49 protein-coding genes and 8 pseudogenes (2 of these 57 only partly in view) are annotated in these 57671 nt (G+C 36.4%); 6 read left to right on the forward strand and 51 right to left on the reverse strand.

Annotation, left to right across the window (positions count from 1 at the left end; translation table 11 throughout):
* The 5 genes and pseudogenes from ald to infA all read left to right on the forward strand — a co-directional run.
* A pseudogene (gene ald / locus L3081_RS14015) lies at nt 1–905 on the forward strand (alanine dehydrogenase); it begins 212 nt to the left of the window's first position.
* A 297-nt stretch (nt 906–1202) separates the two neighbouring features.
* A pseudogene (gene trxB, locus L3081_RS14020) lies at nt 1203–2149 on the forward strand (thioredoxin-disulfide reductase).
* 136 nt (nt 2150–2285) lie between these two features.
* Complete coding sequence (aat, locus tag L3081_RS14025) at nt 2286–2924, forward strand: leucyl/phenylalanyl-tRNA--protein transferase (RefSeq protein WP_242286740.1); 639 nt, start codon at nt 2286–2288, stop codon at nt 2922–2924.
* A gap of 99 nt (nt 2925–3023) precedes the next feature.
* The gene (locus L3081_RS14030; RefSeq protein WP_242286741.1) at nt 3024–3740 is read left to right on the forward strand and encodes an arginyltransferase; all 717 of its coding nucleotides are present in this window, start codon (nt 3024–3026) and stop codon (nt 3738–3740) included.
* 189 nt (nt 3741–3929) lie between these two features.
* Entirely contained in the window at nt 3930–4148 is a 219-nt protein-coding gene (infA, locus tag L3081_RS14035; RefSeq protein ID WP_011043571.1) for a translation initiation factor IF-1, read from the forward strand.
* 89 nt (nt 4149–4237) lie between these two features.
* Here infA and L3081_RS14040 read toward each other — a convergent pair whose 3' ends face one another.
* The 11 genes and pseudogenes from L3081_RS14040 to sbcD form a co-directional block, all read right to left on the reverse strand.
* Nucleotides 4238–4621 (reverse strand): VOC family protein, encoded by a 384-nt coding sequence (locus L3081_RS14040; RefSeq protein ID WP_242286742.1) that lies wholly within the window; start codon nt 4619–4621, stop codon nt 4238–4240.
* A gap of 171 nt (nt 4622–4792) precedes the next feature.
* Nucleotides 4793–5301: pseudogene (locus tag L3081_RS14045) on the reverse strand (DUF3087 family protein).
* 78 nt (nt 5302–5379) lie between these two features.
* Complete coding sequence (gene recD / locus L3081_RS14050) at nt 5380–7410, reverse strand: exodeoxyribonuclease V subunit alpha (RefSeq protein ID WP_242286743.1); 2031 nt, start codon at nt 7408–7410, stop codon at nt 5380–5382.
* On the reverse strand, nt 7410–11132 hold the full coding sequence (recB, locus tag L3081_RS14055) for an exodeoxyribonuclease V subunit beta (RefSeq protein WP_242286744.1): 3723 nt from the start codon (nt 11130–11132) through the stop codon (nt 7410–7412). The genes recD and recB overlap by 1 nt, the downstream gene beginning before the upstream one ends.
* A complete protein-coding gene (gene recC / locus L3081_RS14060; RefSeq protein ID WP_274620538.1) occupies nt 11129–14137 on the reverse strand; it encodes an exodeoxyribonuclease V subunit gamma in 3009 nt (1002 codons plus the stop codon). Before recC ends, recB begins: the two co-directional genes overlap by 4 nt.
* Nucleotides 14138–14175: 38 nt before the next feature.
* Nucleotides 14176–14811 (reverse strand): exodeoxyribonuclease V subunit gamma, encoded by a 636-nt coding sequence (locus tag L3081_RS27015; RefSeq protein WP_274620539.1) that lies wholly within the window; start codon nt 14809–14811, stop codon nt 14176–14178.
* A 182-nt stretch (nt 14812–14993) separates the two neighbouring features.
* Nucleotides 14994–15488 carry an FKBP-type peptidyl-prolyl cis-trans isomerase gene (locus L3081_RS14065; RefSeq protein ID WP_242286745.1) on the reverse strand — a complete coding sequence of 165 codons (495 nt, stop codon included), beginning with the start codon at nt 15486–15488 and terminating at the stop codon, nt 14994–14996.
* Between the two features lie 150 nt (nt 15489–15638).
* Nucleotides 15639–16553: a DMT family transporter gene (locus L3081_RS28375; protein WP_242286746.1), complete on the reverse strand. Its 915-nt coding sequence runs from the start codon at nt 16551–16553 to the stop codon at nt 15639–15641.
* A gap of 55 nt (nt 16554–16608) precedes the next feature.
* Entirely contained in the window at nt 16609–20094 is a 3486-nt protein-coding gene (locus tag L3081_RS14075; RefSeq protein ID WP_242286747.1) for an AAA family ATPase, read from the reverse strand.
* The gene (locus L3081_RS14080; RefSeq protein ID WP_242286748.1) at nt 20091–20522 is read right to left on the reverse strand and encodes an exonuclease SbcCD subunit D C-terminal domain-containing protein; all 432 of its coding nucleotides are present in this window, start codon (nt 20520–20522) and stop codon (nt 20091–20093) included. Before L3081_RS14080 ends, L3081_RS14075 begins: the two co-directional genes overlap by 4 nt.
* On the reverse strand, nt 20500–21396 hold the full coding sequence (gene sbcD / locus L3081_RS14085; RefSeq protein WP_242286749.1) for an exonuclease subunit SbcD: 897 nt from the start codon (nt 21394–21396) through the stop codon (nt 20500–20502). Before sbcD ends, L3081_RS14080 begins: the two co-directional genes overlap by 23 nt.
* A 101-nt stretch (nt 21397–21497) precedes the next feature.
* Between sbcD and ybaK the strand changes: the two genes are divergently transcribed.
* Nucleotides 21498–21971, forward strand: coding sequence for a Cys-tRNA(Pro) deacylase (ybaK, locus tag L3081_RS14090; protein ID WP_242286750.1), 474 nt, complete (start codon nt 21498–21500; stop codon nt 21969–21971).
* 35 nt (nt 21972–22006) lie between these two features.
* On the opposite strand, the pseudogene L3081_RS14095 reads toward ybaK, so the two are convergent.
* The 40 genes and pseudogenes from L3081_RS14095 to L3081_RS14290 all read right to left on the reverse strand — a co-directional run.
* Nucleotides 22007–24089 (reverse strand): annotated as a pseudogene (locus L3081_RS14095) (sensor domain-containing protein).
* A 107-nt stretch (nt 24090–24196) separates the two neighbouring features.
* On the reverse strand, nt 24197–24382 hold the full coding sequence (locus tag L3081_RS14100) for a SpoIIAA family protein (RefSeq protein ID WP_242286751.1): 186 nt from the start codon (nt 24380–24382) through the stop codon (nt 24197–24199).
* Nucleotides 24367–24579 (reverse strand): STAS/SEC14 domain-containing protein, encoded by a 213-nt coding sequence (locus L3081_RS14105; RefSeq protein ID WP_242286752.1) that lies wholly within the window; start codon nt 24577–24579, stop codon nt 24367–24369. Before L3081_RS14105 ends, L3081_RS14100 begins: the two co-directional genes overlap by 16 nt.
* Before the next feature lie 147 nt (nt 24580–24726).
* The gene (locus tag L3081_RS14110; RefSeq protein WP_242286753.1) at nt 24727–25002 is read right to left on the reverse strand and encodes a hypothetical protein; all 276 of its coding nucleotides are present in this window, start codon (nt 25000–25002) and stop codon (nt 24727–24729) included.
* 75 nt (nt 25003–25077) lie between these two features.
* A complete protein-coding gene (locus tag L3081_RS14115) occupies nt 25078–25557 on the reverse strand; it encodes a hypothetical protein (protein WP_242286754.1) in 480 nt (159 codons plus the stop codon).
* Nucleotides 25557–26021 (reverse strand): TIGR02594 family protein, encoded by a 465-nt coding sequence (locus L3081_RS14120; RefSeq protein ID WP_242286755.1) that lies wholly within the window; start codon nt 26019–26021, stop codon nt 25557–25559. Before L3081_RS14120 ends, L3081_RS14115 begins: the two co-directional genes overlap by 1 nt.
* Nucleotides 26008–26370, reverse strand: coding sequence for a peptidoglycan-binding domain-containing protein (locus L3081_RS14125; protein ID WP_242286756.1), 363 nt, complete (start codon nt 26368–26370; stop codon nt 26008–26010). Before L3081_RS14125 ends, L3081_RS14120 begins: the two co-directional genes overlap by 14 nt.
* Before the next feature lie 103 nt (nt 26371–26473).
* Nucleotides 26474–27034: a transposase gene (locus L3081_RS14130; RefSeq protein ID WP_338027337.1), complete on the reverse strand. Its 561-nt coding sequence runs from the start codon at nt 27032–27034 to the stop codon at nt 26474–26476.
* Between the two features lie 268 nt (nt 27035–27302).
* Nucleotides 27303–27596 (reverse strand): hypothetical protein, encoded by a 294-nt coding sequence (locus L3081_RS14135; protein ID WP_242286757.1) that lies wholly within the window; start codon nt 27594–27596, stop codon nt 27303–27305.
* Nucleotides 27580–27996, reverse strand: a complete 417-nt coding sequence (locus L3081_RS14140; protein WP_242286758.1) for a hypothetical protein — start codon at nt 27994–27996, stop codon at nt 27580–27582. Before L3081_RS14140 ends, L3081_RS14135 begins: the two co-directional genes overlap by 17 nt.
* The gene (locus L3081_RS14145; protein ID WP_242286759.1) at nt 27953–28804 is read right to left on the reverse strand and encodes an RHS repeat domain-containing protein; all 852 of its coding nucleotides are present in this window, start codon (nt 28802–28804) and stop codon (nt 27953–27955) included. Before L3081_RS14145 ends, L3081_RS14140 begins: the two co-directional genes overlap by 44 nt.
* Nucleotides 28743–31193 (reverse strand): RHS repeat domain-containing protein, encoded by a 2451-nt coding sequence (locus tag L3081_RS14150; RefSeq protein WP_242286760.1) that lies wholly within the window; start codon nt 31191–31193, stop codon nt 28743–28745. Before L3081_RS14150 ends, L3081_RS14145 begins: the two co-directional genes overlap by 62 nt.
* Entirely contained in the window at nt 31156–31971 is an 816-nt protein-coding gene (locus L3081_RS14155; RefSeq protein ID WP_242286761.1) for a DUF6531 domain-containing protein, read from the reverse strand. The genes L3081_RS14150 and L3081_RS14155 overlap by 38 nt, the downstream gene beginning before the upstream one ends.
* A gap of 81 nt (nt 31972–32052) precedes the next feature.
* Complete coding sequence (locus L3081_RS14160; protein WP_242286762.1) at nt 32053–32460, reverse strand: hypothetical protein; 408 nt, start codon at nt 32458–32460, stop codon at nt 32053–32055.
* On the reverse strand, nt 32433–33143 hold the full coding sequence (locus tag L3081_RS14165; protein WP_242286763.1) for a hypothetical protein: 711 nt from the start codon (nt 33141–33143) through the stop codon (nt 32433–32435). The genes L3081_RS14160 and L3081_RS14165 overlap by 28 nt, the downstream gene beginning before the upstream one ends.
* The gene (locus L3081_RS14170; protein ID WP_242286764.1) at nt 33143–33691 is read right to left on the reverse strand and encodes a hypothetical protein; all 549 of its coding nucleotides are present in this window, start codon (nt 33689–33691) and stop codon (nt 33143–33145) included. The genes L3081_RS14165 and L3081_RS14170 overlap by 1 nt, the downstream gene beginning before the upstream one ends.
* Nucleotides 33637–34383: a hypothetical protein gene (locus L3081_RS14175; protein ID WP_242286765.1), complete on the reverse strand. Its 747-nt coding sequence runs from the start codon at nt 34381–34383 to the stop codon at nt 33637–33639. The genes L3081_RS14170 and L3081_RS14175 overlap by 55 nt, the downstream gene beginning before the upstream one ends.
* Before the next feature lie 96 nt (nt 34384–34479).
* Nucleotides 34480–34775: pseudogene (locus L3081_RS14180) on the reverse strand (PAAR domain-containing protein).
* Between the two features lie 83 nt (nt 34776–34858).
* Nucleotides 34859–35212 (reverse strand): hypothetical protein, encoded by a 354-nt coding sequence (locus L3081_RS14185; protein ID WP_242286766.1) that lies wholly within the window; start codon nt 35210–35212, stop codon nt 34859–34861.
* 2 nt (nt 35213–35214) lie between these two features.
* A pseudogene (gene tssI, locus L3081_RS14190) lies at nt 35215–37022 on the reverse strand (type VI secretion system tip protein TssI/VgrG).
* A 67-nt stretch (nt 37023–37089) separates the two neighbouring features.
* Entirely contained in the window at nt 37090–37569 is a 480-nt protein-coding gene (locus L3081_RS14200) for an Hcp family type VI secretion system effector (RefSeq protein WP_216021911.1), read from the reverse strand.
* Between the two features lie 341 nt (nt 37570–37910).
* Nucleotides 37911–40514 (reverse strand): type VI secretion system ATPase TssH, encoded by a 2604-nt coding sequence (gene tssH / locus L3081_RS14205; protein ID WP_242286769.1) that lies wholly within the window; start codon nt 40512–40514, stop codon nt 37911–37913.
* Nucleotides 40515–40577: 63 nt separating this feature from the next.
* On the reverse strand, nt 40578–41564 hold the full coding sequence (tssG, locus tag L3081_RS14210) for a type VI secretion system baseplate subunit TssG (protein WP_242286770.1): 987 nt from the start codon (nt 41562–41564) through the stop codon (nt 40578–40580).
* Nucleotides 41565–41600: 36 nt separating this feature from the next.
* Nucleotides 41601–43433 (reverse strand): type VI secretion system baseplate subunit TssF, encoded by a 1833-nt coding sequence (gene tssF, locus L3081_RS14215; RefSeq protein WP_242286771.1) that lies wholly within the window; start codon nt 43431–43433, stop codon nt 41601–41603.
* Nucleotides 43433–43921: a type VI secretion system baseplate subunit TssE gene (gene tssE, locus L3081_RS14220; protein WP_242286772.1), complete on the reverse strand. Its 489-nt coding sequence runs from the start codon at nt 43919–43921 to the stop codon at nt 43433–43435. The genes tssF and tssE overlap by 1 nt, the downstream gene beginning before the upstream one ends.
* Before the next feature lie 271 nt (nt 43922–44192).
* Nucleotides 44193–44804 (reverse strand): type VI secretion system accessory protein TagJ, encoded by a 612-nt coding sequence (locus tag L3081_RS14225; protein ID WP_242286773.1) that lies wholly within the window; start codon nt 44802–44804, stop codon nt 44193–44195.
* Nucleotides 44805–44809: 5 nt separating this feature from the next.
* Nucleotides 44810–44971, reverse strand: coding sequence for a hypothetical protein (locus L3081_RS14230; protein ID WP_242286774.1), 162 nt, complete (start codon nt 44969–44971; stop codon nt 44810–44812).
* Nucleotides 44972–44989: 18 nt separating this feature from the next.
* Nucleotides 44990–45658: a type VI secretion system contractile sheath domain-containing protein gene (locus L3081_RS27030; RefSeq protein ID WP_274620542.1), complete on the reverse strand. Its 669-nt coding sequence runs from the start codon at nt 45656–45658 to the stop codon at nt 44990–44992.
* Nucleotides 45619–46524 (reverse strand): type VI secretion system contractile sheath large subunit, encoded by a 906-nt coding sequence (locus tag L3081_RS14240; RefSeq protein WP_274620543.1) that lies wholly within the window; start codon nt 46522–46524, stop codon nt 45619–45621. The genes L3081_RS27030 and L3081_RS14240 overlap by 40 nt, the downstream gene beginning before the upstream one ends.
* A gap of 45 nt (nt 46525–46569) precedes the next feature.
* Nucleotides 46570–48055, reverse strand: a pseudogene (gene tssC, locus L3081_RS14245) (type VI secretion system contractile sheath large subunit).
* Nucleotides 48055–48555 (reverse strand): type VI secretion system contractile sheath small subunit, encoded by a 501-nt coding sequence (gene tssB / locus L3081_RS14250; RefSeq protein ID WP_242286775.1) that lies wholly within the window; start codon nt 48553–48555, stop codon nt 48055–48057. The pseudogene tssC and the gene tssB overlap by 1 nt, the downstream one beginning before the upstream one ends.
* A 48-nt stretch (nt 48556–48603) precedes the next feature.
* Nucleotides 48604–49716, reverse strand: a complete 1113-nt coding sequence (gene tssA / locus L3081_RS14255; RefSeq protein WP_242286776.1) for a type VI secretion system protein TssA — start codon at nt 49714–49716, stop codon at nt 48604–48606.
* A gap of 325 nt (nt 49717–50041) precedes the next feature.
* On the reverse strand, nt 50042–50815 hold the full coding sequence (locus L3081_RS14260; protein WP_242286777.1) for a PP2C family protein-serine/threonine phosphatase: 774 nt from the start codon (nt 50813–50815) through the stop codon (nt 50042–50044).
* Between the two features lie 2 nt (nt 50816–50817).
* Entirely contained in the window at nt 50818–51306 is a 489-nt protein-coding gene (locus L3081_RS14265; RefSeq protein ID WP_274620544.1) for a TagF domain-containing protein, read from the reverse strand.
* 7 nt (nt 51307–51313) lie between these two features.
* On the reverse strand, nt 51314–51532 hold the full coding sequence (gene tagF, locus L3081_RS27035) for a type VI secretion system-associated protein TagF (protein WP_274620545.1): 219 nt from the start codon (nt 51530–51532) through the stop codon (nt 51314–51316).
* A 162-nt stretch (nt 51533–51694) separates the two neighbouring features.
* A pseudogene (tssM, locus tag L3081_RS14270) lies at nt 51695–54816 on the reverse strand (type VI secretion system membrane subunit TssM).
* Entirely contained in the window at nt 54753–55058 is a 306-nt protein-coding gene (locus L3081_RS14275) for a hypothetical protein (protein WP_242286778.1), read from the reverse strand. Before L3081_RS14275 ends, tssM begins: the two are co-directional and overlap by 64 nt.
* Before the next feature lie 19 nt (nt 55059–55077).
* Entirely contained in the window at nt 55078–56376 is a 1299-nt protein-coding gene (tssL, locus tag L3081_RS14280) for a type VI secretion system protein TssL, long form (RefSeq protein ID WP_242286779.1), read from the reverse strand.
* Nucleotides 56377–56580: 204 nt separating this feature from the next.
* Nucleotides 56581–57150 carry a hypothetical protein gene (locus tag L3081_RS14285; protein WP_242286780.1) on the reverse strand — a complete coding sequence of 190 codons (570 nt, stop codon included), beginning with the start codon at nt 57148–57150 and terminating at the stop codon, nt 56581–56583.
* A 148-nt stretch (nt 57151–57298) separates the two neighbouring features.
* Nucleotides 57299–57671, reverse strand: partial view of a lipase family protein gene (locus L3081_RS14290; RefSeq protein ID WP_242286781.1) — the 3' end only. Its footprint extends 806 nt past the window's final position; 373 of the gene's 1179 nt are visible here — the last part of the coding sequence; the start codon falls outside the window, past its right edge; its stop codon occupies nt 57299–57301.

Here is a 57671-nt window from a genome sequence, read left to right on the forward strand (position 1 = left end):
TATTAAAGTAAAAGAGCCGCAACCTATAGAATGCAAAATGCTTCGTCCGGGTCAAATTTTGTTTACTTATTTACATTTAGCGCCTGATCCACAACAAACAGAATTATTAGTTGCCTCTGGCGCAACGTGTATTGCCTATGAAACAGTAACCTCACCTACAGGCGGCTTACCTTTATTAGCGCCAATGTCTGAAGTAGTCGGCCGCATGTCAATTCAAGCCGGTGCTCATGCACTAGAAAAAGCTCAAGGTGGTTTAGGTGCTTTACTCGGTGGTGTTCCAGGTGTTGCCCGGAAAAGTACTCATTGTTGGCGGTGGCGTTGTAGGAACTCAAGCGGCAAGAATGGCTGTTGGTATGGGGGCGGATGTTACTATATTAGATCGCTCTTTAACGCGTTTACGCCAATTAGATACAGAATTTGATGGTCGTTTAAAAACGGTATATTCGACAGCTGATGCAATGGACCAATTAATAGTTGAAGCTGATTTAGTCATTGGTGCAGTACTTATTCCGGGTGCAGCAGCACCTAAATTAGTAACCAAAAAACACATTACAATGATGAAGAAAGGTGCTGTAGTTGTTGATGTTGCTATTGATCAAGGTGGCTGTTTTGAAACATCTAAAGCAACTACTCACCAAGATCCTACTTATATTGTTGATGATGTAGTTCATTATTGTGTTGCTAACATGCCTGGTGGTGTAGCCCGTACATCAACCATGGCGCTTACCAATGCAACATTGCCTTTCGCCGTAACTATCGCTAATAAAGGCGCAAAACAAGCATTACTTGATGATGTACACTTATTAGCAGGTTTAAATGTCGCTAGTGGAAATATCACCTACAAGCCAGTAGCTGACGTTTTAGGCTATCAATACGTGGAACCAAGCGTTGCCTTAAACGTATAATAGCATTCTCACTAACTATGTGATCATTTCAATAGCTCACTTAATTAATGAAACTAATGGTATAATGTTTACAACACGTTCTTAGCTATTTAAGAACCTTGCTAGATAAATTAAAAGAGTACAAATGCTAATTTGTACTCTTTTTTTGTTTTTATTACGTCTTTTACGAAAAATTTCACATTCTTACTATACACCCTTGATAGAACCTCTTATCATCCCAATTAATAAAGTTAATATCTAATATCACTTGGTGGCAAAACCAAAAGATATCATTCTAAATTTCTGGAGAACTCATTTATGAGCGACGTTAGACACTGCCCACTACTTATTTTAGGCTCAGGCCCTGCAGGTTATACCGCAGCAGTTTATGCTGCTCGTGCTAATTTAAAACCTGTTATCATCACAGGTATGCAACAAGGTGGTCAATTAACAACAACCACTGAAGTTGAAAACTGGCCAGGTGATGCAGATGACTTAACCGGTCCGCCTTAATGGAACGTATGCAAAAGCATGCTGAAAAATTTGAGACTGAAATTGTGTTTGATCATATCGAATCTGTAGATTTCTCTTCTAAACCATATAAGTTAACAGGTAGTAATGAATATACCTGTGATGCATTAATTATTTGTACTGGTGCTTCTGCACAATATATTGGTTTGCCTTCTGAAGAAGCATTTATGGGGCGCGGTGTGTCGGCCTGTGCTACTTGTGATGGTTTCTTCTATAAAAACCAAAAAGTCGCTGTTGTTGGTGGTGGTAATACCGCCGTTGAAGAGGCACTTTATTTATCTAATATTGCCAGTGAAGTACATTTAATTCACCGTCGTGATACCTTTAGATCTGAAAAAATATTAACAGACCGTTTAAGTGAAAAAGTTAAAAACGGTAATATCATCTTACATACCGATCGTACGTTAGATGAGGTATTAGGTGATAACATGGGCGTAACTAGCCTGCGTTTAAAAGAAACTAACACCGACAAAACTGAAGTAATTGATGTGGCAGGTGTATTTATTGCTATTGGTCATAAGCCTAATACTGATATTTTTCAAGGTCAATTAGCTATGGAAAATGGTTATCTAACCATCCAAAGTGGTACTCAAGGTAATGCAACACAAACCAGTGTTGAAGGTATATTTGCGGCAGGTGATGTTGCTGACCATATTTACCGTCAAGCAATAACCTCTGCCGGTGCAGGTTGTATGGCTGCCTTAGATGCTGAACGCTACCTTGACGCACAATAAAATTTAACCATTTTTTGTCCCATTTATAAGGGGTCGGTTTGGTGAAGGAATGCAAAATGCTGTATCAACTTAACGAAACAGACTTTTCGTTTCCCCCGTAAATCACGCCCTTGTAGAGCCAAATGGCTTGCTTGCAGTGGGTGGTGATTTACACCCTAGGCGAATAATTAATGCTTATAGCCAAGGTATATTTCCTTGGTTTAGCGAGAATGATCCGCTAATGTGGTGGTCGCCAAACCCTAGAACCATTATTAACTGTTGTGATTTAAGAATTAATAGAACCTTACGTAAAGCTTTAAAAAAATCTCCATATAAAGTTACCTTAAATACAGCCTTTGATCAGGTAATTAAACAATGCGCTAACGCCCCCTTTCGTACTGACGGAACGTGGATTTTACCAGAGATGCAACAAGCATATATCAACTTACATAAATTGGGCTATGCCCATTCTATCGAAGTTTGGCAAACACTTGATACTGATGTGTTAAAGGCTAACAAAACGCTAGTAGGCGGTTTGTATGGCATCGCTATCAACGGTTTTTTTTCAGGTGAGTCAATGTTTTATAGCAAGGCTAATGCCTCTAAATTTGCATTAGTTGCTTTAAATCATTTATTAACGTCTCTGGATGTTGATTTTATAGACTGCCAATTACTTAACCCCTTTTTAGCCGATATGGGGGCGATAGAAATATCACGTGATGACTTTATAAAGCGTAAACAAATAGCGATCAATAAACAGGTGACGGAAAATTTTTGGCAACCTCGTCAGTTATAGTAGTTTAATTAACCGTTGGGGGAATTACCGTAGTAACCGTAAATTAAATTCGAAGATTTGATAGAAGACTAGATTAAAAGTAGTTGAGTAACAACGAATATGAGTGAAAACGATTTTAAGGTAGGTATTACAACAACATTTCCTTGTAGTTATTTACCTGATCAAGAAGAACGTTTATTAATCGCGGTAGATGAACGTTTGCAAAATAATCGCAGTTATAGCCTGCTTATGACAGAAGGATTTCGTCGCAGTGGTGATCAATCTTATCGCCCTCATTGTCCTAATTGTAATGCTTGCCAATCTATCCGTGTAATAGTTAATCAATTTAATCCTTCTAAAAGCCAAAAACGTTCCTTAAAACGAAATGCTCATTTTCATATTAAAACATCTGAACATTTAAAAGATGATTATTATCCATTGTATGAAAATTATATAAATACCTGTCATCAAGATGGCAGTATGTACCCTGCTAATAATCAGCAATTTGAAAGTTTTCTGTCGAGTAATTTAACAAAACAATTGTTTATTGAAACTTGGTTTGAACATGAGGGTGAAAAACAGCTAATATGTGTTGCCGTAACAGATGTTTTAATTAACGGTTTATCTGCGGTTTATACATTCTATCACCCTGAATTTAAATCCCATGGTTTAGGTGTGTTTTCAATTTTGACACAGATTAACTTTTGTAAAGAACAGCATTTACCTTATTTATATTTGGGTTACCAAATTAATGAGTGCAAAAAAATGAATTATAAAAATCGCTATTTTCCTTATGAAAAATTTGTTGCTCAACAATGGCAGAGAGTTGAGAAATAATTCCCCTACCCTAAATTTCATCAATTTGCTTATAGAATTCAACTTCTATCACAAATAAACCGTTACAAAGCTTTACATTAGCGGCACAATTAGGCATCATTCGCGCAGCTTTTTTTATCGGCAATACTTTATAACAATTTATATTGAATTTATTGCTTGTTTGCACAACATATAGAGGTTTAGCGCCCCATGGCGAAAGAAGAAAATATTGAAATGCAAGGTACGGTTTTAGACACGTTACCTAACACTATGTTCCGAGTAGAATTAGAAAATGGCCACGTGGTTACTGCTCATATCTCAGGTAAAATGCGTAAAAACTATATCCGTATTTTAACTGGTGATAAAGTAACGGTTGAATTAACGCCATACGATTTATCTAAAGGTCGCATTATTTTCCGTGCCAGATAGCTTACTTACGCTTTAAAAAAATAACCAAGACTATTTATATATCTTTGGTTTTTTATATTTTAAAATTTGACTGAATGCTATGACAGTTTTCATTCAGGCATTTTCATATAAAAAGCATTGAGTTTATTACCATCTAAGTCTCTAAAGTAACCGGCGTAAAAGCCTGCTACTTCACCGCGTAGTCCTGGTTTTCCTTCACATGTGCCACCTAATTCAATCGCTTTTTTATAAAAGGCATCAACTTTTTCAGTTGAATCAAGCATAATGGCAACCATAGTGCCATTACCAACTGTCGCGGGTTTGCCATCAAAAGGCTTAGTAATAGAAACACCCGCTTGATCCATTCCTGTTGACCAAGCAACAAATTGCTCTGTTTCTAAAAAACGCCCTGCGCCTATTGTGGAGAACAGTTGATCGTAAAACGACACAGCTTTTTCTAAATCATTAGTACCTAGCGTAACGTAACCTATCATGTAATATTCCTTTTTCTAAATAATTAGTTATTGAAATAAATGCCTTGTATTTGGCAATTTTTTTTTACGTATAAATTTTACGTATAAAATAGTCCACTTAATTAATGACACGGGTATAAGAGTCATGCCTATTGCGTAAAGTTAAATTGCATTAAGTTCATAAAACTTAAATTAACGATAAGAATCTAACAGTTTTTTAGTAAATTGTTCAGCACTAATATCCAAACATTTGTTAGTAATTGTTTCTTGTAGCTCATTCAACTTTTTATCCACACTAGTGATTGTCAACGTATTATCATCAAGTGGTAAACTTGCTGTAGACTTTGATAGTAGTATAGAAGGATTATCAGTGCATTAGCTTCATCATTTTCTGCAGCGGCTTTTATTTTTTTCAATTTTCTAAAGATCAAATTTTGTATTTGTTTTACTTGCCATACATAATAAATCTCCTTAAAAAACAGTGAGTTTTTCACGGAATGTAAAACTGCACCACAGGCAAGTAAAGCTAAAACAACGCCAAGAAAGTTATATCGAAAATTATTAATACCTTCCTGGCCAAAACTAGCAATGAGCAACTGCCCCAAAACCAATGATAATATGAGTAGAGTCACAATAAACCCGCCAATTACAATATTCAAATGTTTACGGTAGCGTGCTTTATCTATGTTAATTAATTGCATTGAAAAGAATATTCCTTAGAAAATGATAAAAAATTTTTATTAATGAAACGGGTATTACTGCCATCATCAACTAAAAATTTAAAGTGTTAAACCTGAATAACGTTTTATGCCCGTTTCTACAGCGCATTGCCAGGTTTTTCTATTACTTGAAATGGTAAGCTGCTTTTTTGCTCTTGTAATACCGGTGTAAAGTAATTCACGAGAGAGTAACTGATGTTCAGCTTGCTTAGGTAGTACCATAGCAACATGTTCAAATTCGCTGCCTTGGGTTTTATGAATTGTCATAGCATAAACCGTATCATATTTAGGTAAACGAGAGGGTAACAGAATTTTGTATAATACCTTTGTATTTTGTGTCTGTGGTTGATCAGTTGTTTCGAAATAGGCCATTAACTGCCCATCATTTGTTTTCCATAACAAACCAATATCGCCATTGAAAAGCCCAAGACGATAATCATTTTCATTGATCATAATTGGCATACCATGATAACCCGTTTGATTATTAGTAACACCATTAATAAGAAGGTTTTTAATCCATTGATTTATTGCGTCTACACCTAATTCCCCTTGTCTAGTAACACATAACACTCTAAATTTTGCTAAAAGGCTAAAAGCATCTGAAATATCCCCACATTGCGCTATACCTTGATAATATTGTTTTACTAATGGGCTTAACCAGGCGGTTAGATTACTATCAACAAGCGCTAATTGATTTTCTTCAATTTCATTAGCGTTATTATTAACATCAGTATTATTAACAGAACAATCTTCTGTTGATGATGCTAATAATTGCCAACTTTGTGTGGCCGCACCTTGTATTACATGGGCCGCTAATTTTCCAATACCACCTTCCCCATCAAAACGTCGGCTTTTAAGTAAAAAACTTAAATGATCATGATGCCTTTCACCCTTAGTTTTATCATTTACAAAGGTACTGTTAAGCAAACTTTTATTTAACTGGCAAACTTGGCTTAAGTAGTTTAGGTTTTCATCGCTATAGCCACAGTGGGGTCTTGGGGCAATATCAGCTAAAACACTACCCACGGAAACAGAAGGCAGTTGATCGGCGTCACCTAATAGTATAATTCGTGATCTTGGTTTTAATGCTCTGAATATCCGTGCCATCATAGGTAAGTCAACCATGGACACTTCATCAATTAAAAGCACATCACAACTGAGTAAGTTATCTTGATTATGCCTAAAATTAGGACTGTTTGGAATAACACCAAGTAAACGATGTATGGTTTTAGCCTGTGTTGGCATCATTGATAATATATCATCGTGAATCAGTCCTTTAAAACCCGCAATTGCCTTAATAATTGATTCTGATAAACGCCGGGCGGCTTTACCTGTGGGCGCAACTAAGGCAATTTCGAGTGTTTGATTCTTTTTAATATGTACAGTAGAACTATGGTTATACTTGTTATGCAGCATTAATAACGCGGCGAGTAATTTTGTTACAGTATAGGTTTTACCGGTACCGGGTCCCCCGGCAATCACTGTAAAATTTTTATTAATTGAATTAGCAACTGCAATTTTTTGCCAATCAATATCATGTTGTGGTGCTTTCTCAGCTTGTCTAGGTGGAAATAGTTCAGGTGGAAAAAGTTGCTTGATGATGACACTGATATCATCTAATGATGCCAATGTTTTGTTTTGTAACCGTTTGGTAATATCATGTGCTAGTTGACATTCAAAGTGATAATACCGGCGTATATATAACTTATTGTTTTCAAAAACGATCGGTTGTTTTGCACTCGCCGACAGTGCTAGCTCATCACATAGTATGGATAAAGTGTCTGCATTGGGGAAAGTAAACCCTTCATGACTACATTGTCCTTGTTCATCATATGCCTTCCCCCACGCTAACCTAGACACTTCAGTTATCGGTAAACAGGTATGCCCTGCTCTTAAGCTGACACTTAACGCCATAAATAAGTGATAAACAATCGCCATATTCTCTGCGCTTATTTTTGCCGGTTCAGCTTCTGCCGGTTCAGCGCGTGTATTTAATGCCCACATCATTTCCTTAGCAAAAAAGTAATCTATCGCTTCAATATTAACTAATTGCTGTTGTGCTTGCGCAAAATTACAGTAAGTTTTCCCCATTATTTTTGCACCTTTTTTTGCACATTACTTTGGATAACACCATCATCATCATCTTTACTTATAAGTTTACTTAGCCTATTACCAGAAAAAATAGCGTCTAATTGAGCTAATTCACTTGAGAGTATTTGACGATAATAAACGCCAGAGCCTTTATGTTGACTATTGTTTGTCATTCCACGTAGGTACAAATAATAAATACCACCAAAATGTTTATGTACATCATAATCGGCTACATTATGTTTTAAGTAACGATGTAACGCCAAGCTATAAATAAGGTATTGTAAGTCGTAATAATTCTTTTCGATATTGTCACGCAAAGCGTCGTGTGTGTAATCATTATACTCGTCCCCTAAGTGAGACGATTTATAATCACAAACGTAGAATTTACCGTGGTGTTCAAACACTAAATCGATAAAGCCGTGCATCATACCTTTCAGTATTTTATACCTTGGTAGACGAACAACATTATGTAAATTGGTGTGTGTATCGGTATTTCGATGATCGGTTAGCAATTTTTCTAAATCCGTAATATTGGCTTTTTCCATTGGAAAATAAAACTCACTTTCACGAAGTGTTTTTTGCATACTAATATTATTAAGACACAACACGGAAGTTGCATCTTGACTTGGATCAATCGCTAATAAAGGTGTTTTCATTATTTCGTCTAACCACAAAATCAGGTCGACATCACTAAACCCCGTTGTTAATTCGCCATATTTTAACAACGGCCATTTAATGCTTTCTGCTAAATTATTTTCCGAATCTTCACTACTTTTAAAGTTACCGTGTTCCAAAATATCATGTAGTAAATTACCACTATGCGCCCCTTTAGCCAATTGAAAACGTAAGGAGGGTTTATTATTTACATGGGCAGCTGCTGTTTCAACTTCAAATATTTCAGCTGAATCTCGGTCAGGTGAAGATACACCACCATGACGTACGTTTCTACTTAAGGCAGAAAAAGAACTTAGCCACCAATCGCGTTCAATTTTACCCTCAAATTTACTAACCTGTAGTTCAGGTTTTATTATCATTGGGCTTGTTAATAAGCCATCATCAGCCGATATTTCATCAAAACTAACCTGTGTTAAACTCATCGTATGTGCTGATTTATCAACTAACGATTGCAAACTTGCTTTGATATCTTGCTCAGGTTGCCACTGCAAGGTTTTACCTAACGGTGAAAACGAATAGTTGTCAAAAGCCGTAGTAAATAGATAACAACGACGTTCGGCACGGGTAATGGCAACATACAAAAGTCGAATATTTTCCGCATAGGCTTCATTAGCCATCGCAGAGAGTGCTTGTTGATCACCGGCAAAACTTAAACATAATTGCCCTTGTTCATTATGATATTCAAGATAATCAATGGCTTTATTACCAAATTTTATGGGGTCTTTATGGCGAGTGGCAAATGGAATAAACACCACTGGGTATTCTAAACCTTTTGAGCCATGCTGAGTAACAATCCGAATCAAATCGCCATCACTTTCCAAGCGCTGCTCTGCTTCCATATCATTAATAGCACCTTGATTGTTTTCATTACATTGTTGCTCAAACCAATAAAGTAATTCTTTCGGTTGCAGAAATTTCTGACTCGCTGATTGTAAAATTTCAAATAGATGTAAAAGGTTAGTCAACGCACGAGCTTTTTTATCGTTTACAGCGGCATTAGTGAAATTAAAATGTTGATGCATTAAATTGATTGCCATTGAGATAAAGCCTTGACGTTGCCATTGCTCTCGGTAATCGAAAAAACTAAACTTCAATGCCTGATAGGCAGACTCGTTTTGTTGAAGTTCATACAATGCCTTACCATCAATACCAAGTAATCCACATGCTAAAGCACTCAAATACAAACGTTCATCTTCAGGGGCTAAAATACCTCTGAGTAATTGGATAAGTTGTGTTGCCTGTTCACTGTAAAATAAATTAGCACGGTCCGATAAAAAAACACTGGCTAAATTGGCGTTTAATAACGCCTCTTTAATATCGTTTGCTTCGCGCCCATCGCGCACTAGTATGGCAATATCTTGTGGTTTTATTCTTTCATTGGTAGCATTTTTACTGAGTAAATGATGTATTTCATTAGCACACCAAGTTGCCATCAATGGTCTGTAAGATTGATTGATCTTTCCAGTGTCATCCTCACCAGTAAAGTGAATAAACTGTAAAGCACCCTTTGATTTAGCTACTTTATTTGACTGTTCAACATTTCTGCCTGGATTTTTTCCCGCCAACACCGGTTGATAATCAATACCATAACCAAAAACGGATTGATTGATTTCAGTTGATTCTTGATGAGTGTTATTAGACAAAAACAATAAGTTATAGGCTGCAACCATCTCTGGCGTAGAACGCCAGTTAGTATCCATCAACCAATGATAATCGCACCCTTTTCTGGCATTTAAATAGGCAAAGATATCACCACCACGGAAACCGTATATCGCTTGTTTTGGATCACCAATTAAATAAAGCGCCACCTTGGATTTATTTGTTTCAACAGTCTGATGATTTTGATAGTAAATACCTTGTAAAATAGCAAACTGTTGCGGATCTGTATCTTGAAACTCATCGACTAAAGCAACGGGGTATTGCGTTAATAATGTTTGCGCTAACCCATTGTTTTCATCGTATTGTAAGGTATCAGCCAGTGTATTAATAAGATCATCAAAATCAAGACAGTTCAATCGTTCTTTCGTTTGTTGTACCTGTTTTCTTATTTGATAAATTCCCGATCTAACCAGTTCGTAGGCTTGCGCTTTATTGATATTTTTTGTTAAATTTTTAAGTTCTTCTTTGATTTCTTTGGCACTAAATAACACTTGCCCTAATTGTACTTTAAACGCCTTAGGATGACGTCCACCATGAAGTAAGTAATCGGGCATTGGTATTGCTATTGCCGCTAATAAGTCGTGCACATCTTGACATATATTTACTTGAGTTAACCAATTCGATAACTTAACTAATTCTTCAGCACGTTTTTCTTGCTCATCGGCCTTTTTATGTGAAATTAACCCCTCTTCGATTAAATTATTATTTTCAGTGAGTGCTTGGCTTGCTTGTTTGGCTAATCCCTTCATTTTATCAACTAAACATTGCACATCAACCAAAGTAATATCACTTCTGTGCGATATTGCTTTTGCAAAACTGGAAATAAAAGCATGAGGTGTTGACCAAAACTGTGCAATTAAAGCAAAATCTTCAGCGCTTTTTTTGGCAATTTGTCGATACCAATCTTGAGTAGCTTCTAAATACAACTCATTACTGTTAGTAGATAAATTAGCGTTAAACGGTAAACCACTCGCAAAAGCATGTTGTGTTAAAGCCCGCTGACAAAAACCATGGATAGTAAATATGGCGGCTTCATCTAAAAAGAGTAATGCACGTTTTAGCAAAAATTCAACTTTATCACTGCTTACTCGTTCGCTAATTGCTTGGAAATAAGGATCTTTTTCACATAAGCGTCCCCAATGAGTGAGTGCTTCTCGAATAAAAGCATCAATTCGTCCTCTCAGCTCTTGCGTTGCATCTTTGGTAAATGTCATCAGTAGAATTTCTTCTACTTTCAACTCGCGCTCAAGTAATAAACGTAAGTAAATACGTGTGATATTATAGGTTTTTCCCGTACCAAGACTCGCTTCAATTAAATGTAAACCCGTTAACGGAATAGTGGCTGAATCTAAATTCAATAAGGTAAAATGGTCTGAATTTTTCATCATTTAGCCCCTTTACTTTTGCTAGTACCTGTCTCGCGGGTCTTATTGAAATATTGATAAATATTTTGGTATAAAGCATTTAATTCGGGTAAAAAATTAACTATGTTTGGACATTGGGACCAAAAATAATGAATATAAGGGTCATCACCAAAACCAGGGGTAGCGTCGTTACCAAACCAAAAGTCTTCAAAACGTTCTTGAGTCATTTCAATAGGTTTTCCTCGAGATTGTTTAAATACCTGTGAGCCTAACTCACCATTAAGTAATAAAGGTTGTTTTTGGCCTTTCTCATACACCTCAATAAAATGAATCAACTGTGAGTATGCATTGTCAATTGTAGCAATTTGATATTGTTCTACTTTTCGTGATTTTGCGTTAAAGAATAAACCGCAAGTACTCTTGACTTGCATGAGTTGGTTATCAGTAGCATCAAGCATAGCTAGGTTTTCATCAGCGTTTTGTTCCTGCCATACTTGTAGAATTAATTGGTGTAAAAACAATGTAAATAAATCTTTAGCTTTAGCACTTGAACTACGATAGAAAACCAATTGCCCTCCCTCATCTGTTAGTTTAACCGGCATTTTAGCTTGTAATATCATAGGTTGTGCAGATACTTGCGACTGTAACTGGCTAGGTAATTCAAGCTGTATAGCGCAATCAAGTAATTGAGGATTATCGAGCCCCTGGGCGATAATTTCTTGACTAAATAATTGAGTATCTTCAATCCAAGTATCAAAGTTCCCTTGCATTGTTGGAAGATCAGGAAATTTCCCGGAAAGTATTGCAGTATGAATAACTTCATCAGTTGAACTATTGGGGAAACTGTCTACTGAGTGTTCATCAATAAGTTCAGAGTTAACAAGTGAATCACCAGTACCTAAGGCGGCTGAGAGTAACTGCTGCTTTAATAGATAACTTTCTAAATAATCAGCGCTAAATGGTTCAACATCATCTAACTCAACGTTTGCACGATCTAAATATAAATTCAACGCCTGTTGTGCAAACATTTTACTAGGGTGTTGGAAAAATCGAATAAGATCATTAGCCATTAACGATACTAAACTTACCGCTTCAGACTCAATAACAAATCGCGAATCATCAACAGATGTTATCACCGGATTATGCTGAGAAAGCTTAAACCAGTTAGCATCAAAACTAGCTTTTGTTGTACAAGATGGGTTGTGTGCCCAATAGTTTTCTTCACTAAAAGGCTGCATTGGGATCTGCTGCAATTGGATTTTATTACGGGTTTCCTCTTTATTTTCACTGATCAGACTAGCATGGTCTGTTAACTGCGCTTGTGAAAACATCCAACCATAACCTTGAGTGAGATAATCCATTAACTCTTTTAATACCGGCGATGGTTGTTTTTCGTTATTGTTTTTAATGTTACGTCCTTGGTAACTTAAGTATAGAGCCTCTCTAGCAGAAATTATTGCCTCTAAAAATAAATACCTATCATCACCTCGACGGGATCTATCTCCTAGCATCGGCGGGCTTTGTGCCATTAAATCGAAGCCTAATGGTTGCCGTTGTCTCGGAAATTCACCATCGTTCAAACCTAACACCGCAATAATTTTAAAGGGAATACTACGCATGGGTAACATTGAACAAAAAGTAACTTGCCCTATCATAAACTGACGACTAGCATCACCCTGGCTGAAATGATTATTGAGAAAGTCGACAACGATTGGTAGGTCAATTTTTTCATGAAAATGCGCGTGCGTACAATATTCAACAAGTGAACTGATAGCGTGCTCAATAATAGTAAGGCTATTTTCTATTTGATTATTCATTTGTTGATGATTAATTTGAAGCAGTTGCCCTGGAGCCGATTTATTTTGTTTGGTGATAGGTGTAAAAAAATGACTTGTATCAAATAATAAAACAAGTTGATTCAATAAAAACTGTTGCCAATCGACCGCTGTTCTTGGCGTTGATAATTGTTGAGCAAACGTTTGCAATTGTTCTATAAACAACATTAACTGACCAAGTAAGATAGCATCGTCACCCTCTACCGTTGGCAACAACAGTTGTTCTTGATAAATGCTGTCATGATCAGAAAAAGCAAAACCTCGAAGTAATCGTGACAATCCTTGCTGCCACGTAAAGCTATTGCTAACATTTTCGCCAAGTAATTTGGCTTTGTGTGGTTGATCTAAGCCCCAATGAACCGAGGCTTGCTCTAACCATAGGGTAATTTTTTCACAATCTTCATCATTAATAGAAAATTTGTTTGCAACGGCAGGTAAACGTAAAAAACTCAGTAATTGTGACACTTGAAAACGCGAATCTGGCAAGGTTAGCAACTCGCTGAAAGCCGCAATTAAGGGATCACTGTCTTTTGCGCTTCGATCGGCGATAGAGCAAGGTAATGGTGGCACTTCGTCATTTAATTCTTGCCAACCATGGGTGAAAACCGCATTAACATAAGGAGCATATTGCTCAATTTGCGGACACATAACCAATACATCTTTAGGCGTTAATCTATCTGTCGAGTTATTCCCTTGCTTTGCTGAATCATTAAACTGATGAAGCAGATAATCGTGTAAGGCTTGTACCTCTCGTAAAGCACTGTGACAACTTACAATAGTAATAGAATCATCTACAAGTTGTTCAGGGGATTGCGTGGCATCTTTCAATAATAAGATGTCATCTTGTAGGCGATGTAAAATACATAGATTGGTGTGTTGTTCATTACTATCACTACTTTCAAGATGTGAATTTTTATTACTACTTGCCTCAACAAATAACTCAACATCAACCGTACTATAATCTTGTAATAAAGCTAAAAACTCACGTCCTTGCTGTCCTAAATTAGCTAATAAAGGATTACCAACAAATAAATGATTATCGTCAACGCCATTAGACCAATGAGACAGTTTACTCATTGCCTGTTTTTCACTAATAATATCGCCCCAATAAGAAAAACAAGGGTTTAAATGAAAAAAATCTACTTCTATATACTCACTTAGGGCATTAATAAAAGTCAGCCACATTGGCGCCATACTATTAATACCAAAAAAGCTTAAGCGTTTAGGTAATATTAAGGGATCAGCAATAAGCTTGGCGGAATATTTTCAATGGCATTATGTAACAATTCAACGGGATTATAAGCTAATTGCTTAATCAGTAATTGCCATAGTTTAGCTTGCCATTTATTCTCAGTTATATGTAAGGTCGATATTTCGTCTTTTTGCCATGAGTCTAGCCACTGCGGACGAAAGATTAAATACTGTTCATATAAATCAGCCATTTGTTCGGCTAACTGATAACGCTTTAAATTTTCTTGACTAGAAAAGTCTTTTCCATTTCCAGAGCTTGACAGCCAATAGCGTGTTGCGGGAGTAAAATCTGAGTCTTCAACAAGGCTATTTGTTGCTAATAATGCATAAATACGCCATGTTAATACTTCTCTTGAGTAGGGTGATTGATCGGGAACATCGTCTTCGCTAGCTAGTGTTCTTATTAGCTTCCATAAATATTGTGCAGGTAACGCGTAACACATATTCATGCTAATGCCACGTTCATTTGCAATCGCTAGGTTAAGCCAATGCTGCATCCCTGGATTTTGTACTACAATGACTTCTTGATTAAATACGCCGAGTGGGGAAACTTCTGAAATCTTGTTAAGCAGAAGTAACAAATTTTCCATTTTGTTAGCGGGATACAGGTTAATCAATTCAATGCCTATGGGTTAAATCTTGATAAACAAATTTAACCACAGGCAAGAATTGAACACCATGTATTTAAATGAAAAGTTTGATAAAAAATGTAATTATTTGGATCAACATTTCGTTTTTTAGCATAGCTTACAATTGATGTTTACTATGAAGAGCTAATTTCATTCTTTTCATTAATCAATTAATGATGATGACCACCAGCGCCATGGGCGTGACCATGTTCAATTTCTTCATCGGTAGCGGCTCTTACATCAACCACGTCAATATCAAAAGTAATGACTTTACCCGCTAATGGTGGATTAATATCCACAGTTACCATAAATTTACCCGCTTTTAATACGGTGACTTGTCGTTGACCTTGTTCAGTATGAACTACGCCAATCATGCCGACCTTCCATTTAGCATTTTTGCTCGGTAAACCTTGTAAGTGTTTTACCGGAACTCGTTGTATTAAATCTTCTTGGCGATCACCATAAGCCTCTTCAGGTTGTAAAGTGACACTGAATTTATCACCCGCTTCTTTATCTGTTAAGGCTTTTTCTAAACCGGCTAAAGTATTATTTGCGCCATGTAAATAGGCAAGTGGCTCACTGCCTTGAGAAGATTCTATCTCTTCTCCTGCTTCATTTTTTAAAACATAATGGAACTGAACAACGGTTTTGTCGGTAATTTTCATGTAATTCTCTTTTACTGTTTATAAATTGATCGGTGGTAAAAAGCACTTTGGCTTTAATAAGCGGAATGACGCGCATCTTAGCATTAAATTTTAATGATTAAGAATGATAATTATAACTTCATTATTTAATTTTTGTTTACTTTGTACTTTTTATGCCCACAAGAGCAAAATAACCACACTCAAAATAATTAACAGCATGCCAATATACTCAATTAAGGTGATTTTTTCTTTAAACAAACGATAGGTCAACGCCAAGGTAATAAAAAACTCTACTTGCCCAAGTGCTTTGACATAAGCCGCAGTTTGAAAACTAGTTGCGGTAAACCACCCTATAGAACCAAGGACGCTTGTGATACCAACAAATAAACATAAGCGCCAATTTATTAGCATTAAAGCTAACTGTTTTCTATCCTGAAAATAAACGTAAAATAGCGATATTATTGATTGAACTGTGATCATAAAAACTAATGTTATCGCAGCGCTTACCAATAGGTCTGTATTAAGCGCCAAACTCGATTCTCGAATAAGTAAAGTAGTGATAGCTAATCCTAACCCCGCCGCTAAACCAAATAGCAAACCATACACAGCATCAGAGCCAGTAAGCATTTCTCTTTTGTTAAATTTTATTTTCGATACAAAAAAAACACCTATCACACCTACAATGACACTTAACCGACCCATAACGCTTAATGGTGCTGCAAATAGTAACGCGCCAACAATTGCTACTTGAATCGCTTCTGTTTTTGCCAAACTCGTGGCAACAGCAAAATTTTTATACTTAAATGCAGCAACTAAACAAGCCGTACCAATAATTTGGGTAACACAAGCAATTAACGCGTAATATAAAAAATGATTATTGAGAACAGGTACCGCTACCTCTCTAAATTCTAACATCCACCATAAATACCCCCATGCAAATGGCAAAGCATAAACATAGCGCACTGCGGTGGTTGCCATTGAGTTAAGTTTACCTGAAAGTTGTTTTTGTCCTGCTGTTCTTATCGCTTGCATAGTCGCGGCAAGCAAGGTGAAATAAATCCAAGTGTATTCTGAAATTAACGACACTAATATATTATCCTATTTTACTTTTTATCAATGATGAATTACGCAAAAGTTAGCACTACAATGCGAATTGATGATCTAACGTGCTAATACCAAGCCCACTTTGTTTTTCTACTTTAACTTGTACATCAATCCGTTCTTTTAGTGCTTCAACATGACTAATAATACCAATCATTTTTCCACTAGCGTTGAGGTTATCTAGTGCTACAAGGGCAACTTCTAGTGTGTCGTTATCTAACGTACCAAAACCTTCATCTAAAAAGAGTGAGTCAATACTGGTTTTATTACTAACCAAATCAGAAAGCGCTAATGCTAAGGCTAAACTAACTAAAAAGCTTTCCCCTCCCGATAAAGTTTTTGTATCGCGAATGCTATCGCCTTGCCAGGTATCTAATACTTCCAAACTTAAATTATCACGTTGTTGACATTGCAACTGGTAGCGACCATCAAGTTTATTGAGTTGTTCATTAGCTAAATAAACAAGGTGATTGAGTGTTAAACCTTGGGCAAATTTTCTAAATTTAGCCCCGTCGGCTGAACCAATTAACATATTTAAATACGACAGTTCATCTAACCTTGCCTGTTCAGTTTTTATTTGTGCTAATAAAGTTTGTTGGTTCAACCTACTTTGTTGATCATGAGAAATAGCCTGTTGAATTTGCCCTAATAATATTTGTTGATTTTTTATTCGATCGTTATAGTTTTTAAGTGCTAATTCAATATCACCCAATGACAGTGTTTTTAATTGTTCAAGATCACCCTGGGTCTTTTTAATAATAGAATTGAGTAGTTCCTCTGCCTTTGTTATGGCTTGTTCTTGTTCAATTAAATGCTGCTTTGCACTTTTTTCTTGTCCCAAAAGTTGCTGTAAGTTGGCTTCTATACTGTGTTGCTCACTTTGTAATTGTATTAATACAGCTTTGAGCTGATCAGCTTCATCATTTAACAAATTCCTTATAAAATCAGACGATTGCTCATTAATATCAACAAAACCCAATTGCGAAAAAGCAGTAACGCGTAACTTATTCTTATCTATTAATTGCGTTTTAAGGGTTGTTATTTGGTTTGCTACACTAATTAACTGTTTTGTTACTTGGGCGACTTGTTCTGATAATACAATGTCTGTTTGTTCTATTGTATTTAAACGAGTAAAAAGATTTTGTTGCGCTACTAATTTTTGTTCTAGAAGACTAACTTGCTGAGCAATATGTTGTAACCAATGATCGGATTTAAGCAAGGCCAATTCATTATTAAAATCTATAGATAACTGAGGAATTTTATTCAGCTGCATTGTTTTAACACTGGTAAGTAGATCTTTTTGCAAGGCACTTTGTTCTAAAGTTAATTGTGTCATTAAGTTTGTTTGGTCTGTACTGTCTTGGATACTGTGATTCAGGTTAGTTTCTATTAAACTTCTTTGATACTGTGCTTGATCTAAAATTTGTTTTGTTTTTTGTACGTCTTGCTCTGCTTGTTGCGTTTGTTGAAGTAATTGCGAGAACGTTTGTTGAAATTCAGTTAATTGTATTATTTGACTATTAACGACAGTATGCGCTTTTTGAATTTCAGTTACGTCTGTTATGTCAATTTGAGTAAAGGAATTTGCTTGACTTTGAGTTTGCTCTAAACTGGAAAAAGCGAGAGTTAATTCCTGTTTCTCAATATTTATTCTGTTAATTCTATCGGAGATTGCATTAAGTTCAGCGTCTAGTTGATTCTCTTGTTGGGCCAATGCTTTCCCCTGCTCTTCCAACTGGTTTAAATCATTGTTCAGAGCATGTAATCTATTTTGATGTTCATCAAGGTTTATTGCTTGGTATTGTGAAATGGCGGGATGTTCGAGACTGCCACACAGAGGGCAAGGTTGATCTGCTTGTAATTTAGCTCGGTGATCACTTAAAGCCATTATTGTTTGTTGTTGAGCAATCAGTGTTTCAACATCAAGCTTTTGTTGCTTAGCATTTGAAAACTTATTACGTAAATCAGTAAGTTGTAATTTAATTCCGTCTTGTGTTGGCGATATACTTTCTTTTTTATTTGTGAGTTGAGTTTGCTCTTGTTGTAATGCTTTATAGCGATTTGCAAGTTGTAGTGCCTGTACAAATATAGTTTGCTTTTGTTGGCATAGATTAACTTTCACGTTTAAGCTTTCAGGTGAAAGCGTTTGTTGTGTCATTCCAACAGAGTCTAACAATGCCGTATGTTTATTTACCCATTCTTGTTGGCTTGTGTTTAACACTTTCTCTTGTTTTTGTTGCTCGGTTAGTCGCTCAGCATTTTCACTTAACGCAATAGCATGATTTTTTTGTTCATCTAATAACTGCTGTGTCTTATTTTTTATTGAATCGAGTTGTTGGGTCTTTTGAACAAGCGTGACGTTAATTTTTGCTAATTGATCTACCTGGTTATGCCACAAAGGCAGTTTTTCTTTAACGTTAGTTAGCGGCTCATGCTCTGTAATATATTGTTGTAGCTCATCTACTTCTTTTGATAATTGTTTGTGTTCACTTTGTATTTTTTTTTGTTTTTCTATTAATAACTCAGATTCTTTTGTTTGTTCAACTTCATTTGCTAATACTTGACTTAATTGCGTCGACATAGCTGAAATATCATGCTCTATGGGCAGTATTGTATTTATTAATTGGATTTCAATTTTTTTATGCTGAGCTTGTTGTGCCTCTTGAGCCTTTAATTTTTCTTTAATCACTTGGTTACCGGCCGTGACTTTTTCTTCAGCTTGCTTACGCTGTGCTAGCAACTCACATAATTGTGTTTCTTGTTTTTTATATGCCTGACTAAGTATAACAGTGTCTTTTAACGCTAAATACGAGGACTGTTCTAACATAGCTACTTGATTTAAATTGGTAACATCAGCTTCTTGAGATCGTAAATCATTTAATTCTTGCTCAGTCAGTAAAGTTACGCCTTCAGATTTGGCTTGTATTAACTGTAAAGATTTTTCAGCTTGCTTATGGTTTTCAAAAACTTGTTTTGATATTTCACCGTAAATCTGTGTTCCTGTTAACTGTTCTAATAACTGTGCTCTGTCATTAGCTGCTGCATTTAAAAAAGCAGCAAATTCACCTTGTGACAACATCATTGATTTAGTAAAACGTGAAAAATCTAATCCTGTAATTTCAGCTATTTTCGTTCTAACCGTTTTCAGCTTTTCAGCTATAATGGTGCCATCAAGTAATGCTAGCTCTGCTGTTGGTTCTAATAAGTTACCATCAACTTTATTACGTGCTCGCTTTTGACTCCAAAATGCGCGATAGCCTTGTCCTTTTACTTCAAATTCAACCTCTGCCATACAATGCGTAGTAAAATGAGTCATTAACTGATTTTGTTTTTTAGACACTGTTAAACGTGGGGTTTGATGGTACAAAGCTAAACAAATGGCATCAAGAATGGTTGTTTTACCCGCGCCTGTTGCGCCTGTTATGGCAAAAAGCCCGTTGGAGTCAAAAGGTGGTTGGGTAAAATCTAATTGCCACGCATTTTTTAAGGCATTGATATTTTCAAAGCGCAATCGTAGTATTTTCATAATTCATCCTTGCTTAATACTTGCGCAACAGTTTGATTAAATAACGTTTGCAACTGAGTTTTACGTTTTAAACCTTCATCATGTAACGGGTCGTCCAGATCATTAGTATCTAATGCTTCTTCTTGTTGTAGTCTAGAATCAAAAACCTCGGCTAACGTTAATTCATTTAAATTACTATGATCTTGTTGTTGATCAAGCAGTAAACGCTGTCTTACTTGTTTTTGTCTTCTAACCAATAAAACTTCAACAGGAAAGTCTTTTACTAATGCAGTAATTTTAGATTGTAAGTCATTGAGTGAGCCTGTATTGGCTAGCTCAATATCAAGCCAAAGCTTAACTTCATTGTCTGTTTTGTTTTCTTCTGTTAATAACACAGGAATAAGTGTTTCAATATCTTGATGTAAATTATCTAACGTCGTTTTTAACATCGCTAATGTATCGGAAGCATGGCACAATAAGATCAGTAATTTTTGATAGTTTTTCCTTTTCAAAATCAACTAACAGCACACGTTTTTGTTGTTTAGCTTCATCAAAACTTAACGCTATGGGTGAACCAGAATATCGAATGTGTTCGGTTTTACCTACTTTTTGTGCGCGATGAATATGCCCTAAGGCAATGTAATCGGCATCAGGAAAAGCATTACTTGGGAAAGCCTCTAATGTGCCAATATAAATATCACGCACCGAATCAGATGACGTAACACCTAAAGCCGTTAAATGCCCAGTAGCAATAATTGGTAATTGGCAACCGCCGGTTTTTACAAGTTGCTTTGCTTGCTCAAACAAACACTGATAATGCTGAACAATTGCTTGTTGAAGTTGTTTAGATTTATCCGTAGCAGATTGCCCTGCTTGGCTTTTTATAACATCTCGCGGGCGAATAAATGGAATAGCACAAATAACCGCTTGCGGCTCACCTTGTGAATTTTTTAGAGTAAATACTTGATCGGCTAAATTACTGTCAATTGTGACATCCGTAACATTTGCAATGACCTTGGTCGATAATGCACTGAGTAGCTCTTTTGATTCAGCTAACATGCTGACAGAGTCATGATTGCCTGCAAGAATAACTAATTGGCAATCATACGCTTGAAGTGTGCTTATAAAATTGAAATACATTTGGCGAGCATAGCTTGGAGGGGTAGCGGTATCAAAAATGTCACCGGCAACAATAATGGCGTCAATAGCATGCGTTTTAACTTGCACAATTAACCAGTTTAAAAACTGTTGATGCTCTTTAGCTCGGCTTTTCCCATAAAAATATTGACCTAAATGCCAATCTGAAGTGTGTATAATACGCATAAAAGAAAATATGGATGAAGAAAATAATAAGTTGATAATTCTACCTGAATAGGATAATTAAACCATTAAAGATACGTAAAAATATAATATATTGAGAAAAAATGACTCCTGCAACGAAACTGCTAAAACAAAAAAAAATCGCTTTTGAACTACTTCAATATCATCACGATGCCAATGCAACTTCTTTTGGTCTTGAAGCTGTAGAAAAATTATCACTTGAAGCTGAACAGGTGTTTAAAACGCTAGTAGTGTGTTGTGACACCGACAAACTCGCCGTTGCTATAGTACCAGTTAATACCATGTTAAATTTAAAGGCGATGGCAAAAGCGTTGAAAGTGAAAAAAGTTAAAATGGCTGATGCAAAACGTGTAGAAGCCACCACAGGTTATGTTTTAGGGGGTGTAAGCCCGTTAGGGCAAAAGAAACGTTTACCAACAGTGATTGATATCAGTGCGGAATCATTGATCAATATTTATGTGAGTGGCGGAAAACGCGGTTTAGAAATAGTATTATCGCCTAAAGACTTAGGCCAATTATGCTCAGCGACCTTTGCGCCTATTACAGATGAAAAATAAAATTAGTGCTCGGCGAGTTCAAGGTGATACATAGATTAAAGGTTATATGTGAGTGAATAGGCGATTAACTCCTTTCCTTGTGAGGGTTTACTGAAATAGTATCCTTGTAAATAGTCACAGTTCAACTCAGTTAATAACGCGACTTGCTCTTTGGTTTCGACCCCTTCAGCTACTACGGTTAACCCTAAACTATGTGCCATTGAAATGGTTGCTTTTACCAAACTTAGATCAGCTTTATTTTCTGTAATACCTTGAATAAAACTCCTGTCAATTTTCAGTACGTCAAACTCATATTGTCTTAAATAACTTAACGATGAATAACCTGTACCAAAATCATCCATTGATAAATTAACCCCCATTTCAGTTAGCCCTTGCAGCGCGTCATCAATATAAGACTGCCCTACCATTAGAACCCCTTCTGTTATTTCTAGCTCCAAACAATTGGCTGTGATGTTCGCTTCATCAAGTGAATTTTTAACAAAATTAAGTAGTTCGGTTTCCCGAAATTGACGTGGGGACAGATTAACCGCCATGATATAATTAGTTTGTTGAGATTTCTGCCATTGACTTAAAAAATCTAATGCCTCTTTAACTACAAAATGCCCTATGGGTACGATTAATCCCGTATGCTCAGCGATTGGAATAAATTCATCTGGTGTTATATTACCTAAAGCCGGATTTTTCCAACGTAATAAAGCCTCTGCTCCAATAATGCTATTATTTCTTAAATCAATTTGAGGTTGATAATATACTTCAAACTCGTTCCGCTCAATGGCACCATGCATTTGTTCTTCAACAGCCAAACGCCTTATCATGGTGGTATTCATTTTTTGTGTAAAGAATGAATAGGTATTACGCCCTAACGCTTTAGCTTGATACATGGCTAAATCAGCATTGCGCAGTAAATCTGTACTTTCAGTACCATTGTCTGGGTAAATAGCAATACCAATACTTAACGTAAGAATTAGCTCTCTACCATCTATTTTGAAAGGATCTCTAAACGCATTAAGTAAATTTTTTGTAATAGTAAGTGCATTTCCTCCTTCACTTATCCCCCGTAATATTACAATAAATTCATCACCTCCAAGTCTACCTACGGTATCTTCTTTACGTACAACTTGATTTAATCGATGCGCAGATTCTTTGAGTATTTTATCACCTACTTCATGTCCTAATGTGTCATTTACTTTTTTAAAATCATCTAGGTCTAAGAAAAGAACCGCTGTTTTTTCATTTTTACGCTGTGCCTCATTAAGCAATTGAGATAAACGATCAAGAGCCAGAAAACGATTAGGTAATGAGGTTAACGTGTCATAATAAGCATGATGTCGAATAATCTTTGCCGTTTTATGCTGTTCAGTAATATCACGAATAATCGTCACAAGTTGTTTGTATTCTGCTAAATAGCTTATCCGCGCTTCAAAAAAAGAAGCCCCACTAGGCAAATTTAACTCATATTCAAAACTTATCATGGTACGTTCAACCATGGCTTTATTAATGTTTTCTCTAAATTTACTTGCAATATCGCTAGGCAAAAATTCAGCTAAAGGTTTGCCAATAAACTTCTTTGGTGATAGATAAAGGTTTTTCTCATCACTGGCATGATAATGATTAATCACACCTTCTTCATTCATCAAAAAGAACAAATCAGGTATCGATTCAAATGCCGCTGCAAGCATATGTTCGTTAAGTGTAAGCTTTGCTTGAGTTTTTTTTATTTCTGCAAGATCAACATCTATACAATAGAATTGTTTGCTTTTATAAGTATTAGTAAATAGAACGTGGTTGGAAAAAACGCATACATCCTTACCATTTTTATGACGTAAGGTGAGTTCTGCAGCAGGAATTTCTACATTATTTTCAAGCCAATTACTTACACCTGCTACAACAGCATCTTGCATAGGTCTTTGGAATGATTAACGATTCTAACGTCTGACCTAATGCTTCTGCTGTTTTATAACCATAAAGTATCTCGCTGCCTTTATTCCAGTAGATAACACGCCTATTTTCATCATAACCTTGTACAGCAACAGAGCTCACCTCATTAAACAATTGATGAAGTGAGTCATTGATCATAAGAGCATGGGTTAACTGATTCTTTTTATTAATTGAATCCATGTTCAAGTCCATAAAATAACAACAACACGTTTATTTTAGACCTTAAACATGGATCCTGCTTATAATTTACTAAAAAAGGGCTGTTTTTCGTTAGTTAACAGTGAAATTTATTTTTTGGTAATCCAATTTATGGCGCCAATTCTATTATCAAAGTAACGTATATCGCCGGAAAACATCGAGTTTCCAACTTGGGTTAATACTTTTTGCCAAGTACAGCTACCAAACACAGCCACCCGTTTAAATTGATCACAATGCTTTATACTGGCAATAAAATCATTCACTGCGGCATGCATTGTCCACCGTTGAATTGAGTAATATCGAGCAAAATATCAAGTTTAGGATGTTGTTCCGACTTAATCGTGGCATTGATGATCGGGGTGATCATTTGATAATCTTCAATAGATAACGTTCCAATAGCTTTAAAAGTTAAGAAGTAACGATCAGCTTTTCGTTTTATAGAAATAGTTAAACTGTGATAGCGTGCTTTCATAAAAATACAACCTTAAGTAACTAATATACTATTAGTTGATTATAGTTGAATATTTGAATTGCTTAAACTTCTTCTATCAGGCTCTTTTTTAAACTATAAATAGGCATTACTTTCTAGTATTAGTATTTAATCTACAACAGATATTTCTCAACGCTTAGACGCATTCAATTTTTGAAAGTACATATTGAGTTTAATCAAGCCAGATTCGAGTTCAAATTTTTGTATTTTGATATCACTAAATTTAGCAGCATGAGTAAAATGCCTGTTAATCATCGTTGTTATACCTTCAAAGCCTTGAGGTGTTGTGTTTATAAGCTCTGTAAGCAAGGGGCTCACAATATGCCATTGTTCTTCTATCATTTCTGGCTTTTGATAAAGTTCACTCATGATGTTAGAAAGTGCTATGCGTTGTTTTTGTTCCATAAAGTAAATTTCCTTGTCTATTCTATGAATTGTATTTTGTGGTTTATTTTTTGTTATTTGATATTATCGATAACGTTAATGACACCAGTTGCCTGTGGTAAGCATATCACGGACGGCCTTTTCATTTTCAGTTAACCAAACATGTATTGCTTCACTTGATGAAAACTGAGATCCAGTACCCGGCCAATAATATGTCCCTTGGTTGTCCTTACACAAAGCAATATAAACTGGGGTATTATCTACAAGGGCTTCTTCCCCTTTTTCAACAAACATCTCATAACTAATTTGTTTTTGTGCTGTGCCTCTATACGTTTCTATTACATCCGCAGAATATATATGCTTATCTGTTTCATCATCTTCACTAATAATTTCAACGTTTATTAATTTTACTTTCGCTAGATAGTGCACATGCTTAATGGCTTCTTTAAAACCATTAAGCTCGATATCTGTCATGCTTGTAGCTGTAACCATATTTTCTGCAGCCACATTTGTTGTAGCTACAGTAGAGCAAGAAAAACAAGAGAACAACAATAATGCTAATGTAGTGTTTTTCATTATTCTTCACTTCCTGCCATCAAGGCTTTTTTAGTGTAAATTGGTAATGTCTCGCACGTTTCGTCAAAATCAGCCGGTACGACAAAGGTTTCCCACACGTCTTTGTTGTATTTTGTCACGTTTACGCTATTGCTTTGATTGCCACCTAACATGAAAAGCGAATTACCATCAGCACTTTGTCCAACAACAAAAGCAACATGCCCGCCCCCTTTTCTTGTTTTTATACCAATAGCACCGTAAAGTGGTTTTTCAATTTTCTTACCAAAATTCGCCCATTCCTTTGCTCTAAAAGCGTTTTTGACAGGCTCCATGTTATGTTGTTTCATAACCCAAGAAACAAAAGAAGCACACCATGCGTTTACTCCGCCTGTATCGTCCTTCCCCCAAAATTTAGACGCTTTAAAATAAGCTAAAATTCGAGGATTCGCCTTAGTTCCAAGAACCTCGCTTTCACCCAAACTCATTAATTGCTGTTTTCATCCATACAGCATAAGTTGCCGGCATTTTTAAAATAGCGTCTGATCTAACGCTTATATTGATAAGTTTTTCATTAATTTTTCGATGAGTACGACCACTAGGATCAACCCTGCCATCAGGTCGTACTTGACCAAGTACTTTACTTTGAAAAAGTTTGATTGCGGCTATGGTTTTAGATTTTTCTATACGAGTATTTAATAGGCCATCTACCGTTAAGGCTTCTGTGGGTGTTATCAGTGATAAGAGTTTATTTAAAGCCGTTTGTACCGCTTTTACATCGTTTATATCGTTTGTTCCGCCAAGTCCAACGGATTGTGTAATTTTCAGTGCTGACATCGTGATTTCCTTGTCTTGTCATATTTTGATTAAGGTGTATTGTGTTTTAAAAATATATTTTATTCAAGTTTAACGTTGTACATAAAATGGGGTCAGGTACACTTTATTTTACCTGTTTTTTTGGGCGGCCTCTTTTACCCTCTGTTACTCTGCGTCCACTCAAAAATTCGATGTTTTCTTTAAATTTATCATTCCCTAAAGCAAGCCCTTTAACAGCAGAGTCATGAATGTTTGTTAACAATTCAGCCGCGATATGTTGCTTAAACAGTTCTTGATAAGCTGACTGCCTTTCATTAGCTGTTACGCCTAATTCATCATATTTAGAATGACCAGTACATAAATCTGAGTGTTTTCCTAATGCATTAACTTGATAACTAGACCAAGGATAATGAGTTGGCTCTGCTACCATTAAAGCCCTGACAGGATTTAACTCAATATAACGATACACATTAAGTAAGTAGAAATCATCTTGGACTACGCATGACTTAAACCTACCTTCCCATAACGTTCCACTTCGGCCGTAAGTATAATTGAAATATTGAACATATCGCCTGCCTAAATTTTGCATAAGCCGGCTTATTGCTTTTGGTTTAATGGGTGTGCAAAGTAAATGTACATGGTTTGTCATTAATACCCACGCATGCACTTCGACACCTGACCTCAATAGAGTAGTCTCTTAACCAATGTAAATAAGCCGTGAAGTCCTGCTCAGAGGTAAAACATGCTTGCCTATTATTACCTCGCTGAATAATATGCTGTGGAATATTTGGGAGTTCTACTCGGGGTAACCTAGCCATATATCTTCCTTGATACTGAATTTAATTATACAGTGTAGACCATTATTTAATGTGTACCTGACCCCATTTACCACTAAATTTTAGTGTATACCATTATTTAATGTGTACCTGACCCCATTTATCAATTTTCGGGAATTAGTCCGAACTGAATTTCTTTATTAGAGTATAAGTGTTAAAACAATCTATTGATTGTTTCTCTTCATTAAATTTTATACTCTCAGGGAAATCAAATTCTCTTTTTAGTCCTTCGAAGTCAATGTCCTTTTGGAGATGGCAGAAATATCCCGTTCTATTATTACCCCATATGTATTGATTCACTGATTTGTTTCCATTTTCTATCAAAAAATCAACTATAGGTTGTAGATGAGAATATTCTGCTGTTCCATCTTCAGGATAAGGTTTAATTTTAGATTTATTTTTCTTTATCATGCTTTTTCTTAGCCCTTAGTTTTTCGAGTTTCTTACTTATGTTTGGTGCTTCTGTATTTTTCATAGTTTCAAGAGAACCATGTACTGGAGTTAATTTGTTTAATTGATCCTGTTGAATGAAATATTGTTCATGTGTTTGATAACGTCCTGGGTTAAATTGTGGGTTTGCCTTAGTAACCCCAAATGCTGCGCTACCGTACGGTATATCTTCCTGTACTTCAAAAATTTGAACATATTTTTTGTATTCAGTCCGATCATCACCAAGATAAACCTGCACACCTTGATTCAATGCTTTAGAACTAACATAGCCATCTATTGATCGTGCAACCTCAACTGCGCTAGGAGTTGTAAAGTAATTACCTGTAATACCACCTTTTTCCTTCCAAGTGATATGCGCCAAAGATAGTGTGCTTGGGAATTGCTATATTGTCTAGAGGATCAATCCCAAAATATGGATCTTGTCCTTGGTAAGATGCTGATTCTTCTGCAGCTGTTAATTCTTTACAACTCAACCCAAACGGGTCGATCCAGTTTACTGGATTTGGCGCATATTGATAATGGTTTATTCCACCCACTAACCCAATTGGGTCTTGGTTGATGAAGCGTTGCTGTTTAGGGTCATAATAGCGAAAACGATTGTAATGCAGTTTTGATTCTTCATCAAAGTATTGCCCCTGAAAACGTAGTGGGTTGTCTACTGTATTTATAAATCCTTGCTTTTCATTCCCCTCAACTTCTTCTGTTTGCTGACAACCAAATTCGTCACTTTCGTTACGCCACACTTGTGTTGCATTGCTATCGGTTAAACAAATGGGTGTGCCCAGTTGATCTAAGTGATAGTAATAAATTTCGTTATTTTGGCTTCCGCTACCATTTTTAATTAACGCGATAGGTAAAAATGTATCGGGCTGATAAATAAACCACGTGAATTTGCCGTTGTGGTGTTCGCCAATGAGTTGGTTGTTGTCCCAAATAAAATCAATGCGACCTTGCTCGGTTATTTTAGCGCTACGTCTGCCAAGGGCGTCGTATTCATAATGGGTGAGTTTACCGTTATGGTTAAGCTGTGTTAGTTGGTTAAAACCATTGTAAACACGTTGCTGTTTGTTGTTCTTGCCTAAGCACGATATTTGATTGCCGCAATCGTCAAAGCGGTAGTCGTTGCCGGCAGAAACGATGTAATTGATCGTGTTTAACCACGATGTCATTATTATGTGAATCAGCATGACTTGAATCAGTTTTAGCGTTTTCAAGTGCACTGTCGATTTTACTTTGCGGATTACCAAAAGCATCCCAGTGGTATTGTGTTGCTTGGCTTGTTTGTGCTTTTTCATCAGCATGGTTAATTACGCTACTTTGCAGTAATTGACTAATACTGTTGTAGGTAAAGGTTTTTTGTATGTTTTGGTTTGGCTCTGCCGATTTACTTGGTGCTTGCTCACATAAGGTTAATTGGTGCTTATGGTCGTACTGATAACGACGGTATTCGCTATACGCGGCGGCGATATGTGTATGGTACTCATTTACCTGCCAAAACTGCTCGGTTAAGCGTGAGTACACATCATAGTGTTGCTTTAATTCAATACCATTACCTAAGGTTTGTTGTGTATTAAGGCCTGCATTATTGTAGGCGTAGCTAACTAATGACTGTGGTTTGCTCGCGTCATTTGTATTATTTACCAAGCGAATATCACTTAATTGCCCTTGCTTGGTGTACTGATAGTGTATTTCACTGCCATCAGGTAAGTGTAAAGTGCTGCGTTGACCTAAGTTGTTGTAGTCATAGTTTAGTGCCCAATGTCCTTGTTGGCCGGTGCTTAACTGTCCATTTTTATGATAACTTAAACTCACCGTACGCTCGCTATTATGTGCGCGTACTAAACGCCCAATAGCATCGTATTGAAAATAGTTATGTTGACTACCCTGTGACTTGCCTTGCTCGTTGCCTTGACCTTTGCTTTGTGCGTTACGGGAATTAGTCGCTTGACTGGCACTTTGCTCTATTATGTTGCCTTCGCTATCACGCTTGAGTCTAATAAAACGTAAGTCGCTGTCGTTAACGCTTATCAGTTGGTCGTTATTGTCATACGTAAAGCGTTGCGCTCTACCATCAAAGCCGATTAGCTCTACTGGTTTTTCGGTTGGGCTGTACGCTATTTTGTAGGTTGCACCATCGCTACGGGTAATGTCGGTTAAGTTACGCTCACTGTCGTAGCCATAACTAAGCCAACTGCCGTCACTGAAGGTTTTTTTACTTGGTTGTGATAACCCTTGGTATTGATACAGGGTGATATCGGCATCAGCTTGTTGTGCTGTTTGTGTGTTATGCTGCTCATCACTTAATGTTTGTACACTCAGCAAACGCTCTGCTTGGTCGTATGAATACGCGGTGGTGATTTTTTTCTCGGGTGCGTTTTGTGGATAGCTGTTTTGTTGGCTAACTTGTCCGTGACGATTGCGTTTGTATTCGGTGACTAAACCTTGGGCATTGACTTCACCGTTGAGTCGTCCTAGGTTGTCGTAACTGTAGCGAGTTAAGTGACTGCCGACTTGTTTAGCCAGTAATTCACCGCCAATACTCCAATGGTATAAAGTTTCAACTCCTTGAAAGTCAACTTCGCTGTGTAATTGTCCTTGCTCGGTATAGCGATAACGGTGAGTGCGGCCGTCAGGGCTGTGTACTGCCAATAAACGCCCAGTGGCGTCATAACGACGTTTATGTTGTTGCCCTATCGCGTCAATGGTAACAATGCGTTTACCTAGGCCATTGTAGTGATAATGGGTTTTATTGCCTTGCGCGTTGGTTACCGTGCACAACTGCCCTTGCTCGTTATAAGCAAAAGTGGTGCTATTACCCATGGCATCGGTGGTTTTTGTTTTACGTCCTAACGCGTCATAATCGGTATATTCAGTGGCACCGTTGGTATTAGTGTATGCCGTTAATAACCCTTGGGCATTATGAATAAAACGCTCAGTATGCCCTAAACTGTCAGTTGATGTGCTTAACTGCTCTGCCGGGTTTGCTTCACTGGCTTGATAGGTAAAATGATAATGATAGGTGTTATTATCGCCCCATTGCTCAATACATTGCGCTTTTGAACCCTCGCCTTGCCATAAAAAGTGATGACTAAAGCCAGAGGCGCGTGTGCGACAACTGAGTAATAAGTCGTGACGATAGCGATACTTTTCTGTACTTTGTTGGCTATTAGTTGCTGACACTAACGCTTGGGCATCATTGTATTGGTAATGTGCTAACAGCGGGCTTTGAATAATGCGTTTGTTATTATCATCAAGTACGTAAGCTGCTATTTTTTCAAGATTGTTTTGTTGATTATATTGCAATGCAATACCACGTTTTGGACCATTCGCTAGACGTTCTAAACGTTGCCTTTGATCGTAGTGCAAGGTAATGCTTTGCCCTAAATGATTACTGACGTTATCGAGTAACCACACGTCCTTTACTGGTATTTTACTTACATGGGTATTTTTACTCGCTTGACCATTATTACTTGATGCAGAAATACTATGCTTAACAAACGTCCAGTGGCTGTCGTCAGGTTTAATTAAAATTTGTTTGCCATCGAGCTGATGAAACAAGGCTAAGCCAGTTGCGGTTTGATAGGCCGGTTTGCCCCGGTTTTACTTGTTCAAATACATGGCGACGACCTTCTTCGTCATGCAATTCAAACCAGTGTCTACCCGGTTGTTTAGGGCCTACTTTGGGTCCTGGTTGATAGTGCGCTTCAAGTTGTACACTAAACCCATGACGCCAACCATAGCCCATACCAAGGTTATTATCTATTTTGCTCGAACGGTAAAGACGACGCCACGTAATAGGCACAATACCTTGATACGTAAAGTCAACTAAGGGTAGTATTTCTTCGCCACTCAATAATGAGACAGGATCACTTCGACAGGCTTGCTCGCTAATTGGCACGTCTGTTGGGGTATGATTACTTGCACTACCACTTTGCGCTGCATTACTCGCTTGTTTACCTTGGTTACTCGGTTTAACCGCAGGTGTTTTTGCACTGCTACTGCTGCTTGCTTTAGGCGCCGCTTCTTCGGTGGAGTAATGTATAGAATCTTGAGGATTTTCACCATAAACGTGTAATAACTCACGGCTAATTGCTTCTTTAAGTTTCGGAGCTACTAGCCGCGCTTGTTGTGTAACAGTAATACCAACCTGTCGTAGCAAACTACGGGCGTGTCCCAAGGCATTGACATCTTTCGCCAAATGCTGCGAAATCTCGTCTACTAATAGCTGAGCTTGATCGCCACCACTAGAAACCAAGGTGTAACCACCAGGTGCTTCAGCACTTCGCAGCAACACAACAATACGTCGATTTTTACCTCTAAATTGAAAATACTGCACGCTCATCCTGTCTGAAACCTTATTTGTCCGTAAATTTTATTAAGCCAATTATTAAGCCAAAGTGTTGCTCTTATTACACTATCAATCATGGTTTACCCCATGAAGTCGGTTATCATATGAATACAAGATAACGCCTTGATGAAGTGCATTTGACACTTCAAGTTGCAATACATTTCCTTGTATTACTTTAGTTTTATAACCATTCACAACATGTAAAAAGTTGTATAAGCCAGTAACACAGCCTAATTCCCCTGTAAATAATGCACTTTGGCAAATGCTTGTTTTGTCATCAACATATCCTGCCAATTGATAATAGGAATCAAGCCACGCGTTTTGTAATGTTTCGTCTCCATTACCTGGTAGATATAAATGGGAAAGTCTATCGGGTGCTGTTTGTTGTTCATTATCTTCTGTATTTTCTGCAAAATAATGAACACTATCAGTAAATAACTGCGTAACGGCTAAATTTTGTTGTTTACTTGGCGCCACACTATTTTGTATAAAGTCGATTGATATTCCCGTATCAGCGGCGATATTTGCGTAACAACAATCCCCTCTGAAGGAATGATACCTTGTTCACTTGTTGCCGATACCAAAGTGTTATTAGTGATTAAATTAACGACATCGTGATATAGCGTATCAACAGCAATAAATAAGATTGTCTTTACTTTTTCGCTTTCAAACAAAGTTTTAGCGGCAGCTAAGGCAATAGGGAAAGCCGCTCGGCCAAAAGGAAATAATTGACTTTGTGGGTGACTAAATAATTGCGGTAATGCCTGTTGTAATTTTTTAGCAAAATAAGCCAAGGTATTTTCATTATTTATTGCTGTATTACTTGCATCAATTGCATTATCAAATGACTCTGTAAACTCTGGCAATAACCAAAATACAGGAATATCTAGAGGAAGTGATAACCCTAATTGTTTTACTTGTTGATTTAACTGTTTGATTAGATGAATACAACGGGTTACTTTATTTTCATTAAGGCTGTCTTCATTCGCGTAACTGTCACTTGAATTACTTTTAAGAGAAGAACAAAAATAATTCACATACTGTTTATCATTAATAGTGAACGATGATTCTTCAGGCGGAACAAGCGGTAAGTTTAACGCATGTTCAGTGCTTGCTTTTGCCCCAATAAGAACATGACTATTATGTAGCTTTACTTTCATCAGCCAATATCCAACGCATTCGGGTGCTGAATAAAAGGCTTACCACACCATTGGAGTTTATATAACATAGCGACACGTCGATGCCATTGACTACCCGATAACAAAATTTCTTCTACCGACTGTGCCGTTAACACCGTACCATTTAATATTCGTTTATCATTATTGTCATAGTCATGGTCATGGTCATGGTCAAAAGTTAACCCCAAAAAGGACATGCCTTGTTGCCATGCATAAAGTATTTTTGCTCCGTAGTAGCGTAAATCTATTTTTCGTTCGTCAATATCGCTATTAAATTGCACAGCTAACGGAATTAATGCATCTAACTTGTTGCCCAATAATATCCGTAGTGCTTGATAAGCCGATAATACAAAGTCTTCTAGCTGTAAATATTGCGCAAGGAAAGGGATAAATTTGACATAACCGCTTATACCCATTGCATGAGTAATGTAAGGAATAAAGGCTTCATCAGCACTAAGTTGGTTCACTAACTGTGTTATTTCATGTTCATTGAGTGAGCAAATATACACATCAAACAACGTACTTTGCATATAATCATTCTGTATAAACTGTGGGTTATTGCTTGTACATCAAACTGATTATTTGCCCTTAGCTCTGTACCTAACTCTGCTCTTAATTCTGTACTCAGACAATTTGATAATACATCGATAGTTAGCCAATTTAATACCGATAAATTATTGTTTTGTCTGTCGTTCCTATTTTTATAATTAGGTATCATTTCGTTTAAATAATCATTGAGTGTTTTACGATAATACAAATGAAATAATACGTGCTGAATAAACGCTTGTTGATGCAAGCATTCATTGGGTTTTGCCGTGATAAAAGATTGGGTTGCCTGAGTAAAATCTAGCGTAATGATCAACTTATCACCAAGCAGCTTTGCAACAGCTAATACCAGAGATTGTAATTGCGGTTGGGCGCTATTTAAGTACCGTGGTAATAATTGTTTTTGTAAGCTTGGCTCTAACATTAATTTCAGCGATATAATTAGCGCAAGCTCATCGCCACTATAATGATGTTCAGCGTTGATATGCGTGTTGAGTTGTTCAACATTTTGGGCGCTAAGAATACATTGGTTATTATTTTCAAACTGAATTAACCGAGCAATTGTTAGTAATTTTTGTGTATTATTAACAATGTTGTCTTTATAACAGCAAAAATTCAAACTCAAAACATTTCGTTGAGCCATTAATTGAGCTAGTTGCACAGTTAATTCATCCATAAGGCTATGTACTTAACACAAGAGCAATGTACCGTTTAATTGGTTATGCTCTTGAAATCCTTTTTAATTTATTCAATTTATTTTATCTAATATAGGTTACCCAATTAACACCGTTGGATTACCCACCACAATTGACCCGCCATGAGCGGTGCCATCACCTAAACGAGCAGCAGGCTTTCCATTAATTTTAACTGAACTTGACCCCCAGTAATCGTGTCGGGTGGCCCAACACAAACAAGCTTATCGCCCTTTCTTGCTGCGGGTAAACTGCCAATTAACACATTGGGTGAACCTGCCACAATAGGACCACCCACATGAGGAATAGGTGGGGTTCCTGGATTGACCTTAGGGCAAACATGCATATGCGTGATAGTAGAAGCCGGCATTCCCATTTTATCTTCCTTTTAATTGGTTTGAGGTTAAGTACATTCTATAATTTATGGTAATCTTGATATTGAGTGAAACAAGCAAGTTGTTAAGGTTCGCTTAACGGAATTATTAACAAGTTTCCAATAAATAATTCATGTGCAATCCACTTTATCGATTTAGCTAAACTTTGTGTAGAATCTTGGTAATCATCATGTGCAAGATAGTGAAAGATTTGGTCAATAATATTTTCTTTGTTTTTCCACGGGTGTAAATTTCTTAAAAATTGTTCACCATACGTACTACTCACTAAAAATTCTTTTAATGATGCCTTTAATAAAGGATCATCTGGCTTATCTTCAGGACGACAAACCAAATAATGGTAACCAAACTGACATATAACATAATGCCCTTTGCAAAAACGACCTGAACGACCTACATTAGGGTATTGATAAGCTTCCATTATTAATTCAACTTAATTTGAGGAGCTTTCATAGTGATACTTGTACCGTTAACTTTTATATCGGTTCCTTGAACTTTGATATTAGTCCCTTTAATGGTAATAGAACCATCACTAGTCATTTTAATTGAAGCACCACCTGTTTTAAATTCTATTTCGCTACCGGCTGTCATTTTAAGAATATTACCAACGTCTAACGTGTCATTATTGGCAATAGTCGTTAGTCTGTCATTGTCAATTGTATCTTTTTGATCATGCTTAACTTTTAGTTCATGGTCTTTTTCGGCTTGAAAAAATAAGAGTTCTTTACCTTTGTCATCTTCAAAGCGAACTTCATTAAAGTTATCTGCCCCACCATTTTTAGTACTGTGCGATTTGATGCCACTTTGCGTTTTTTTAGCAGGTAATGCATACGGAGGCATTAAATCAGCATTATAAATAGCACCACTAATAATAGGTTGATCGGGATCACCATTAATAAATTCGACTAACACTTCTTGGCCGACACGAGGGAAAAAGAATGCGCCCCATTTATTGCCCGCCCAGTTTTGAGCAACACGGATCCAACAAGAGCTTTTACTGTCATATGCACCTTCACGATCCCAGTGAAATTGCACTTTAACTCGACCATATTTGTCAATGTGTTGTTCGTCACCAGGATCACCAGTAACAACTGCTGTTTGCACACCGTTTATCAACGGTTTGTTAAGCGATACGGTAGGTCTGTATGGCGTATCTTTAGGTACACATTCAAAATCATTAGTAAAAACATTATCAGACGCCGATTGATTGGCACCCGATTGATTGGGCTGTGTTGCATTGGTTCGAATTGCTGTTAATAAATACGTTTTACCCTTATAACTGCTGTCTTCATGATCTTCAAAAGTAAATAATTTACCGATACTAAAACTACGGCAATCCCCTTGACCAGAGCACTTATGCATGTCTTTTTGTAATGCTTCTAACTGGGTATTAGCATAGGGTTGTGGACGTTTGTTAAATTCTGATTCGCCTAAATAGTCAAATATTTCCAAACTACCTTGCGCCGGCAAACTTGCGGTTACTTTATTGCCACTTGGAAAAAGCGTCGGTTGTTCAAAATCATAACCTTTTTGTTGGTATGCTCCACTAACCATACTCAAACCACCTTGCCAATGCGACACATGGGGTTTGGAAAGATGTCCTGAAAAACATCTAACTTTTGCTTCAGCACATTTTTTATAAGCGGTAATATCATCAGCTAAAACTAACGTGTGTGCTGAGCTACTGTGTTCAAAAAAGTAAAAAATACCTTCTTGTTGTAATAAGCGCGCAACAAAATCTAAATCAGACTCTTGGTATTGCACACAGTATTCGTATTTGGGATAAGATTTGGTAGTTTTATCTTGAAAAGCAACACTGTGCTGTCCAAAAAGATCTGCCACTATATCTATCACTGATAAGTTTTGGTAAATACGGCAGTTACTTCTTTTTTCATAAACGCAGCTGTTGGCACAATAACAGCTTGGTAATCAATATAATCTGCAGCATCATCAGGGGTTGATGTGCGCATACCCGTTGACTCTAGATGGCTAACAACACCATGGTAATAACGAATAGCACCACCACTTTCAGCATTTCTTAACGAAACGCAAACATTTTTGCCCACTAAGCCATCGAGTGAAATAGTTGTACCGACAGTAAACATAGAAACTGTAAAAGAATACAGTTGTGAAATAGCCTCGGTGGCACAAAGATGTGTTAAATAAAGGGTATCTTTACCTAAGGGTGTAGAGATAGAGATAATATTATTTTTTTGGGTAGCTTTTTGCATTCCTTGCCTCAATAATCAAAAATAACCTTAAGGGATTAATCCCTTAAGGTTTAGGTAACAAAAAAAATTACATTTGTTGACCTTTAACACCACTGTAGCCGTATCTAAGCGCAGCAGTAATGTTGTTTTTGTCGTCTGTTGGTGTAACAGCCATCATCATTTCAGTGTAACTAATAGTGATAGTTTCAACTGGACGATCGCCCTGAATTGAAACACTATAGCTAGAAATCATTGCATCAGTTAATTCAATTTGCATGATTTCTTCAATTTTGTCACCTTGTTTAGTGATATAAAAAATTGCTTTTTTACCTTTACCGATGGTTGCTTCTTCAAATAAATACGTTGATGCATTATCTTGAAGTTTAGTGATTGTTACATCACCAAGACGTGTTGCGCTAGCTTCACGATCTTGTGCTGTACCAGTGTATGAAGAAAGTTCACGGCTAACATTCCAATCAACAGAAAGTACAGTTATTTTGTCTTTGTATCCTTCAGCCGTTGTTTCGCCTTTAATTCCTTCGTAGTCCAAATATGTATTTGCTTGCATTATTAATGCTCCTTTTGCATGTATTGTATCCATTAATGGATAGGCTATTTTTAATTTAATTAAACATTAAATTAAATTTTATAGAATATAAAAATCTACACTCTATTTTATAAAAAAACTCATTCTTACCAACATAACTGTACATAAAAAGTTTGTTTATAAAATAGCTGAATTATCACCAAATAAAAAAAGATTATACTCAAAAAGAATAACATCGCAACAATAAAATAAAAATAAAATACAATTAAATCAATATATTACATTAAACACAGCAATAAAAACAGATGCCTTCCTTAATAATAAGGAAAGCATCATAAATCCGTTATCGTGATTGCTAAATACTAAACTTTATAAGTAAACTCATCTTCCTTAACATTAATATTCACGTTGGTCGTTTTCTTATCGCTAGTCATCTTATTCAAAATTTTAATCGATAATTCAGGTAACATAATATTTTGTAAAATATTATGAATATTGCGAGCTCCTGACCCGACGTCCTGGCATAGCGAAACTATTTTTTTCACCACGTCATCACTGTATGTAAATTTAGCTTGATGGTGATTGGTTAGTCTTACTCCAATTCGTGCCAATTGAAGTTTAGTTATTTGATTGAGCATCTCGTCGGATAGTGGAACATAAGGCACAACATTAATACGTCCTAAAAACGCCGGTTTGAAATATGCTAATAAGTCATCTTGTAATGCTTTACGTAAACCAGTGATAGATGGTGCTGTGTTTTCATCTTCAAATAACGTCATTGTTGTATCTGTACCCGCATTTGAGGTCATAATAATAATGGTGTTTTTGAAATCAATATCTCTACCTTCACCATCTTTGATCGTTCCTTTATCAAAAACTTGATAAAAAATATCTTGTACCCCTGGATGTGCTTTTTCCATTTCATCTAATAAAATAACACTGTAAGGTTTACGACGTACTGCTTCCGTAAGTACTCCACCCTCACCATAGCCAACATAGCCAGGAGGAGAACCAAGTAATAAAGAAACTTTATGTTCTTCCTTAAACTCAGACATGTTGATAACAGTAATATTTTCTTCACTTCCGTACACTTGCTCGGCTAGTGTCAGTGCAGTTTCGGTTTTACCTACTCCACTTGGCCCTGCAAGTAAAAAGACACCAATAGGACGTTTTTCATCTCCTAATTGTGCTCTTGATATTTGTACTGTTTTAGCAATAAGATCCAGTGCATGAGGTTGGCCAATAATTCTTTTTTCCATGGTGTCTTTTAACGACAAAACCATGTCAATTTCATCGTTTTGCATTTTACCAACAGGAATACCTGTCCAATCAGAAATAACCTCAGCAACCGGCTGTTCATCAACTTGCCAGTGCACCATAGGTTGAAGATTTTTAGATAATTTATCCTTTAATTTGTTTAACTCTTTCAACTTTTTATCGTAATCTTCAACATCATCTTGCTGTAATTCTGTTACTAGTGTTGCAACGTTTTTCACAAGCTCAAGTTCATCTTGCCATTGCTTTGTTAACGGTAATAAAGCTTGTTGAGTCTGTTTTAAGGTTTTGCTTAATTCTTGTAATTGCTTTTTATGATCTGTGCCTGTTTTGACTTCTCGTTTTAACAAGTTTATTTGCGCTTGAATTTGTTGTTCGGTACGTTGTAAATTTTCTACAGCGCCAGGAGTAGAGCCCTGACTCATTGCTACTCTTGCACAAGCAGTATCAAGTAAACTCACGGCTTTATCAGGTAATTGTCGCCCGGTAATATATCGGTGAGATAAGCTGACAGAAGCACGAAGCGCTTGATCAGAAATAATGATTTTATGGTGGCTTTCCATGACAGGTAATAAACCACGCATCATAACAATTGCTTGCTTCTCTGTTGGTTCTTCAATTTTAACCACTTGAAAACGACGTGTTAAGGCAGCATCTTTTTCAAAGTATTTTTTATACTCGGCCCAAGTCGTGGCCGCTATCATTCTCAACTCACCTCGCGCAAGTGCCGGTTTCAGTAGATTAGCGGCGTCATTTTGTCCTGCTTGTCCACCGCTTCCAATCATTGTGTGCGCTTCATCAATAAATAAAATAATAGGATTTATCGAATTTTTAACTTCATTTATCAGTGATTTCAAACGGTTTTCGAATTCACCTTTCATTCCTGCACCTGCTTGTAATAGTGCTAGGTCTAATACATGAACGCGTACTTTTTTCAATGCTTTGGGTACATCTTGTTGTGATATTTTAAGCGCTAACCCTTCAACAACAGCTGTTTTACCAACACCGGCTTCCCCAGTCAAAATGGGATTATTTTGTCTACGGCGAGTTAAAATATCTATCATCTGCCGAATTTCATTATCACGCCCTAGAATAGGATCAATTTTACCTAATTCAGCTTGTGCAGTTAAATCTTGTGTGTATTGATCTAAACTCGGCGTTTTGGTTGTTTTAGTTACCCTAGCATCATGGTTAGAGGGATTATCCCCCGTTGATTCACTTGATTGATTTGAAAGTTGTGGCCAAGCATGAAGTAACTGTCCCGCATCAATTTTTAGTAGCTGTTTCGCGGAGCGAGAAATAAGTACACTTAATGAATCATTATTTAATAATGTATAAATAATATAAGCTGTGCGGATAGCATTATCATTAAACTCAATCGTAGTATTAAGCCAAGTTTGGCTCAATAAGTTAACAATATGTGGAGATAAACTGGGGGCAGCGCTATTACCTGTTTTTAATTTTTCTAAACCTTGTTGTAGCTCTTTCATTAACAAAGCACGATCAACAGAAAAACTAGCCATGATGAGTCTTAAGTCGTCCGATTCCTTTTCAAGTAAAGCAAGTAACCAATGCTCTATTTCCACAGTAAATTGACTTCTGCTATGACAAATACTTGCTGCAGCCTCTAGTGACTGCCTACAATCTGGTGTTAGTTTTTCTACGAGTTTACTTAAGGTCATTGCTGACATATTCGTTAGTCCCTTATTTTTTCATTTTCTTATAATTCAATTTGTTATAGTGTAATTATCTAACTACAACGGTAATAAGCACGTTTTTAATTCTGTATTCTTTTTTGATAATAAACCACACCCATGCCCTAACGGTACAGCGGCTTTAGAAAATTGTGCCATTGGAATTTGCCTAGTTTGTATCTCTAGGTGTAATTTAAATTTCATAGCAATACCTAAATAACTTTTTATCAAACTCTTTAACAAGCGACTTGTTTCTTGTCCCGGTAAAAATGAACGTATTGGTGTATCGGTTCTCGGTTTGATAACAATCGCTATACCCGCATTGATATCCCATACTTTACTGCCAATGGTGGCATCAACCCCAAAGGCTGCAAACTGCCCTTCAGGAGATTTTCTACCGCCTAAACGTGTTTGATCAGTAATCGATAATTTCTGCCATCGACCTTGAAATTGTTTAATCGTCACGTCACATTGGGTAAAATCTTTTAGAATCAATGTTAGACCATCAATGGTTCTAATTTTCTTATTAAATAAACCAGCGTAATATTGTTTTATTGCTTGTTCGCCAGACAGTTTTTTTAACACTGAGGTAAAGCTGTCAGGGTTATCCTGTACATTATTTTGATAATTTACAGAAAATCTATATTTTTCCCAGGCACGATAAAAAAGTGAAATAAGACGGTGATTGAATAAATCGTAAAAATCACGCATGCCCGTATCTTTTAATTTGAGCCTTTCTAACACTAATTCACTGTAATGTTGCGGCAATGCGCCACTTATACCCGTTAGCCCCATAAAAGAAACATGCATATCTACAGCAACTTTATCCTTATCATGACTATCTTTTAGCGTAATTTTACTAATAGATTGACCAGGAAAACCTAAATGTTGATCAGCCTTAAATCTAATAAGCTCACTTTTGGGTATACCGTCGTGCCCCACTTTATTGTGCTTAGACTTATTTGAATTCAATTGCTGCTGCAAAATGAACACGGCTTTATAAAAGTCATGTTCATTTGGGTTATCTATCAGTGATTGAATACTCATATTTTAATACTCATACTCTTTAATCATTCTCTTTAATCATAGTAACGGTGCCTTACCTGCTCTACTTGGCCAAGTATGGTATATGCCGTCTTGATTATTAAATTGAACACTTAATCTTGTAAAACTATTAATAGCCGCAAATTGCGCAAAGAAACGGTCTAATACTGTGCAAAAGAAAAATACGCCACTACCTAAATAATGATCTTTAGCAAATGTAAGTAGAATGTCATTACCCGTACTAAAACCAACTAAACCACGTTGGTTTACTCTTGCTGTTGTCGTTTTAATATCAATAGCAATAATGTTTTCTATTAACGTTTTGTTTTCAGGTGAGCACCTAAAGTCATAGAGTTTTAAAACTTCTTTTAACTGATGTAGTGCATTTTCACCACTAAAACTATCAAGCGATAAATGGCTGATCAGTTGCCATCTTGATGCTTCATTTAACGCAGCTCTAACAGGCAATGTGGGTGCTAATAAACATTTAACCTTTTTTATAATATCAGCCCTATCGGGAATAAACATTTTAGGTTCATCAGTACCAAAAGGTAAATGTGCCGGTAAATTTCGATTACTACACTCTGCTCTTATGCTTAATAACCATGAGCCATAATCCTCTTGCGCATTAAAGCCTTTAAATTGATGGTCAACTAACGATAAATATAAATCTGTACCAAATTCGGCATAACCACCGGCCCAATTAGCTGCTTCGCGACGGGCATTCCAAAATAGTCGATCTTGGTCAAGGTATGCCGGATGCGTTTCACCATAAAAAGGTGTCACGGTCGTTTTATTATCTTTTGGGTCGAAAGCAATGACTTCTTGAATATTAATTATTTCAGCGACTTCAGCATCAAGATACCTAGGAGAGAGTTTGTATTCATATTCAGAAGACTCGATACGAACAGGTTCAAGCTCTTGTTCAAATAAATTAATTACTGGCGTACAACCTAATAAAAAGTTATTCACGTTAACTTGCTTTTCGAGATCCTCAGAGCCTTCTTTTAAATAAACAAAAATTTCAAATTTATCATCAATATTCACCCACTTTTTATCTAGATCATCGATATCAAAAAATAGGAATTTTTCCGGAAAAATAAAATTTTCAACCAATAAGCGAAACCCCGATAAGGTTTTTTTACTATAGGGTACTACCTGGTGTTCATCATCGAAACCAACGGCTTTAAGGTGTCTTTTCTCTAAATATTTTACTGTTGACCAGTCACCATTTTTTACAATGGCAAGCCCGACACAATGTTGGAATAACAATTGATATAAATAATAGGTTTGGTGTGCTTGACCATTTAGGAAAAATCTTAATTTATTAAGCCCTAACGTCGCCATCGTGACATCTTCAAACTCACCTTGTATTGAAAGTTTTATGATTGCTTTTGGCCGTGTATTCCATATAGGTTCAGGGGCATTGAATGGCGCATTTTGGAATTGAGCACCTACAACTTCAATTGGCCACAAATAACTGTCATAACATGTTTTAAAATGACATGTTTTCATCCCATCTACTTGCGTATCCACCTTGGTATTTTGTGGAAGTAAAACCCCCGTAGTTGATACATTTTCAGTGACCATTTTAATCACTGTCATTGATGGAACAGGCGCTTGATAATCAGGATAAAGTTGTCCTAATAGTGCTTCCGTTAACTCAGGAAAACTGTCATCAAGCTTTTGTCTAATCTGTGCTGTTAATAATGAAAAAGCTTCAATTAAACGTGAAACATGCGGATCTTCTACATGTTCATCACTTAAACGTAATCGCCCTGCTAGCTTAGGGTAATTTGTCGCAAACTCTGACCCCATATGACGGATAAAAGCGAGCTCTCTATTGTAATATTTCAATAAATCTTCATTCATTACATAGTCTCAACTACTTTTAGCCCTAAATTCACTGGCTCAACTTCTGAGTCAAAGGTGATATATTCTGGTTCAGGGTCAGCATAAAGCAACGCATTTATCCGCAATCTCATTATACGGTCTAACGGTTGTTCACTATCTATCGCTTCAACATCAACTTCAATAAAGCGAGGCTCAAAACGTCTAATAGCTTCAGCAACCTGTTGGCATAAAATTTTCCTACCTTCAAGACTGGCAACAGCCATACTCGAAAAATCGCGCAGACCATAATTGAGTAAGGAATTATCTAATTCTTTATAGTTTTCAGGCCAGGTTAACCAAGGAACTTTAGCATTAAGTAAATTTTCTAGGTCGCGCCTAACATTCGCCCGTAATTGTTTTAAATTAAGGCCTTTATTAGATTCTTTAATATCTGGGGTTTGGGGAGAGTCATCTATAAGCCTATCTAAAATAGAGGCTTGAATGAACTGATGCTTATTTATACGCACGCGCTTTCCATAATATCTTCCATAATACTTATAACGTAAACCCTAATTATTTGCAGAAATATTTCTCAAATTTAAGTTTATGTTTATCCAATAATGTCTATCCGTTTAACGATTATTATTCTACGTATAAATTATCTAAATGTTAAGCATAATTTATTATTTTAATAAAAAATATTTTAAGTATTATTTAACAAAATAAATGGTGTCTAATTCTATAACAAATACAATGATATTTTATGCTATCGATACTAATACCAATAGCAACAATCGCCTAGCTTGCAAGTCGAATAAAATCAGATACTGGTACCGCTTGATCATTAACAAACCACATTTTTTGACCGAGCCCTACCATCACATCTGGCACTGTTTCTTGCCAATCAGTTTCTCTACCTAACTTTTCAGCATCCGTAACACTATTAGCATAAACTAATGGAATGTGTGCTTCACCACTCGGCCCATCTTTTATGCTGAGTTCAACACGACGCCAAACTTGTTCAATAAGTGAACTTACGGGTTTAAAATGGATATATTCAATATCTTTGATTTGTGCAATATAATATTTTCCATCGGTACCAAATATTTCAATAAATCCGCCGAGAGAGTCGTCTAAATCTCTAAACTCTTTTACGGTTTCTCCATTTAATTCTACTATGGTTTCTGGTCTTTCTTCTTCAAGGGCTAAGGCACTTTTTGTTATACTTTGTTGGTCACCTTGTTTCATCTCAACTCGCAGTTTCATGAAAGCTTCAATATGCGGGTCTGATGGAGTGAATAAATTGGGAACTGATTTACCAATTAAAAAGTCTTGTCGGCTTTGTTCTGCAAGAATTAATTGTCTTAAATTAGCCGCGCCAATTAAAAAATCTGGGTGTTTTTGTACCATATAATTCAGTTGTTTATCCGCTCTATCCACTCGCCATTAATACAAAGTAACTCGATTAAACTACTTTTCATATCAACGTTAAGTGGATCATCTCTCAATTGAGTTTCTAGGTACGCAATGCAGTCAGATAATCGTGCTTCTTGCAGCATTTCTTGTGTTTTTTTCATTTTAATTCCTTTTGAGAGTTAGTTTTTAGGTGTTAACTCTGTCACTAGTTTTATACTTGAGATCATTTGATCTAACTGAAAATGGGGTTGCAATTGAATGGTCGAATAAAAATGTCCTGGTTTACCTCGCATTTCTTTCACTTGTACTTGTGCCGTTTGCAGTGGATATTTACTTCGGACCGCATCCGAAGCAGATTCCGATGCGGTAGTATATTGATATAGCCACTTTTGTAATTCCCGTTCACAAAGGTCTGCATTTCTATAGGTACCTATCTTTTCTCGACCAATTGCTTTTATATAATGAGCAAATCGAGAAACACATAAGATGTATTGCAACATACACGACAACTTTGCATTAACAGTTGCTGACAGTGAATCGTATTCAATAGGTTTCTGGGTAGAAGTATTACTGTAAAATACTAAATGTTCAGTGCCAGGAACCGCTGATAAAGGAATAAAGCCGTTATCTGATAACATTTTTTCTGCACGGTCACTGATAAGAAGATTAATTGAAGGTTTACTTCTACCTCGATATAAATCGGTTTCATATTGGCAAACTGGTAGATCACATACTAAACCTTTGCTTTTTTGACCCGGTTGCATTCCTCTGATTTGCCCGAACCAGGCTGATTCAGCAAAAGCACGAATTAACACCCCAAAGCAAAGGCAAACGCAGCATTTCCCCATAGATGATCTTTTTGCGGATTTTTAATCACTTCTGAAAACTGAAAAGCTTCGTTTCGACTACCATCATTTTTGTACGGTGCCCTCATTAAAATATAAGGCAAAGTTAGTCCTAAAAATCGTGCATCATCCATTTCTCTTAACGAATTCCACTTTGTATATTCAATTTGGTTAAATGTATGGGTGAAATCTATATGGGATGCTAAATCAGAAAAATTATCTGCACCAAAAAAAGAAGGATGTGCTGACGTAATAAAAGGCGAAAAAGCCGCAGCGGCAGTACGAGTAATTTCTTTCAAAACATCAATATCATTTATCAGCGTACCTTTTCTATTTTGATGAGATATTTGATAATTACCAATTAATACCCCGAAAGGTTCACCGCCTGACATATCGTATTCGTTGTTATAAACAAGTTTAAAAAATTCACTTTGGTCGAATTCTATTGCCTTATTTATATCTTTACTCAGTGTTGTCCAACTACAATCAAGTACTTTTATTTTAACTTTTTGATTTTTATCGTTGTTTTCTTTCTGATTAACTAAATATAAAACACCACGCCAACCTGATTCAAGTGCTTGAAATTCACTATGGTGAATTATGCAATTAATTTGTTTAGTTAGTTTTTTATCAATATCTGATATTGCTTTACGAAGCAATGAAAGAATACTGATCTTTTTCATATTATTAATGTTATAACCAGAGTTTTCTAGCCATAACATTAATGATTTTTTTAAGTCTGTTTCACGTAAAAAACGGTCAACTAAATGCTTACTTTGTAACTGTTGAGCTGAAGGGTTTGTGTTATTGGTATCAACCTCTTTGGTAAATACTTCATGTTCCACAAATGAAATCGCTTCCTGCTGCATAATGCTTTTATTTCCTTTTACCTTTCAGCTCGATAAGTCGACGTATTAACCAATACTTGGAATTTTAGCCACTAAGCGTAAAGAAGCAGTTAATTCTTCCATTTGTAACCATGGACGCAACCAAGCAACAGCATTATATGCGCCTGGTTGACCTGGAATTTCTTTTACTTCAACTTTCGCATCTGCCAATGGGTATTTAGCTCTAATTTCTTGCCCCCCTCTGAAGCATTAACAAAAGATAAAATCCAACGATTTAACCAAGCTTCAACATCGTCTGCTTCCATAAAGCTACCAATTTTATCTCTTGCCATTACTTTTAAATAATGAGCAAAGCGTGAAGTAGCCATTAAGTATGGAAGACGAGCAGAAATTGCAGCATTTGCCGTCGCATCATGACTATCAAATACTTGTGGTTTTTGACAACTTTGCGAGCCAAAAAACACCGCATAATCTGTATGCTTGTAATGGCATAAAGGTAAGAATCCTAGTTTACTTAATTCCGCTTCACGTCTATCAGTAATGCCAATTTCTGTTGGACATTTAAGATCCGGATCACCATCATCACTAGTAAATATGTGTGCCGGTAAACCTTCAACTTTACCCCCACCTTCAGCACCGCGAATTGCAGTACAGAAACCATACTTGCTGAACGCTTTACCCATATTTGTTGCCATAACATAGGAAGCATTCATCCAAAGCAGTAATTGCCATGGTCAGCTGTTTTCGAACGAGTTTGCGTGTCATCTAATTCTAATTCTTCATAACGGAACTCTTCTACCGGCTGAGTTGCCTCGCCATAAGGTAATCTCGCCAATACTCTTGGCATGGTTAGGGTAACAAAACGAGAATCATCACTGTCTCTGAATGAACGCCACTTTGTATATTCCAATGATTCAAATACTTTTTCTAAGTCGCGTGGTTTACTAAGCTCTGTCCAGTCATCAAAACCGAATAAAGATGAACCAGACGCTGAAATAAAGGGGCAAAAACCGGCAGCAGCAACGTTTGACATTAACGATAACGTTTCTACATCAGCGGGATGATTACTAAATTCATAATCACCTACAATGCATCCGTAAGGTTCGCCACCTGGGGTACCAAATTCAGCTTCGTATATTTTTTTGAACGTTTGGCTTTGGTCAAACTCAACAGCCTTACTTAAATCTTTGTGTAGCTCTTTTTTACTTAAACTCATAATACGCACTTTTAACGTTGCATTTGTTTCTAAGTTTTGAACTGTGTGATTAAGCCCACGCCAACTTCCTTCAAGTTTTTGAAACTCATCATTATGCATGATGGCGGCAAGCTGTTTTGAGATGGTATCGTCAATTGCTTGAATAGCTTGATTAAAAGTAACTGTTAGGTTTTTATTCCATTGAACAGTACCTTTTAATGCTTCCTCTGTTAAAGAGCGAATAAGCTCTTCAGCACGAGATGATTCTGTTTGTTTAGTCGCATCAATCGCTTGATCTAAAAGAGAAAAACCTACTTCTTCACTTGACTGTTGTAGTGCTTCAGCTTCCGTACTCATTATTCCGCTCCCTGAATATCTAATTCTTTGGCCAATTTATCTAAACTCGCCGTATTACTTAATACGTCTTCCAAAATATTTTCTAAATCTTCTGACCTATCAACCTTAGTCATTAAATCTCTTAATTTATTACGTGTTTCCATCATTTTTTTAAGCGGTTCAACTTGGTTAACAATTGCTGCCGGCTCAAAATCATTTAATGATTTAAAGTCTAAGGACACTTTCAATTCGGTGTCATCATTCGCCAAAGTATTATCAACCGCAATGTCCAACTTAGGGTTCATACGATTTAATACGTCATCAAAATTATCACGGTCTATTTGTACAAAACGGCGATCCTTTAATGGTTTTAAATCTTGTGTATTATGACCAGAAAAATCACCTGTTATACCAATAACAAAAGGTAATTCTTTTTTAACAATAGCACCTTCAGTTTCTACGTCGTATGTAATGTGAACTCTAGGTTTTCTAACTCTTTTTAATTTATCATGTATACTCATGAGATCTCCTTTCAAATATTAAATTACGCAGTGTAGTACCGCTTAGTGTTATGTTTCTGATTCTGATTCTGTTTTTATGCCTGACAATTTGAAAAAGCCATTTCTCGCTTCTCCATCTTGAATAAGTTCTTGTAACAATTCGGGTAAGCTTAAGTCACTCCGACGTATAACTTGTTCTATCGCGTACGACATGGGTGAATGGGGTTCTGTTTTGCGAAAAAAATCAGCAATAACACCCAAATTATGAATGGCTTTTTCTCTTGAATTAATCTGTTGATTAACACCTTGCTCTGCAACAGGTGTATCTTCGTTTTCAAGGGCATTGTCAGTTTGTTCTGCAGCTTTAGTATCTGCTGCTTTTTTAAGTACCTTTTCAGCCAGTTGTTTTACACAAAGAGAACAAGCTTGAATAGCTGAATTGATATAACTGGTTGGTTGGGGCTCTCCGCCCATGGCTGCATCCATAACGTTGGATAAACGGTTAAATGCTGATATTGACTCTTCGATATCCGCATTTAATTGAATAAAAAAACTATCTGGTGTTTCTTTTATTGCAATATCAACATCTTCTAAAGAAACTGACCCAGACTCAAATTTTTTAATTTGTTTTTCTTTATCTAAGCGGTCAACTTCGAGGGCTTGTTCGTATTGCCATGTTGAAAATGGACCTTCGGACTGACCTTCAATAATTAAAATGGCTTTAATTGGTTGTACTAACGACCCTTCACTCTCAATTCCATTTAAACCTATTAATGGTGCTAATCGTTCAGAAAGATCATTAGGATCTGGGGTTGGATATAGGTTATCCCAATAGCGTTCAATGAGTTCTGCCGCTAATGTAAAACCAAGTGCTAAGCCTTTAAACCCTTGTAAACGACATAGTGCTTCTATAAGCCAAGCAACAAATTCTAAATCTTTACTTTGATTCTGTAGTACATCAGGCACTTGCTCAAGAATAGGTCGCCATTCGGTTGCAATAGAGAGTAAATTTTCTTCGTTAACTAACGCTTTACGTTCTTTTGCTCTAGCAGTATTACGAATATCTTTTAGGAAATAATAAGTAGAAGTCGGTGAAATATCGTCTCGAGGGTTTGAACCAGTCTCGACATCGGCATCGATAGGTTGAATAAGATCTTCTATAGAAAGTATTTGAACTGACAAATTTTAACATCCTTGTATTTTCACTTAATTCAATCATCGAATTAACTCGACAATACTAAACCAAGTGAATTAAACATAGCAATAATTATTTTATTAAATAAAAAAATATTTTTAAATTTTACCAAAATATTAGGGTCTGTTGATCTTTTGAGATTGTTTTTGCAGCAATTTGTTGGGTATTTATATAAGGCAGAGCCTTTGTCATGTGGTTGCTCTACATAAAAAGGTGATAACGCCGTAAAAATGACCAACAGACCCTAGACAAAACCATTCACGAATTACCATAAATATATGAGATTATATTAACACAATCATAATCGTAAACTTATGTAAAAACCGGAATGGTGGCATCGTGATCAGTCATCGTTGTATTATTTTCTAATGAGTTCTTCTTCACAAGGATACAAGTGACATTATCTCTAGCATTACGTACTAACGAAGCGTGCATTAATGCCATGCCTGCATCGATTATGTTGCCCGGTTGTAAGGCTTTTTCAATTTCATTATCACTCACTTCTTTATTAAGACCATCGCTACATAATAAAAAAACATCGCCAACCAAAATCGGTGCACTTTTTACATCAATATTCAAAGTATCGTCAACACCAACTGCCCTCGTAATAACATTCGCTAATGGATGGCTTTCAGCTTCTTCCGCTTTTAATACGCCTTCATCTACCATGTCATTCACTTGGCTGTGATCTTTAGTTATTTGCTGTAATTTATGATTCCGTAATAAATAACCACGGCTATCACCTGCCCATAGCAACGTGTAATGATCATCTTTAATCCATAAAACAACCACGGTGCTACCCACAATATTACCCGCAAACTGAGTTTCACTCATTTGTTGTAATTTAGCATTACTTTGTTGTAACGCTTGAATTAATAACTCAGTACTAATTTGATCAGCGGGATTACTTTCCACTGCTTGTTGAATGGTATCAATTACAAGTTGACTAGCCACATCACCTGCCGCATGTCCTCCCATGCCATCAGCTACCACCCACACTCCTAATTGAGGTAATTCTAAAAAAGCATCTTCATTTAATTTTCTTACCGCACCTCGGTGTGTTTGTGCATGGCTTGATAGATACATAATTATTCCTTTAACATCCTAGTAATATTCCAGTTATTTTCTTGCCATTGACCATTCAACATCGCAACAAATTGACTTACCTGAGGTAAGCCATCGGTAATAATGAAACAAGGTTCAACTGAGTATGAACCCAGTGTCCACCACAAGCTATAACGACCATAATGGAAACTATATTGTTGATGAAGCAAGTCAATAAGTTCTGGGGAATCATCTCCTTGGATTATCCATGCTTTTTTTACTTTATCATCAGACTCATAACTCGCTGTACTCGTTGTTATAGTGGTAATTTCAATCTTTTCATTATTTAATTCACCATACCAAGCATCTAATTCGAAATTATCTTCAAGCACCGCTAGAATTGTTTTCTCGAACTTTTCTGACCAATTGTTTTTATACCATCCTTGCAATGCAGAACCCTTGTGCTCAGCAGCCAAAGTAAAAGGAAAGGGTCTATTTACTTGGTCGACACTTGGAATAACGGTTCCTATCATTGCAGAATCACAACAAATACCAAGAAAGTGAAAAATGCCAGACAGGACTGGTTAAAAAACAATTTAACCAACCTCCCTCTAATTGCTCTTTACTAACAGCAATAACAGCCTGAAGCCACTCATTCCAATGCTTTAAAAACTCACTGTTTAATTCATTTTGTACAAAGTCGCCTTTTGTGGGGATTTTCCCGCAATAGCCTATGGAATTTATAGTGTTGTTGGACATGAAAAACTCTCCAAATTCACCATCCAAAATGGATTATTCACACTATTAGCAATTAACATTACATTGGCGTTATACCCACTTAGCGAAATTTTTAATAATCCGTCATTTTTAGTTTCAGGTCTTGCTCTATTTAAGTCATCAAAAAACTTAAATAATGACCATTCACCAAAGATATTTTTTATTAAGTGGCCGACCACCATTTGGTGGAGTAAATGCAATTCTTGTTTCATTATTAGCGCTTGCTCCCGGCCAAACAAACTGCTCTTTTCGGGTAGGTCCATGACGATAATTGAGTTGTTGACCATCAATTTCCAACATAAATTGACTCACATTTCGATCAAGGTATTGTGCCTCAAGACTAAAATCTACTTTAGGTGATTTAGTATCGGATTCAAAAAATGCCTCTCTAATAACATTTGCACGTTGATACATGGTGAGAATCTTATTACTAATACCAATGTTTTTGGTGAAATGCCAAGATGCTTTACTAGTGTCGACATAGTCAGCTAAATATTGTTTCCAAAATTTGTCTAATGTGCCGCCATAGGCAAAAAACCGGCTAAAGTCTTTGATTCTTACTTCCCTGCTTGCACTGCGTTTGAAAGGATACCGGCCACTAATTGCTCGGCGGTATTCAGCCAACACTTGTGATTTCCAAATACTATTTAAGCGCTGACTTTGATTTGTTTGCGCAAATCCTTTGGTTCGATTTGCAATAGGTTCAAGCCGGACTACGGGAAATGGCATATCTGAAATTTGTTTTTGTAAATCAGAGCCTAATGAAGAAAATTCATTTTCTAAACGCTGATTCATGTAATTAGAATTTTGACGAGACGACAAGGCTATTTTGCCAATACTACGATTAATTAATCTCAGGGTTCCTTGTATGTCATCTAGTTGTTTAATATCTACAGAAAGTAAATCGGTAAAGGCAAGTTCAACTTCTTGACCCGGTAAATCGATGTCTAGTTCTAAAGGTTCATCAGGTAATAAACGACTAATGCGTGATTTTTTAGATGCAAATAACACATCCGTCGTACTTTTAGCAAGTTCTGCTGCTGCTTTACCATTTTTTGATAGTGGTATTTTAGTTAACTGCACATTTTTTTGTGCGGCGGCAATAATACTTTTAATAGGTGCATCGGAACTCGATAAAGCACGGGTTACCTCGGCACCTTCATCTAACGTATTCATTGGTTTAACAGTTAAATCACTTAAAAAGTCTTCCCAATAGAAAATATAATCGCGAATATATTTTTGTTCTAGTTGGGCGGTAATTTGTGACTTTGTTGCGTCGTCAAGTGTATTTAAATCATCACCATAAACCCGACTATCTTCAATTAACCGTTTAATAATTCGATTTTTTTCTATACTGAAAATGCCATGAAATCCATTATAAGTGTACAGGCTAGGAATACCGTCGTTAAAACTCCGGCCACTTTGAAAAGCAAATCCTTGCAGGCTGTCAATACTTAAAATATCAATTAATTTAAAATCAGGGATACTACTATCAACAAAGTCACTTTTTAAACGTTGATAAGCCCTTTCAACTAACGGTAACATGGTTAACGTTCGTCTTGCTTCTAAAACAGCTTCTTCATTATATTCACTACCACGACTGCCTTTAGCGAGTAACGTTGATAAATGCTGATTGAGTTCATTACGAATACTTGTATTAATTTTTCCTGGAATATTTCTGTCAAAATAAGCCGAGAACCAAATTTTAATATCATCTTCTTGGTAATACTCTGGGTTATATAGCATTAAATAAGTTTTAAGCGTTTCATATACATAATTTAAGTGCAGTGAGTTATCTAACATTTCTTGCGTTAATGCTTTAGTTAAATAAGGTAATAAATAGGCATCCAGTGCCCTTTCATAGGCAGCTTTCGCAGGTTGTTTTAATTTATTTCCTTGGTATAAACCTAAGGTTTTAGCATCTTCACTTTCTTCATTAGCGTAACCAACTGGAAAGTTTCTCAATGTTGACAAGCCTTTCGTTAACGTAATAATTTCAGATTGAGCAGTTAAGCCCCCTGCCGTAATTTCTTCATACTTCACAAGGGCATCTTTTGTATGGTCAACAAGTTCAGTGTTCCAAGAGTAACTAGACCACCAACCATATATAAAGAAAACTGTAACGACAGAGGCAACAGCAACTGTAGCGCGTCTTAGTAATAAATTATGTTTGTCATGTTGACGATTAACCGATGCTAAATTCTTTTCCGGAAAAATCACATCTTCAAGCAAGCGCTTAATAAAATAACTACGTTGATGTTTCACTTCACTAGATTTTAGCTGTGCTTTACCTCCGACCGCCAATGTTGACGACAAGTGATCAATAGGAGTACCTTCTTGTGTCGCACTGGTTAAGTAAACACCACGTAGTAAAGGCGCTTCTTCATAAGCGTTAGGTGAAAATATTTCTTTTAAGAAGTCATCAGCTGCACCTTGTAACAAGCGTAATTGCTTAGGAAATTCATAGATTGCAGCACGTCGGTCAAGATCTCGTTCATTTTTCAATCGAGCGTTTATGCGTGCATTTAAATTACTTAATAAAGCATGAAATTCTTTATTAAATGTACTGACAATACTTTCCTGTTCATTGTCTATTGTCAGTGGAAAGGTAACGCCCCAGATTTGTTCGCAATCTTCTTTGGCAAAGTCATCAAAAAATTCATTGAAACCACGATCAAATCAGATTTTGAGAATAAAACATACACAGGGAAAGTCATACCGAGTTGATTTTGTAACTCTTGTAAACGCTGTTTTATTGCGCGAGCATGTAAATTTCTTTCTGTTTTAGTTTGATTCAATAGCTCAGACATTCCCATACTAATGATCACACCATTAATAGGTCGTAACGGTCTAAATTTTTTCAGTAAGCCTAAAAAGCCCTGCCAAGCGCGTGAATCTTGTTTTGCGTGGCTGTCTTGCGTTGTATATCTACCCGCAGTATCAATCAACACGGCTTTATTGGTAAACCACCAATCACAATGGCGAGTACCCCCTACGCCTTGTATCATGTCTATACCCATTTTTTCTTTTAACGGATATTCTAAACCTGAATGTTGAATGGCCGTTGTTTTACCTGAGCCCGGAGGACCGATCATAATGTACCAAGGTAGTTCATAGATATTCTTACTGTTAGCAAACTTCGTCGCTTTTAAAATATCTAGCGCTTGCAGCATTTTTTTATGTAAGACATCAATTTCACTCTTCACCGTATCGTCAGTTGAGCTCTCTGCACTACCCTCCTCGCCATTAATAAGGTTATTAACCATTTCTTCACTTTGTTTTTTATCTTTAACTTTGTGGTGAACTTTATTGCCCCCCAAATGATTATAATAATTAACAAGAGAATAATACGTGCAGATATACTAATTAGCGGTTCATAACCGGCAATAGCGATTAATGGTCCGCCAAACCATATTAATAAGGCTAAACAAGTAAACCCTAAAATAGTAATGACTGTTTTAGATTTTAATTTGGTAATAAGTTTTTTAAAATTTTCTTTAAATGACATAACAATTCCCTGTAAACAACTAAAACAACAAGTCTATTTCAATTCGACGATTCAATGCACGATTATGCTCATTACTATTATCAAATCTTGGTTGTGATTCGCCCATTCCTTCTGGCCATAAGCGCCCTTTCAATGAAGCATTATTAGCAAGAAAATTACCTATTGATGTGGCTCTAGCTAAAGACAAATGCCAATTAGAGGGATATTTAGTTGTGAATATTGGCTCGTCGTCTGTATGACCTGTGATTAATATTTTTCCTTCTGTACTCTCAAGTGTTCTAGCAATTTTCGCTAATATCGCTTCAAAATCGGCTCTAGGCTGCGTGCTACCTGAGGCAAACAATGCACCTGCACCAATGCGTATTCTGATTCGATCAGACAATTGATCGACTTCTAGTAAGTTCTTATCTATTTCAGTTTGTAATAATTGTTGTAAAACTAAGGCTTCGTCACGACTAAGACTTTGGCTAAGTGTATTTTCAGGTTCTTGCCAAGGTACTAAAGAGACTAATTCTTTATAAACACTAGAAGAGTAACTATTGATGTTGTAGCTGAACGACATATAAATAAAAAGCAATAGCACACCAAATAAGGCGCCAATTACCCATAATGGAAAAGGTTGCTGAAATTCAGTATTGTGAATCACTTTATCACGCCAACCTGGTGATAATTCTCGAAGTAAATCACCTTTGAAAGATTGAACACTGTGATAAGCTTTTTCTCTTAAATCTTCAAGTTTTTGTTCGCCTTGCACTTCTACCTTCATCTTTCCAACAAAGCCCAGAGTTAAACAAATGTACATAAGCTCAAGCAAATGGTATTTTTCAGAGGGATACTGTAAAGCGTTTTCAAGCAAGGTATAAAAATACTCACCACCAAAAGTTTCACTATGAAAAGTCGATAATAAGCTTTCTGAAGCCCACACGCTATCGCCTCCCCAAGGCGTATTTAAAATAATTTCGTCCATAAAACTACATAAACAATAACGTGCTGATTGAATATCTTCTGCGCTGACATTAGCAACCCGCAATGTATGTTCATAATTTTTAATTAAATCTATACATTGTAGTCTTAAGGTACTGACATCATCGTACTCTTGAGTATTTCTTAATTTGATGCAAGTTGAGAGTATGGCGCCCGCGTTATCAACTAGAGGGTTATTCGTCATTGTTAAGATGACATTGGAAGCTTTACTATCAACTTTTTCTTCGTGCACAATGGTTTTAACATTATTTTCTGACGGGGAGTTATCTACTTTGCTAAACGAGCCAAAGACACCTCGTCCTGGCCGTGGTTTTACTATAGTTTTATCGTTCACAGTAACATCAATCCTTAATTTAATAACTAATAAAATAACCAATAAAAAAGTACATTTAAGTGGCTTAGAGCAAAATAGACATAGCTAAAGAGTCTCGTTATATCAATGGCTTCCTGTTTATTTTCTTCTTTATATCCATAAACAAAAAACACCACCAACGGCATAAAAATACACGTTGCGAGTAAAAACCACCAAAAATGATCGCTAAACCAAGGTAACACTAGGGATCTTTGGTATAAGAAAAAGTACAAAAAATACAGAAAACTCATCTTTCTCTTGTCGCTCAGGCAAACGGTCAAATAGAGTGGCTAATAACATAACAAGAATAAGTGCAACATAGGTTAGGTATGGCCAATGATTTAACCCTGTAATTATCGTGTTTGTTTTGTTAAACCATACTTCGGGCTTTGCCATATCAGAAAACTCAATTGACACGAATAAAGATCTCATATAAGCCACTAATTTATATAGCCCATACCCCAATAAAGCCAAGCCGACACTGCCAATGCTGTAACTTTTCATGAGTTCAAGGTCAAATTTAACCCAACGATATTTATGCGCTACAACTTTTAAAGCTATTCCATATATCACAAGCAGCATTAATATTAGTAATGCATAAAAAAATTGCGCACAATAGAAGAATGCCAATAACGGAGTAACTGCCAAAATAAACTCACTATTTTGCTTCTTTATTGAATCAACTGACTTGTAATCGCTGTAAATGATGATGGGTATTACTAAAAATACTGCCATCATCATAAAATTAAAACTCATTTTCGGTACCTAACACCAATAAAGCCAAATTCCACCAACCTTTTTGGTTGAAAAACCAACAACAAAGATCTAGCTATTAAGTGTTTTTAGTAATACATACCGGCTAAAGTTAAACAATGCAAACCGCCTATGATTAACGTAATAATATTTAAAAGGTACTATTAATAGCCTCTCTGACCGAGCGATATAACACCCCTAATGTTTTATCAAAAACCCATTTTATTACTTCATATGTCAGTTCTGTTAATTTATAAGCAGCCTGCCCTGCAAATACCAACATATGACCAAGTAAGCCTGCTACTTGTTTACTGTATTTAACCGACGCTTGTGCAACTTTCACTAAGGTTCTAGAAATTAGGTCATAGAAAGTTAATGCCGAAGAAGCCGTTGCTTGAGCCATAATGGCATGATAATAACCCGCATCTTTTAGTACGGTTATAAGGGCGGCACTTATTTTATCCGCCCAATAGGCACTGTAAGAGGCTTGATTTCGGTTATCATAATCAAGGCGCACTGGCGTA

The sequence above is a fragment of the Colwellia maritima genome (assembly GCF_022669015.1).
Taxonomy (GTDB): Bacteria; Pseudomonadota; Gammaproteobacteria; order Enterobacterales; family Alteromonadaceae; genus Colwellia; species Colwellia maritima.

Bases quoted from the DNA above. Each gene is read 5' to 3' on its own strand.
- L3081_RS14030 (WP_242286741.1), top strand. From the start codon at position 3,024: ATGAGTGAAAACGATTTTAAGGTAGGTATTACAACAACATTTCCTTGT.
- infA (WP_011043571.1), top strand. From the start codon at position 3,930: ATGGCGAAAGAAGAAAATATTGAAATGCAAGGTACGGTTTTAGACACG.
- L3081_RS14040 (WP_242286742.1), bottom strand. From the start codon at position 4,621: ATGATAGGTTACGTTACGCTAGGTACTAATGATTTAGAAAAAGCTGTG.
- recD (WP_242286743.1), bottom strand. From the start codon at position 7,410: ATGGGGAAAACTTACTGTAATTTTGCGCAAGCACAACAGCAATTAGTT.
- recB (WP_242286744.1), bottom strand. From the start codon at position 11,132: ATGATGAAAAATTCAGACCATTTTACCTTATTGAATTTAGATTCAGCC.
- recC (WP_274620538.1), bottom strand. From the start codon at position 14,137: ATGGCGCCAATGTGGCTGACTTTTATTAATGCCCTAAGTGAGTATATA.
- L3081_RS14065 (WP_242286745.1), bottom strand. From the start codon at position 15,488: ATGAAAATTACCGACAAAACCGTTGTTCAGTTCCATTATGTTTTAAAA.
- L3081_RS14075 (WP_242286747.1), bottom strand. From the start codon at position 20,094: ATGAAAATACTACGATTGCGCTTTGAAAATATCAATGCCTTAAAAAAT.
- L3081_RS14080 (WP_242286748.1), bottom strand. From the start codon at position 20,522: ATGTTAAAAACGACGTTAGATAATTTACATCAAGATATTGAAACACTT.
- sbcD (WP_242286749.1), bottom strand. From the start codon at position 21,396: ATGCGTATTATACACACTTCAGATTGGCATTTAGGTCAATATTTTTAT.
- ybaK (WP_242286750.1), top strand. From the start codon at position 21,498: ATGACTCCTGCAACGAAACTGCTAAAACAAAAAAAAATCGCTTTTGAA.
- L3081_RS14100 (WP_242286751.1), bottom strand. From the start codon at position 24,382: ATGCATGCCGCAGTGAATGATTTTATTGCCAGTATAAAGCATTGTGAT.
- L3081_RS14105 (WP_242286752.1), bottom strand. From the start codon at position 24,579: ATGAAAGCACGCTATCACAGTTTAACTATTTCTATAAAACGAAAAGCT.
- L3081_RS14110 (WP_242286753.1), bottom strand. From the start codon at position 25,002: ATGGAACAAAAACAACGCATAGCACTTTCTAACATCATGAGTGAACTT.
- L3081_RS14115 (WP_242286754.1), bottom strand. From the start codon at position 25,557: ATGAAAAACACTACATTAGCATTATTGTTGTTCTCTTGTTTTTCTTGC.
- L3081_RS14120 (WP_242286755.1), bottom strand. From the start codon at position 26,021: ATGAGTTTGGGTGAAAGCGAGGTTCTTGGAACTAAGGCGAATCCTCGA.
- L3081_RS14125 (WP_242286756.1), bottom strand. From the start codon at position 26,370: ATGTCAGCACTGAAAATTACACAATCCGTTGGACTTGGCGGAACAAAC.
- L3081_RS14135 (WP_242286757.1), bottom strand. From the start codon at position 27,596: ATGATAAAGAAAAATAAATCTAAAATTAAACCTTATCCTGAAGATGGA.
- L3081_RS14145 (WP_242286759.1), bottom strand. From the start codon at position 28,804: ATGACATCGTGGTTAAACACGATCAATTACATCGTTTCTGCCGGCAAC.
- L3081_RS14165 (WP_242286763.1), bottom strand. From the start codon at position 33,143: ATGAAAGTAAAGCTACATAATAGTCATGTTCTTATTGGGGCAAAAGCA.
- L3081_RS14170 (WP_242286764.1), bottom strand. From the start codon at position 33,691: ATGCAAAGTACGTTGTTTGATGTGTATATTTGCTCACTCAATGAACAT.
- L3081_RS14175 (WP_242286765.1), bottom strand. From the start codon at position 34,383: ATGGATGAATTAACTGTGCAACTAGCTCAATTAATGGCTCAACGAAAT.
- L3081_RS14185 (WP_242286766.1), bottom strand. From the start codon at position 35,212: ATGGAAGCTTATCAATACCCTAATGTAGGTCGTTCAGGTCGTTTTTGC.
- L3081_RS14200 (WP_216021911.1), bottom strand. From the start codon at position 37,569: ATGCAAGCAAATACATATTTGGACTACGAAGGAATTAAAGGCGAAACA.
- tssH (WP_242286769.1), bottom strand. From the start codon at position 40,514: ATGTCAGCAATGACCTTAAGTAAACTCGTAGAAAAACTAACACCAGAT.
- tssG (WP_242286770.1), bottom strand. From the start codon at position 41,564: ATGAGTATTCAATCACTGATAGATAACCCAAATGAACATGACTTTTAT.
- tssF (WP_242286771.1), bottom strand. From the start codon at position 43,433: ATGAATGAAGATTTATTGAAATATTACAATAGAGAGCTCGCTTTTATC.
- L3081_RS14225 (WP_242286773.1), bottom strand. From the start codon at position 44,804: ATGGTACAAAAACACCCAGATTTTTTAATTGGCGCGGCTAATTTAAGA.
- L3081_RS14230 (WP_242286774.1), bottom strand. From the start codon at position 44,971: ATGAAAAAAACACAAGAAATGCTGCAAGAAGCACGATTATCTGACTGC.
- L3081_RS27030 (WP_274620542.1), bottom strand. From the start codon at position 45,658: ATGGGGAAATGCTGCGTTTGCCTTTGCTTTGGGGTGTTAATTCGTGCT.
- L3081_RS14240 (WP_274620543.1), bottom strand. From the start codon at position 46,524: ATGCAGCAGGAAGCGATTTCATTTGTGGAACATGAAGTATTTACCAAA.
- tssB (WP_242286775.1), bottom strand. From the start codon at position 48,555: ATGAGTATACATGATAAATTAAAAAGAGTTAGAAAACCTAGAGTTCAC.
- L3081_RS14260 (WP_242286777.1), bottom strand. From the start codon at position 50,815: ATGTATCTATCAAGCCATGCACAAACACACCGAGGTGCGGTAAGAAAA.
- L3081_RS14265 (WP_274620544.1), bottom strand. From the start codon at position 51,306: ATGATAGGAACCGTTATTCCAAGTGTCGACCAAGTAAATAGACCCTTT.
- tagF (WP_274620545.1), bottom strand. From the start codon at position 51,532: ATGTCCAACAACACTATAAATTCCATAGGCTATTGCGGGAAAATCCCC.
- L3081_RS14275 (WP_242286778.1), bottom strand. From the start codon at position 55,058: ATGTCATTTAAAGAAAATTTTAAAAAACTTATTACCAAATTAAAATCT.
- L3081_RS14285 (WP_242286780.1), bottom strand. From the start codon at position 57,150: ATGAGTTTTAATTTTATGATGATGGCAGTATTTTTAGTAATACCCATC.